40 protein-coding genes and 1 pseudogene are annotated in these 42137 nt (G+C 52.6%); 30 read left to right on the forward strand and 11 right to left on the reverse strand.

Features of this window, described 5'->3' with window-relative positions:
- Positions 1 to 214: 214 nt before the first annotated feature.
- Positions 215 to 985 carry a DeoR/GlpR family DNA-binding transcription regulator gene (locus HYD27_RS14920; protein ID WP_219216408.1) on the reverse strand — a complete coding sequence of 257 codons (771 nt, stop codon included), beginning with the start codon at positions 983 to 985 and terminating at the stop codon, positions 215 to 217.
- 300 nt (positions 986 to 1285) lie between these two features.
- On the opposite strand from HYD27_RS14920, the gene HYD27_RS14925 reads away from it, so the two are divergent.
- The 11 genes from HYD27_RS14925 (at position 1286) to HYD27_RS14975 (ending at position 13101) form a co-directional block, all read left to right on the forward strand.
- Positions 1286 to 3052 (forward strand): L-fucose isomerase, encoded by a 1767-nt coding sequence (locus HYD27_RS14925; RefSeq protein WP_219216411.1) that lies wholly within the window; start codon positions 1286 to 1288, stop codon positions 3050 to 3052.
- A 26-nt stretch (positions 3053 to 3078) separates the two neighbouring features.
- Positions 3079 to 4506 (forward strand): rhamnulokinase, encoded by a 1428-nt coding sequence (locus tag HYD27_RS14930; protein ID WP_219216413.1) that lies wholly within the window; start codon positions 3079 to 3081, stop codon positions 4504 to 4506.
- 116 nt (positions 4507 to 4622) lie between these two features.
- On the forward strand, positions 4623 to 5273 hold the full coding sequence (locus tag HYD27_RS14935) for a class II aldolase/adducin family protein (RefSeq protein ID WP_219216415.1): 651 nt from the start codon (positions 4623 to 4625) through the stop codon (positions 5271 to 5273).
- 16 nt (positions 5274 to 5289) lie between these two features.
- Positions 5290 to 5724, forward strand: a complete 435-nt coding sequence (locus tag HYD27_RS14940; protein ID WP_219216417.1) for an RbsD/FucU family protein — start codon at positions 5290 to 5292, stop codon at positions 5722 to 5724.
- A 752-nt stretch (positions 5725 to 6476) separates the two neighbouring features.
- Positions 6477 to 7760 (forward strand): nitrogenase cofactor biosynthesis protein NifB, encoded by a 1284-nt coding sequence (gene nifB / locus HYD27_RS14945; RefSeq protein WP_219216419.1) that lies wholly within the window; start codon positions 6477 to 6479, stop codon positions 7758 to 7760.
- Positions 7761 to 7800: 40 nt separating this feature from the next.
- Positions 7801 to 9168, forward strand: coding sequence for a nitrogenase component 1 (locus tag HYD27_RS14950; RefSeq protein WP_219216421.1), 1368 nt, complete (start codon positions 7801 to 7803; stop codon positions 9166 to 9168).
- The gene (gene nifN, locus HYD27_RS14955) at positions 9155 to 10474 is read left to right on the forward strand and encodes a nitrogenase iron-molybdenum cofactor biosynthesis protein NifN (RefSeq protein ID WP_219216422.1); all 1320 of its coding nucleotides are present in this window, start codon (positions 9155 to 9157) and stop codon (positions 10472 to 10474) included. Before HYD27_RS14950 ends, nifN begins: the two co-directional genes overlap by 14 nt.
- A complete protein-coding gene (locus tag HYD27_RS14960) occupies positions 10471 to 10842 on the forward strand; it encodes a NifB/NifX family molybdenum-iron cluster-binding protein (RefSeq protein ID WP_219216423.1) in 372 nt (123 codons plus the stop codon). The genes nifN and HYD27_RS14960 overlap by 4 nt, the downstream gene beginning before the upstream one ends.
- 12 nt (positions 10843 to 10854) lie before the next feature.
- Positions 10855 to 11166, forward strand: coding sequence for a hypothetical protein (locus tag HYD27_RS14965; RefSeq protein WP_219216424.1), 312 nt, complete (start codon positions 10855 to 10857; stop codon positions 11164 to 11166).
- 13 nt (positions 11167 to 11179) lie between these two features.
- Entirely contained in the window at positions 11180 to 12244 is a 1065-nt protein-coding gene (locus tag HYD27_RS14970; protein WP_219216425.1) for a homocitrate synthase/isopropylmalate synthase family protein, read from the forward strand.
- A gap of 2 nt (positions 12245 to 12246) precedes the next feature.
- Positions 12247 to 13101 (forward strand): beta/alpha barrel domain-containing protein, encoded by an 855-nt coding sequence (locus tag HYD27_RS14975; protein WP_219216426.1) that lies wholly within the window; start codon positions 12247 to 12249, stop codon positions 13099 to 13101.
- 68 nt (positions 13102 to 13169) lie between these two features.
- On the opposite strand, the gene HYD27_RS14980 is transcribed toward HYD27_RS14975, so the two are convergent.
- Entirely contained in the window at positions 13170 to 13403 is a 234-nt protein-coding gene (locus HYD27_RS14980) for a ferredoxin (protein WP_219216427.1), read from the reverse strand.
- A 441-nt stretch (positions 13404 to 13844) separates the two neighbouring features.
- Here HYD27_RS14980 and nifH point away from each other — a divergent pair, with 441 nt between their 5' ends.
- The 9 genes from nifH to HYD27_RS15025 all read left to right on the forward strand — a co-directional run bounded on the left by nifH (position 13845) and on the right by HYD27_RS15025 (position 22431).
- Positions 13845 to 14672, forward strand: coding sequence for a nitrogenase iron protein (gene nifH, locus HYD27_RS14985; RefSeq protein ID WP_219216428.1), 828 nt, complete (start codon positions 13845 to 13847; stop codon positions 14670 to 14672).
- 95 nt (positions 14673 to 14767) lie between these two features.
- Positions 14768 to 16327 carry a nitrogenase iron-iron protein, alpha chain gene (gene anfD, locus HYD27_RS14990; protein ID WP_219216430.1) on the forward strand — a complete coding sequence of 520 codons (1560 nt, stop codon included), beginning with the start codon at positions 14768 to 14770 and terminating at the stop codon, positions 16325 to 16327.
- Positions 16328 to 16345: 18 nt separating this feature from the next.
- Positions 16346 to 16696, forward strand: a complete 351-nt coding sequence (gene anfG / locus HYD27_RS14995) for a Fe-only nitrogenase subunit delta (RefSeq protein WP_219216432.1) — start codon at positions 16346 to 16348, stop codon at positions 16694 to 16696.
- Positions 16697 to 16767: 71 nt separating this feature from the next.
- Positions 16768 to 18156, forward strand: a complete 1389-nt coding sequence (gene anfK, locus HYD27_RS15000) for a Fe-only nitrogenase subunit beta (RefSeq protein WP_219216434.1) — start codon at positions 16768 to 16770, stop codon at positions 18154 to 18156.
- 86 nt (positions 18157 to 18242) lie between these two features.
- Positions 18243 to 18668 (forward strand): hypothetical protein, encoded by a 426-nt coding sequence (locus tag HYD27_RS15005; protein ID WP_219216435.1) that lies wholly within the window; start codon positions 18243 to 18245, stop codon positions 18666 to 18668.
- Positions 18619 to 19386 carry a type 1 glutamine amidotransferase gene (locus HYD27_RS15010; protein ID WP_219216436.1) on the forward strand — a complete coding sequence of 256 codons (768 nt, stop codon included), beginning with the start codon at positions 18619 to 18621 and terminating at the stop codon, positions 19384 to 19386. The genes HYD27_RS15005 and HYD27_RS15010 overlap by 50 nt, the downstream gene beginning before the upstream one ends.
- Positions 19386 to 19889 (forward strand): pyridoxamine 5'-phosphate oxidase family protein, encoded by a 504-nt coding sequence (locus HYD27_RS15015; RefSeq protein WP_219216437.1) that lies wholly within the window; start codon positions 19386 to 19388, stop codon positions 19887 to 19889. Before HYD27_RS15010 ends, HYD27_RS15015 begins: the two co-directional genes overlap by 1 nt.
- Positions 19890 to 20139: 250 nt before the next feature.
- Positions 20140 to 21186, forward strand: a complete 1047-nt coding sequence (locus HYD27_RS15020; protein WP_219216438.1) for an aromatic ring-hydroxylating oxygenase subunit alpha — start codon at positions 20140 to 20142, stop codon at positions 21184 to 21186.
- Positions 21187 to 21522: 336 nt separating this feature from the next.
- Positions 21523 to 22431 (forward strand): hypothetical protein, encoded by a 909-nt coding sequence (locus tag HYD27_RS15025; protein WP_219216439.1) that lies wholly within the window; start codon positions 21523 to 21525, stop codon positions 22429 to 22431.
- 136 nt (positions 22432 to 22567) lie between these two features.
- Here the strand turns inward: HYD27_RS15025 and thiD are convergent, their stop codons facing one another.
- Both thiD and HYD27_RS15035 read right to left on the reverse strand, forming a co-directional pair.
- A complete protein-coding gene (thiD, locus tag HYD27_RS15030; protein WP_219216440.1) occupies positions 22568 to 23380 on the reverse strand; it encodes a bifunctional hydroxymethylpyrimidine kinase/phosphomethylpyrimidine kinase in 813 nt (270 codons plus the stop codon).
- Positions 23381 to 23594: 214 nt separating this feature from the next.
- Complete coding sequence (locus HYD27_RS15035) at positions 23595 to 24449, reverse strand: DUF4850 domain-containing protein (RefSeq protein WP_219216441.1); 855 nt, start codon at positions 24447 to 24449, stop codon at positions 23595 to 23597.
- A 208-nt stretch (positions 24450 to 24657) separates the two neighbouring features.
- Here HYD27_RS15035 and HYD27_RS15040 point away from each other — a divergent pair, with 208 nt between their 5' ends.
- The gene (locus tag HYD27_RS15040; RefSeq protein WP_219216443.1) at positions 24658 to 25770 is read left to right on the forward strand and encodes a glycosyltransferase; all 1113 of its coding nucleotides are present in this window, start codon (positions 24658 to 24660) and stop codon (positions 25768 to 25770) included.
- Between the two features lie 130 nt (positions 25771 to 25900).
- On the opposite strand, the gene HYD27_RS15045 is transcribed toward HYD27_RS15040, so the two are convergent.
- The gene (locus HYD27_RS15045) at positions 25901 to 27247 is read right to left on the reverse strand and encodes a glycoside hydrolase family 30 protein (protein WP_219216444.1); all 1347 of its coding nucleotides are present in this window, start codon (positions 27245 to 27247) and stop codon (positions 25901 to 25903) included.
- A gap of 162 nt (positions 27248 to 27409) precedes the next feature.
- Here HYD27_RS15045 and HYD27_RS15050 point away from each other — a divergent pair, with 162 nt between their 5' ends.
- Positions 27410 to 28204: an AraC family transcriptional regulator gene (locus HYD27_RS15050; protein ID WP_219216445.1), complete on the forward strand. Its 795-nt coding sequence runs from the start codon at positions 27410 to 27412 to the stop codon at positions 28202 to 28204.
- 50 nt (positions 28205 to 28254) lie between these two features.
- Here the strand turns inward: HYD27_RS15050 and HYD27_RS15055 are convergent, their stop codons facing one another.
- The 3 genes from HYD27_RS15055 to HYD27_RS15065 all read right to left on the reverse strand — a co-directional run bounded on the left by HYD27_RS15055 (position 28255) and on the right by HYD27_RS15065 (position 31431).
- Positions 28255 to 29016, reverse strand: coding sequence for an SGNH/GDSL hydrolase family protein (locus tag HYD27_RS15055; RefSeq protein WP_228745149.1), 762 nt, complete (start codon positions 29014 to 29016; stop codon positions 28255 to 28257).
- 154 nt (positions 29017 to 29170) lie between these two features.
- Entirely contained in the window at positions 29171 to 30286 is a 1116-nt protein-coding gene (locus HYD27_RS32690; protein WP_219216447.1) for a glycosyltransferase family 4 protein, read from the reverse strand.
- Positions 30287 to 30585: 299 nt separating this feature from the next.
- The gene (locus tag HYD27_RS15065) at positions 30586 to 31431 is read right to left on the reverse strand and encodes a sugar phosphate isomerase/epimerase family protein (RefSeq protein WP_219216448.1); all 846 of its coding nucleotides are present in this window, start codon (positions 31429 to 31431) and stop codon (positions 30586 to 30588) included.
- 102 nt (positions 31432 to 31533) lie between these two features.
- On the opposite strand from HYD27_RS15065, the gene HYD27_RS15070 reads away from it, so the two are divergent.
- Positions 31534 to 32499, forward strand: a complete 966-nt coding sequence (locus HYD27_RS15070) for an acetylxylan esterase (protein ID WP_219216449.1) — start codon at positions 31534 to 31536, stop codon at positions 32497 to 32499.
- Between the two features lie 217 nt (positions 32500 to 32716).
- Here HYD27_RS15070 and HYD27_RS15075 read toward each other — a convergent pair whose 3' ends face one another.
- Positions 32717 to 33310 (reverse strand): hypothetical protein, encoded by a 594-nt coding sequence (locus HYD27_RS15075; protein WP_219216450.1) that lies wholly within the window; start codon positions 33308 to 33310, stop codon positions 32717 to 32719.
- A 318-nt stretch (positions 33311 to 33628) separates the two neighbouring features.
- On the opposite strand from HYD27_RS15075, the gene HYD27_RS15080 reads away from it, so the two are divergent.
- On the forward strand, positions 33629 to 34012 hold the full coding sequence (locus tag HYD27_RS15080) for a YkvA family protein (protein WP_219216451.1): 384 nt from the start codon (positions 33629 to 33631) through the stop codon (positions 34010 to 34012).
- A gap of 1436 nt (positions 34013 to 35448) precedes the next feature.
- Here HYD27_RS15080 and HYD27_RS15085 read toward each other — a convergent pair.
- Positions 35449 to 35601: pseudogene (locus tag HYD27_RS15085) on the reverse strand (winged helix-turn-helix transcriptional regulator); the annotation flags it as partial.
- Positions 35602 to 35934: 333 nt separating this feature from the next.
- On the opposite strand from HYD27_RS15085, the gene HYD27_RS15090 reads away from it, so the two are divergent.
- Both HYD27_RS15090 and HYD27_RS15095 read left to right on the forward strand, forming a co-directional pair.
- Entirely contained in the window at positions 35935 to 36345 is a 411-nt protein-coding gene (locus HYD27_RS15090; protein ID WP_219216453.1) for a CidA/LrgA family protein, read from the forward strand.
- On the forward strand, positions 36342 to 37031 hold the full coding sequence (locus HYD27_RS15095; RefSeq protein WP_219216455.1) for an LrgB family protein: 690 nt from the start codon (positions 36342 to 36344) through the stop codon (positions 37029 to 37031). Before HYD27_RS15090 ends, HYD27_RS15095 begins: the two co-directional genes overlap by 4 nt.
- 13 nt (positions 37032 to 37044) lie before the next feature.
- Here the strand turns inward: HYD27_RS15095 and arfA are convergent, their stop codons facing one another.
- On the reverse strand, positions 37045 to 38556 hold the full coding sequence (arfA, locus tag HYD27_RS15100) for an arabinosylfuranosidase ArfA (RefSeq protein ID WP_219216457.1): 1512 nt from the start codon (positions 38554 to 38556) through the stop codon (positions 37045 to 37047).
- A gap of 146 nt (positions 38557 to 38702) precedes the next feature.
- Between arfA and HYD27_RS15105 the strand changes: the two genes are divergently transcribed.
- The 4 genes from HYD27_RS15105 to HYD27_RS15120 all read left to right on the forward strand — a co-directional run bounded on the left by HYD27_RS15105 (position 38703) and on the right by HYD27_RS15120 (position 40936).
- Positions 38703 to 39605: an ArsR/SmtB family transcription factor gene (locus HYD27_RS15105; RefSeq protein WP_219216459.1), complete on the forward strand. Its 903-nt coding sequence runs from the start codon at positions 38703 to 38705 to the stop codon at positions 39603 to 39605.
- Positions 39606 to 39726: 121 nt separating this feature from the next.
- Positions 39727 to 40263, forward strand: coding sequence for a hypothetical protein (locus tag HYD27_RS15110; RefSeq protein ID WP_219216460.1), 537 nt, complete (start codon positions 39727 to 39729; stop codon positions 40261 to 40263).
- A 93-nt stretch (positions 40264 to 40356) separates the two neighbouring features.
- Positions 40357 to 40530, forward strand: coding sequence for a hypothetical protein (locus HYD27_RS15115; protein WP_219216462.1), 174 nt, complete (start codon positions 40357 to 40359; stop codon positions 40528 to 40530).
- A gap of 220 nt (positions 40531 to 40750) precedes the next feature.
- Positions 40751 to 40936 (forward strand): hypothetical protein, encoded by a 186-nt coding sequence (locus HYD27_RS15120; protein ID WP_219216464.1) that lies wholly within the window; start codon positions 40751 to 40753, stop codon positions 40934 to 40936.
- Positions 40937 to 42137: the final 1201 nt, after the last annotated feature.

A 42137-nucleotide genomic window follows, 5' to 3' on the forward strand; every position in this document is an offset into this window, starting at 1 on the left:
TCACCATTTGGGTGACAAAAACAGCTCGAATTTCAAGGTAAGCGCATACATGGCAGAGAAGACTAATCCAGCTTTTTAAATACAGCCCATACAAGCAGAATCAGGCAGACGCCCACGGCAATAAGAACGAACGGAAACCACTGCGTGGCGGAAGCTGCGGTCAATTGAATCGATACCATAACAGGATTCACCTCCTTTCGTCTGCGTTTCCGGGTTAATCTGCGGGATTATGAAGAAGCGACACCTGGTATTTGTTCAGAAAAGTGATCCATTCATCGCCGGGCCTCTCGTCGGTAACGATATAATCAAGCTCTCCGAAGCCGAACAGCTTGACGAAGGCAATCCGGTCAAACTTGGAATAATCGGCCAAAAGGATGGCCTTGCTCGCCTGCTGCCGCATCAGAAGCTTGAGCTCGCTTTCGGCTTCGTTGGAATCGCTCAGCCCGCCCGTCATTGAAAGCGCCTTGCAGCTGAACAAGGCAACATCCACGTTATATCTCTGAAGGGTATAGGAGGCGCCGGGTCCGACAAAAGAGTTGGTCTCCGCTCCCAGCACACCGCCAGTAGATATGAGCTTATGTCCGGAATGCTGGAACTCGGACAGGACGACCAGGGAATTGGTGATGATCGTCAGATTTTTTTTGGCCTCGGTGATCTTCTTCAGCGCTTCGAAGGCGGTGGAGCTGGTATCCGTCATCAGGCTGTCGCCGTCATTGATCAGCTCCAGCACATTCCCGGCAATGGCCCGCTTGGCTTCGATATTGACCGCATGCCTGTGGAAATAGGAAGGGTCCTCGTTGGTATGCACATTCAGGATGGCACCCCCGTAGCTTTTCTTGGCGATGCCTTCCTTATCCAGCTTCTCCAGGTCTCTGCGGATCGTCTCTTCGGAGACGTTGAAATTCTGCGCCAGATCGGCGACATGGACCTTTTTGTTGCGGTGCAGCTTATTGATAATGAGCTCACGGCGTTCGAATGCTCTCACTGGGGCGGCCTCCTGCTATAAATCAATCTATACTTGTATTTAAATATAATCCATATGCTTCACACGGCATAATTTGATCAAGGTTAAAGGACGGCGAAGTCGTTTCTGCTTCTTATTTTACTATAACATGCTCGATAAACAAAAGGGGATTCCACATAAAAAACCACATTATTGTTCTTGAAACCACATAAATACACAATAAAAGTGTTGTTTTGCGTTGACAATCCATATTAATGATTTTATGATAAAAGATATGCAAGCGCTTTTATTATGCTGATTATTCTGAGGAGGTTATATGGCATGACAACTCATTATCCCAAAATCGGAATCCGCCCGACGATTGACGGGAGACGCCGCGGCGTGCGTGAATCGCTGGAAGTCCAGACGATGGGCATGGCGGAGCGGGTCGCTGCTTTTTTGCAGGGGAATTTGCGTTATCCTGATGGTTCGCCCGTTGCCTGTGTAATTGCAGATTCCACCATCGGCGGTGTGAAGGAGGCTGCAGCTGCACAGGCCAAATTTGCAGGCGCCAATGTAGGGGTATCCATAACGGTGACACCGTGCTGGTGTTATGGCTCGGAGACCATGGATATGGATGCCGCGATTCCGCACGCGGTATGGGGCTTCAACGGTACGGAAAGACCCGGCGCCGTATATCTGGCCGCTGTGCTGTCGGCGTATGCCCAGAAAGGCATTCCGGCTTTTGGGATCTATGGGGAGGATGTGCAGGACTCGGGAAGCGAGGAGATCCCTGCCGATGTTCAGACCAAGCTGCTGCGGTTCGCCAGGTCTGCGCTTGCGGTTGCCCTGATGAAGGGCACCTCCTATCTGTCGATGGGTTCGGTATCGATGGGCATCGCCGGTTCTATTGTCAATGACCAGTTCTTTCAGGAATACTTAGGCATGCGCAACGAATATATCGATATGTCCGAGTTCGTCCGCCGCTTCGAGGAAGGGATTTATGATCCGGAGGAATATAGCCGTGCGTTGAAATGGACGAAGGAGAATTGCCGGGTGGGGCCGGACAATAACCCGGTGCATCTGCAGGTTAACAGCGGAGAGAAGGAGTCCCAGTGGGAAACCTGCGTCAAGATGGCGCTCATCGGCCGCGACCTGATGACCGGCAATCCGGTGCTTGCAGAGCTTGGATTCGCGGAAGAAGCCCAAGGCCACAATGCGCTTGCCGCAGGCTTCCAGGGACAGCGCCAATGGACGGATCATTTCCCGAACGGAGATTTCATGGAAACGATTCTGAATTCCTCCTTCGACTGGAACGGAAAGCGTGCTCCTTACATTCTCGCTACGGAGAATGACAGCCTGAACGGTGTGACGATGCTGTTCAATTATCTGCTGACGAATACCGCGCAGGTCTTCGCCGATGTCCGCACCTACTGGAGTCCGGCAGCCGTGAAGCGGGTCACCGGCTATGAGCTTCAGGGCCAGGCGGCAGGAGGCCTGCTCCATCTGATCAATTCAGGCTCCGCCGCGCTGGATGGCGCGGGTGAACAGACGAAGGATGGCAAGCCGGCGGTCAAGCCGTTCTGGGAGATTACGGACGAAGAGGTGGAGGCCACTCTGAAGGCAACGCAATTCCGCCCGGCCTCGCAGGAATATTTCCGGGGCGGCGGCTTCTCTACCGATTACCTGACCAGGGGCGGCATGCCTGTAACGATGGCCCGCCTCAATCTGGTCAAGGGACTGGGGCCGGTCCTGCAGCTGGCGGAGGGCTACACAGCGGAGCTTCCCGAAGAAGTGCACCGCACACTGGATGAACGTACCGATCCCACCTGGCCGACGACCTGGTTCGCGCCTGTTCTTACCGGCACCGGCTCGTTCAGCTCGGTGTATGATGTGATGAACAACTGGGGCGCCAATCACGGCGCGATCAGCTATGGGCATATCGGAGCGGACCTGATTACGCTGGCGTCGATATTGCGCATCCCTGTCAGCATGCACAATGTAGAGGAATCGCGGATCTTCAGACCGCGCGTCTGGTCGCTGTTCGGCACAGAGAGTCTCGAAGCCGCCGACTACCGGGCCTGCCGCAATTTCGGGCCGCTGTACTGACGCCGGGCAGCGGGCGGGTAGAGGCTATGACTAAGCTGAAGAGACTGCTGGCCGTGGATCTCGGAGCAAGCTCGGGAAGAGTGATGCTCGGAACCTATGACGGAAGCTCGATCTTGACGGAGGAGATTCACAGATTTGCCAATACGCCGATTGAGGACGGCGGGCATCTGTACTGGAACTTTCCGGTGCTGCTTCAAGAAATCAAGCATGGCATCCGGCTGGCGGGCCGGGCCCACGGAGAGATTGCAAGCCTCAGTGTGGACACCTGGGGGGTAGACTACGGCTTTCTGGATCATGACGGGAGGCTGCTCGGCTCCCCGCACCATTACCGGGACCGGCGGATGAACGTTTACCGGTCTCAGCTGGAGGAACTGCTGCCGCCGGAGGAGCAGTTCCGTTTGACCGGCAACCAGCCGGACCCGATCAATACAGTGTACCAGCTGTACGCGGATTTGCAGGAGAATCCGCTGCTCCGGGAGCATGCCTGCCATATTCTCATGATGCCGGATTTGTTCCTGTACCTCCTGTCAGGAGCGGCTTCTGCCGAGAGGACCATCCTGAGCACAAGCGGCCTGCTGGATGCGGGGACGGGTGAACCCTCTTCCGAAGTATTCGGGAGGCTGGGCATCCCGCTTGGGCTGATTCCGCCCCGTGTTGAGGCGGGGACGGCTGTCGGTTCCCTGCATCCGGAGCTTTGTGCGGAGCTGGGATGCGGACCGGTCTCCGTGATCGCCGGCGCCTCCCATGACACGGCGGCAGCCGTAGCTTCCATTCCATACGAGGACCGGGAAGGCACAGCGTTTATCAGCTGCGGCACCTGGTCATTGGTCGGTATGGAGACGAAGGTGCCGGTTCTCACGCCGCCATGCTATGAATATGGCTTCACGAATGAGAGCTGCTACGGCAGCGGCAACCGGCTGCTTAAGAATATAACCGGCCTGTGGCTGCTGCAGGAGACCCGCAGGGCCTGGGCCGAAGCCGGGGAAGAGCTCAGCTTCCCGGAGATGGCTGTGCTTGCCGGGAACGAAGGGGCGGCGCAGTCTTTTATCCAGCCTAACGATCCGATCTTCAGTACACCGGGAGATATGCCGGGACGTATCGCTGAATACTGCCGGAGCACCGGCCAGCCTGTGCCCGCGAGCAAGGGGGCCATTGTCCGCACTATTCTGGACAGTCTCGCGAAGTCCTACGCTGCGGCGCTGGGGGAACTGGAAGAAATTACGGGCAAGCCGATCCGCAGGGTTCATATGGTTGGAGGGGGCATTCAGAACAAGCTGCTCTGCCAGTTGACGGCGGACGCTTCCGCCAAAGAGATTATTGCCGGACCCGTCGAAGCCAGTGCGCTCGGCAATCTGCTGGTGCAGCTGGCTGCCCTGGGTGAACTGGATTTCAGCCGGGCCGCAGAGATCGTAGCCGCATCGGAGACCCTGACGGTGTATCGGCCGAATAAATAAGCAGAAACGGCTACGCCGTCCTTATAAGGGACGGGGCGTTTCAGCGGGAAATAGAAGGATCATTTGATGTGCAAAGCATATAAAGGCTTATATTTTAAAAAAGAGGAGAATAAATCATGGATGAGCTGGAAAAGAAACTGCGTCTGCAAATTTGCGATATCGGCAGAAACCTGTTCAATAAGGATTTTATTGCCGCGAACGACGGCAACATCTCCGCCCGTTTGAGCGAGGATGAGGTGCTTACAACCCCAACCGGGGTCAGCAAAGGCTATCTGGAGCCGCATATGCTGGTCAAGGTAAATCTTCAGGGGGAAATCCTGGAGGCACAGGAAGACTATAGACCTTCAACGGAGGTCAAAATGCATCTGCGGATTTACCGCGAGCTTCCCGGGATGAACGGGGTAGTTCATGCCCATCCGCCGTTTGGCACCGCTTTTGCCATCAAGGGTGAAGCGCTCGATAAAATGATGATGCCGGAATCCGTCATTGCCATGGGTGATATTCCTCTGGCTAAATACGGCACGCCTTCGACTGAGGAGGTTCCCGATTCCATCATGCCGTTCCTGGGCAAGAAAACGGCTGTGCTGCTGGAAAGCCATGGCGCATTGTCCTGGGGCAAGGATGTAATGGGGGCTTATATGAACATGGAACGGCTGGAATACACCGCCAAGCTGACCTTCCTGACCCGCATGATTGACGGAGAACGGGAGCTTCCGCCGAACCGGATTGAAGAACTGGTGGCGCTGAGATCCTTCTACGGAATGTAAAGGAGAGAATCAACACATGCTGAAAAAAATCCCCAAGCTGCTCTCTCCCGAGCTGGTGAAGACCCTGATGGAGATGGGCCACGGCGACGAGCTTGTGCTCGCCGATGCCAACTTTCCCGGACAAGCGCTGCATTCCCGGGTGGTCCGCTGTGACGGCATCGGCATTCCGGAGCTGCTGGACGCGATTCTTGAGCTGCTTCCGCTGGATCATTATGCAGATCATCAGGCGGTTCTGATGAGTGTTGTTCCGGGAGATCCAGCCGTTCCTGCCGTCTGGGACACTTATAAGAAAATCATCGCTGAACATGATCAGGAGGCGGTGCTCTCCCATGAGGAACGCTTTGACTTCTACATCCGTTCCCAAAGCGCCTATGCCGTTGTAATGACTGGAGAAGAGGCGCTGTACGGCAATATTATTCTTAAAAAAGGGGTTATCAAGAGCGCTGGTTAACAGTTGATAAAGGTGGATCTGAACTTATACCTGCCAGCAATGGATTCTCCAAGAGAGAGTTGATTGCCGGCGGGTTCTTTTTGCTGAAGAAAAATCCACCCCCCAGGAAGGAGGGTTTAGCGATTTGGATGAGTTGAAGTTTGGAGCTCGCTGAGCAAGAAAAAGGAGGCCGGAGGTAAAAGTACCCTAGAATATGATGCGAGCAGGCGAAACGGGGAAATAAGAGGTAAAAGTACCCTAGAATATGATGCGAGCAGGCGGAATGGGGAAATGAGAGGTAAAAGTACCCTAGAATATGATGCGAGCAGGCGGAATGCGGAAATAAGAGGTAAAAGTACCCTAGAATATGATGCGAGCAGGCGAAATGGGGAAATGAAGAGTAAAAGTGCCTCCCGCGAACAGCAGCGCAGGCCATTGTGCCACTTGTTCACAAAAGGTACAATTTATGGCCGGAGTGTGAAGTGAGGAATTCTCCCTGATACTGTAATTATGGCGGTTTATTTGTCACATTCCCTCTCTTCATCTCCCCGAAAGCATATGAAAAAGCAGGGTGTAAACGCTTTATGTTAACTATTGGTCACAAAAACTTACATAAGACATGACAATGTGCGGGAGTGTATGATTTGGGATTGAACAATATTTAGAATAAAAGTAATATAAATAAATAAAATTAGAATATTGAATGCCATTTATAATTGCTGTTTAATGTTTTTTGATTATAAATAGATATAAATAGAATGGGAGGCTATTAGATGGAGAGCGCTTTGCACAAGCATCCTTGCTACAGTGAGGAAGCACATCACTATTTTGCCAGAATGCATGCACCGGTGGCACCCAGATGCAATATTCAGTGCCATTACTGCAACCCGAAATTTGATTGTGTGAATGAGAGCCGTCCCGGCGTGGTCAGCCAGCTCCTGTCTCCGGACGAAGCCTGTCTGAAGGTATCGCAAATGGTCTCCGGGCTGCCCAATCTTACGGTGGTTGGCATTGCCGGTCCCGGCGATCCGCTGGCCAACCCGGAGGCGACCTTCCGCACCTTTGCTCTGCTGGCCGAGGCTTACCCGGATCTCCACCTTTGTCTGAGTACCAACGGACTCATGCTGCCCGATTATGCCGAAGAGATTCAGCGGCTCGGCATCCGTCATGTGACGGTAACCATGAATGCCCTTAATCCGGAGATCGGCAGCCGCATCTATGCCCATGTCAGGTATAAGGGCATCGTCTATAAGGGCGCGGAAGCGGCGGCGCTGCTGATCCGCAGGCAGCTCGAAGGAATTCGCCTGTTGACGGCACGCGGCATTCTCGTCAAGGTCAACTCCGTGCATATCCCGGAGGTCAATGGGGCGCATTTGCGGGAGGTGGCTGTAGCGGTCCGCAAGCTGGGGGCATTCTCCCATAATATTATGCCGCTTATTCTGTCGCCGGGCAGCCATTATTATAAGGAACACTTCAGATCGCCGACACTTGAAGAGACGGATGAGGTACAGGAAGCCTCGTCACGGATTATGCCGGTGATGCGCCACTGCAGGCAGTGCAGGGCCGATGCGGTCGGGCTGATCGGCGCAGATATGAGCCAGATGCCGGAAATGGTTCCGCCTCAAGGAAGCTTTACGCTTGAAGACAGGGCTGCCATCCAGGATGAAATTGTCTCGGGTATGAGAGAGGCCGCGGCTGTAAGTGAAGTAGACTGGAGCGGAGCGGTAAGGGCTGCAGTCGCAACCCGGGGCTCCAATGTTATAAATCAGCATTTCGGACACGCCAGGGAATTCATCATTTATGATGTGAAGCAGGAGAACGTCCGGCTTGTCGGCATACGCAAGGTTCAGGCTTACTGCAATGGAACCAGGGAGTGCGGTTCTCCCCTGTCGGAGGCGCTGGACATGTTGAAGGACTGCAGGCTGCTGCTCTGCTCCGGAATCGGCGAGGCTCCTGCCCGAAAGCTGCAGCAGGCGGGAATTACGCCGCTGATCCGCAAGGGAAGCATCAACGAGCAGCTGCTGGAAAGCGCGCGCTATCTTAAATATTTTCAGTAGGCGGCAAGAGATTGGATGATAGAAGAAGGAGGGTTATGAAATGCCCAAGGGTGTCCCGAATCTGTTCATTGAGCCTGATTGCGAGCACAACCGCCAGCCTGGCAAGGGCTGTACCAGACCGAGTCCGGGCGAAATCACGAAAGGCTGTGTGTTTCAAGGCTCCCAGGCTGTTCTGCTTCCGATCTCCGACGCTGCTCATCTGGTTCACGGCACCTCAGGCTGTCTGCAGAACAGCTGGGGGATGCTGGAGGCGGGGCTGCCGGGAGGGCCGCTGTCCAAATCCGGCTTTTCCATGGGTCTTACGGAGATGGATATCATTCTCGGCGGCCAGGAGAAGCTGCTTGAAGCCATCAATTATATCGTGGAGCATTACCGCCCGCCCTGCATCTTCGTATATGCCACCTGCATCACTATTCTCACAGCCGAGGATCTGGATGCGGTGTGCGGCAAAGCCGAGAGCCTGTGGGGTCTTCCTGTCATTCCGCTGCACAATTCGGGGCTGATGGGGAGCAGCAATATGGGGAACCGGCAGGCGGGGGAGGCACTCTTCGAAAAAGTCATCGGCACCGGTGCCTCGGACCCCAAAAAGCTTACTCCTTTTGACATCAACCTCATTGGCGACCACCATTTTTCCAAAGAAGGACATGAAATTGAAGGGATTCTATCGAAAATAGGCATCCGCGTCATCTCGCGCATCGCCGGCGAATGCACGTTCAGCGAGCTGTGCTCCGCCCATCAAGCCAAGCTGAATATGCTGGTATGCAGCCGTTCAATGGTTACCTTGGCCCGGAAGATGCGCGATTCCTTTGGCATTCCTTATTTTGAGGGCTCCTTCTGCGGGTCGAGGGAAATCCGCTTCTCCCTGCGGCAGCTCTCCTTCCACTTTCATGATGAAGGCCTGGACAAACAGCTGCACCGCTACATGCGCCGCGAAGAAGAACGCCTCCATAAGGACATCCTCCGTTCCTACAAATCACTTAAGGGTAAAAAGGTTGTGCTGTTCACCGACGGCATTGAAAGCTGGATCTATATTTCGCTGCTCTATGAGCTGGGGATCAAAATTGTTGCTATTGGCACAAATCAAAATGCGCAGGAGGATTTGTCGCGGATCAAGGAGCGGATTCATGAAGATACACGGCTGGTTGTTCAAAGCGACGAAGCCCGTATCCTTGAGCTGTACCGGGACCGCAAGGCCGATCTGATGATCGTAAGCGGGCGCAACGCCTTTGTGCCCCTGAAGGAGAAAATTCCTTTTATTAACATTGATGAAGAGCATCAGGGCGGCTATGCCGGATATGACGGAGTCAGGAGGTTTGCCCGGGATGTAATGGACACCCTTGCGCAGCCGGTCTGGAGCATGATCTGCCGGCGTTCGCCATGGGAGGTGGACAGCTATGGGCAAAGCTGACCGCAATTCCTCCAAGCCGCTGTCGGTGAATCCCTTTCAGACCAGCCAAGCCGTTGGCGGTGTGCTTGCGCTGCAGGGCATCTACCGCGCCGTTCCGATTCTGCATGGTGCGCAGGGCTGTGCGGAATCTGTGAAAATGGTGCTGTCCCGCCATTTCCGCGAGCCGATTTCAATTCAGAATATTGCCATCCATGAACAGAATTTGATTTTTGGCGGGAGTGAGGGCATTCGTGAAATGATCAAGCTGGTGATGGAGCGCCATCATCCGGATGTCGTTGCACTGATCGGCACATCGTTGACAGAGGTGGTGGGCGAGGATCTGCTGGGAACCGCCGAGGCTTATTACAGGCAGCATAAACTGCTGTTCAAAGACAAGCTGATGTGCGGGCTCTGCCTCCCGGATTATGAAGGGTCCATGGAGTCGGGTTACGCCCAAACGGTGTATTCGGTGATCAGGAAAGTGATTCAGAACAGCGGAAGAGTGACGCGCAAGAAGAAGCGGGGCCGGATCAACCTGCTGCCGGGAGCGCATCTGACGCCGGGAGATGTAATGGAGCTGAAGGAAATGATCGCCTCCTTTGACATCGAGGTGATTGTCCTCCCGGATTTGTCCTCTTCGCTCACCGGGCATTTAATGACGGGCCATACCCCGCTCTCCCGGGGAGGGGTTCCGCTGGATTATCTGCGGGAGATGCTTACGTCTGCATATACGATCGTGCTGGGCCGCTCAATGGAGCACTGCGCGAAGCTGCTGCAGGAGGAGCTGGACATTCCGTATATACTGTTCGCCGGCGTGACGGGGCTGCGGGAAAGCGATGAATTCTTCCTGTTCCTCCGGCAGTTCAGCGGGAGCGAGGGACAGAATAAATACCGCTGGCAGCGGCAGTTCCTGCTCGATTGCATGCTGGATACCCGTTCGATCTTCCGGGGGAAGCGGGTTCTTGCCGCGCTTGACCCGGATCATCTGGTATCGCTGTACCAATGTCTTTCGGAGCTTGGAATCAAATCCTTCGGAGCGGTCATTTCCTCTCCTTCACCGACTGTAGAAGCGATTCCGGAAGCTGTACAGACCGGTGATCTGGAGGATCTGGAACAGCTGGCGGCAGGCGGGGCCGACCTGTGGCTGAGCAATTCCTATGGGGAACAGTCTGCGCTTAAGACGGGGACCCCGTACTTTCCTATGGGGTTCCCCGTCTTTAACCGCTTTGGTTCGCCTTCCCGCATCACGGTTGGCTACCGGGGGACAGCTGATCTGCTGAACCACATTGCCAATACTATGTACAGCAAGGAGAGGAATAGCGGATGAAGATAGCCTTTGCGTCGAATGGCGGCAGAACGCTGGATTGCCATTTCGGTCATTGCAACTCATTTACCATTTTTGATTTTGGGGAGAAGGGCTACCGTTTACTGGAGTCACGGTCCCTTCCCGACCCGTCGCCGGAATCGGAGGAATGCGATAAATTCCAGCAGCGGGTGGATCTTATTCTGGATTGTACCGTTTTGTTTGTCGTGAAGATCGGCGGCGATGCGACCAAAAGGGTGCTCAGGGCAGGCATTATTCTTCTGCAGTCCGAACAGGGCAGCGAGATTGTCCCGCAGCTGGAACAACTGAGTCTGATGCTCAAGGACCACCCGCCCCTGTGGCTGGTCAAAACTTTGAAACGGAAAAACTAAGGAGGGGCTATCATGTCTGAAACCGCGGATACCGAAGCGTTGCTGCAAGCCTATGAAATTGATTATGATCCCGGAATGCTGGCAAACCAGCGGATCGCTTTTGCGCTGCTGTTCCGGAAATACCTCAAGGAGAATCGTCTGCTGAGTGAAGCTACACTTGAATTGCTTGCCATGGAGCCAGACAAGGCTGCTCCTGAATATGAGCAGATCCGGAATTGCCTTGCAAGCGCCTGGAACGATATGGAGTATGCGGTAAAATGGAATGCATATAAATCGGCGGGGGCAGGGCCTTTGGGGGGCTGCGGTACTTGCGGGCTGTCTTGAGAGGGTGGGGGATATGGTTGCTCTAACGGATTACACAATGGAAGAGGCCCTGCGCAGAAATGCGGCGCCTGCGGATATTTCCCGGATGTCCGACATACTGCTCGGTTATGGCGTTGAAACCTTTGAGGTGGGTGTCCGATGTCTGCAGGCGCATAAACAAGTACTCGCACTTCCCGGATTTGAAGGATCTATTCGTTGCCGGATCAAGCCTTCCCTGCCGGAGGCGGCGATGGCCCGCAAGCTGGGCATTCGGCGGGTGGCGGTAATGTGGTCTGTCAAGCCCGCAGGTGTGCAGCTTCATCAGCTTGAAGCGGTATTATGCGCAATTTGTGATTACGGAGGACAGCCATATCTTTTTGTTGAAGATGCTTCAGCCGCCTATTATGCTGAATTTGAGCGTTATTGGAGGCTGATCGAGCGCTATGGGGTCGAGCGGATCGTCTATTATGATGGCAAAAGCGTGCTGGACCCTTTTTTGGTGCGCAGAAAATTACTGGAGCTGGTGGATACCGCTCTCTGCCCGCTTGAATTCTGCGGGACGAATGTATACGGACTGGCGACGGCCAACACCCTTGCGGCCATTCAAGCGGGTGTGGGGTATGCCGGGACTTCGGTCTGCGCAGCAGGAACCAAAGGAACGGGTGCAATGGAGGAGGTGCTGATGGCCCTGAGGCATCTTGGCAATCGGACCGCCGGAGTTTCCGTCGGCAGTTCCATTGCCGGAGATTGCGAGGAGGTGCTGTCGATGCTGAAGCTTAAAGTGCCTGAGGACAAGGCGCTGGTTGGAAAGAAGATATTCTGGCATGAATCGGGTATTCATGTGGATGGAATCCTTAAGCATCCCGGGTTATATGAGGTGATCAGGCCGGAGGAAGTGGGGCTGTCCCGGAACCTTCTGGTCGGCAAGCACTCCGGTACCGCCTCTATTAGGCATAAGCTCCGGGAGCTCAGCCTGGAGCTCGCGCCCGGCCGGGCCGGGCAATTGCTGGAGCGGGTAAGGGAACTGGCCGGCCTGCAAAAAGGTCCGCTGAGCGACGCCCAGCTTATGGACCTGTATGCCCGGGGGGAGGAGAGCTGAACGTGTCTGCCGGAAGCTTCTTTCAGATTGTGGATACGACGCTGCGTGATGGCGAGCAGGCGGCAGGCGTTGTCTTCTCGCCGGAAGAAAAGATCGAGATCGCGCTTGCGCTTGACCGTGCGGGCGTGAGGTGGATTGAAGCGGGCATTCCGGCAATGGGCCGGCAGGAGCAGGCCGCGCTGAAGGCATTGCTGTCCCTCCCTCTGAAATCAACGCTTATTGCCTGGAACAGGGCGGATTGGCGGGATATAGAGGCGTCTATAGCGTGCGGGTTTTCGCATATTCATTTTTCGTTGCCGGTGTCCGATCTCCATCTGAGGCATAAGCTGCAAAAAAGCCGCGGGTGGGTGCTGGAAAGACTGCGGCAAACCCTGGAATTCACGAAAAGCTTCGGATGCATACCCTTTGTGGGTGCGGAGGATGCCTCCCGTGCAGATCCCGGATTTCTGCTCGAGTTTGCGGCTGTGGCGGCGAAATATGGCGCGCAACGCTTGCGTTATGCGGATACTGTAGGCTGCCTTGAGCCCTTGTCGGCCTTTAAAAAAGTCTCGCATCTGGTGAGCAGGAGCCTGCTGCCTGTGGAATTCCATGGACATAATGATTTCGGGCTGGCAACGGCCAATACATTGGCGGCGTTTCAGGGAGGGGCAGCCTTGGCCAGCACAACCATTTCGGGAATCGGTGAGCGGGCGGGCAATGCGCCGCTGGAGGAGGTGGCGGCCGCGATGTCCGGCCTCTACAAACACAAAGGGGAGATTCAACTGCAGGAGCTTCCCCTCTTGAGTCAAATTATAGCCCGCGCCAGCGGCAGGCCGCTGAAATCTTACCGGTCCATTGTTGCGGCGCTAAATGAATAAAAACACAAAAGAGGGTGCTGTCCGTTAAAGGATGGCACCTTCTTTTGTGTGAATGAAAGGATGATTCCTCAGGCAAAAGCGGCAGTGGCCAGCTGAATGCAGTGGGTTGGACAGCTCTCGAAGGCTTCCTGCAGTTCTTCCAGCAATTCCTCGCCGATGGCTGTGATGCCCCGGTTCTTGTCTCCTTCGTAGATCACTCCGGCAATTCCGTTGTAGTCCAGATCGAAAATGTCCGGGGCTGCCGAGTTGCAGGCCCCGCAAGCAATGCAGGCCTCTTGGTTGACGCTGGCAAATTGACTCATGATTATTCTCTCCTCTGTCTTTGGATGGGCTCCGTGAGTTGTGCGGCGATGTGTCAGATAACTTATCAATGGAGGTATGGATATATCTTCATATGTCATTTTACATCCCCTAATCAGCCGGTTACAACGGTAAAACAGATGAATTAACAGTAGCTTCATTCAATATGTAAGAAAATATAACACAAAGTTGATGTAAGCGCTCTTTTGCGTAAAATGATTGCGCTTTTATAAAGGAAAGGTTGCTTTTGTACGGATTATAACGGATATTTTCTGTCTTTTTTTGTTGAAATAGCGTTTCCAATTTACCATTTACGAATGTTTCCTTATGTTCCTTGGAGTATGGTTCGGTTATGCCGTTGACAGGTTTTTCAATTTTGTTATGATCTAGTCAAATCCAGAGCAACAACAGAATTGAGAAAAATTCAAAGGGAGTGTGGAGAAATGACGAGAAAAATTGCAATCTACGGTAAGGGCGGAATCGGGAAGTCGACTACACAACAGAACACAGCTGCGGCAATGGCCTATTTCCATGACAAGAAGGTATTTATCCACGGCTGTGACCCGAAGGCGGACTCCACACGGATGATTCTTGGCGGGATGAACCAAAAGACACTGATGGATATGCTTCGTGATGACGGCGCCGAGAATATCACAACCGAGAAGGTAGTGAAGTCGGGCTATCTGGGTATCCAGTGCGTTGAGTCAGGCGGACCGGAGCCCGGTGTCGGCTGTGCAGGCCGGGGGGTCATCACAGCGATTGATCTGATGGAGAGCAACGGTGCTTATACTGAGGATTTGGATTTCGTATTCTTCGATGTACTGGGCGACGTGGTGTGCGGCGGGTTCGCGATGCCAATCCGTGACGGCAAGGCTCAAGAGGTGTACATTGTGGCTTCCGGCGAAATGATGGCCATATACGCGGCCAACAACATCTGTAAGGGCCTGGTGAAATACGCCAAGCAAAGCGGGGTCCGCCTCGGCGGAATTATCTGCAACAGCCGCAACGTGGACAGAGAGAGAGAGTTCCTGGAAGAATTCACGGCTTCCATCGGCACCCAGATGATCCATTTCATGCCCCGCGACAATATTGTCCAGAAGGCGGAGTTCAATAAGAAGACGGTCGTTGAATTCGATGCGGAGAGCAAGCAGGCTGGTGAATACGGAGAGCTGGGCCGCAAAATTATCGAGAATGAAAACTTTGTGATTCCCAAGCCGCTCAGCATGGATGAACTGGAAGCGATGGTTGTCAAATACGGAATCGGTGACTGATACCCAATTCAGGCTTTTCTTACAAAATTGATTTTTGCGAAATTATTCTGTTGCCCAATAATATTATGCTCATAAAACTTTAGGAGGAATGAATCATGCCGCATCATACATTTAAGTGCAGCGAGTGTATTCCCGAACGGACACAGCATGCAGTGGTCAAGGGTCCCGGCGAGGATTTGACTTCAGCTCTTCCCGAAGGCTACCTCAACACCATTCCGGGGACGATCTCCGAACGGGGCTGCGCCTACTGCGGAGCCAAGCATGTAATCGGTACGCCGATGAAGGATGTTATCCATCTAAGCCATGGTCCGGTCGGCTGCACCTACGATACCTGGCAGACCAAGCGCTATATCAGCGACAATGACAATTTCCAGATTAAGAACACTTTTGCCTCGGATGTGAAGGAAAAGCATATCGTCTTCGGAGCTGAAGGGCTGCTCAAGAAAAATATCGTTGAAGCCTTCAAGGCTTTTCCCGACATCAAACGGATGACGATTTACTCTACCTGTGCTACAGCGCTGATCGGAGACGATATTGGTGCGGTTGCCCAGGAGGTCATGGATGAAATGCCGGATGTTGACATCTTTGTCTGCAACTCTCCCGGTTTCGCAGGTCCCAGCCAATCGGGCGGTCATCATAAAATCAATATTGCGTGGATCAACCAGAAGGTGGGGACGGTTGAACCGAAGATCACCAGCGATTATGTAATCAACTATGTCGGCGAGTACAATATCCAGGGAGACCAGGAGGTCATGGTCGATTATTTCAAATCCATGGGCATCCAGGTATTGTCCACCTTTACCGGAAATGGCTCCTACGATGATCTGAGAGCAATGCACAGAGCGCATCTCAATGTGCTGGAATGTGCGCGTTCCGCCGAGTATATCTGCAATGAGCTGCGGGTGAAATACGGAATTCCGCGTCTGGATATCGACGGCTTCGGCTTCGAGCCGCTGTCGGCCTCGCTCCGGAAGATCGGCCTGTTCTTCGGAATTGAGGACCGGGCACAGGAGATTATCGACAGGGAAACCGCCAGATGGAAACCCGAGCTGGACTGGTACAAGAAACGCCTGCAAGGCAAAAAAGTATGCCTCTGGCCGGGCGGCTCCAAGCTCTGGCACTGGGCCAATGTAATTCATGAGGAAATGGGAGTGGAGGTTGTATCCCTGTATACGAAGTTCGGCCATCAGGGCGATATGGAGAAGGGAATTGCCCGCTGTGAGCAGGGAGCGCTGGCGATTGATGACCCGAACGAGCTGGAAGGTCTGGAAGCCATGGAAATGCTGAAGCCGGACATTATTTTCACAGGCAAACGCCCAGGCGAGGTTGCCAAGAAGATCCGTGTGCCTTATCTTAACGCGCATGCCTATCATAATGGGCCTTACAAGGGCTATGAGGGCTGGGTCCGGTTCGCGCGGGACATTTACAATGCGATCTATTCGCCGATCCACCAGCTGTCAGCCCTGGATATCAGCAAGGATGAGATTCCGACGGATAAGGGATTTGCCACCCAGCGGATGATGTCGGATGCAAATTTGAGTGAGGAAATCAAATCCTCAACCACATTAAGACAATATACCGGCGGGTATGATTCTGTGACCAAGCTGCGCTCCAAAACTTATCCATATTTAGAAAATCAGCTTGCCGGCGTATAGCGGAAGGAGGGAGAGACCGTGGAAGATTTGATGAATGAGAGAGTCGCGCAGCTGGAAAATTATATTATGAAAAAATGCCTGTGGCAGTTTCACTCCCGCACATGGGACAGAGAGAAGCAAAACGAGGGCGTTCTCACAAAAACAACACAGATTCTGTGCGATGAGCCTGTGGACAAAGGAACCCCGGCGGACCGCTGCTATTGGGCCGATGCCGTAGTTCTGGCCGAAGAGTATACCAAGCGGTTCGATTGGCTGGCTGAAATGGGCAAAGAGGAAATCAAGCTGCTGATGCAGGCGCTGAAAGAGCGGATCGACTATGTAACCATTACCGGATCGCTGAACAAGGAACTGACCGTCAAGCAGTATTAATGCAGCAATATTGCAATAACAGGTCCAGCTACAATTGGACGCGCACATGAATAATCGGAGGGGGTAATACTATGACTTGTGAAATCGTTCAAAAGGAACGCGGCGGTGTTATTAATCCGATATTCACTTGCCAGCCTGCAGGCGCGCAGTATGCCAGTATCGGAATCAAGGATTGTATCGGAATTGTCCATGGCGGACAGGGCTGCGTTATGTTTGTCCGTCTGCTGTTCTCCCAGCATTTCAAAGATAATTTTCTGCTTGCCTCTTCTTCCGTGCATGAGGATGGGGCGGTGTTTGGCGCATTGAACCGTGTCGAGGAAGCGGTCGATGTCCTGCTCATGCGTTACCCCGATATCAAGGTAGTGCCGATCATCACCACCTGCTCCACAGAGGTCATCGGCGACGATGTGGACGGTGTGATTCTGAAGCTCAACAGCGGGCTGCTCAAGGAAAAATACGCTGGCCGCGAAGTGCATTTGATTGCGGTTCATACGCCCAGCTTTGTGGGCAGCCAGGTGAGCGGGTACGACGTGGCTGTTGATGCTTTTGTAAGGCATTTTGCACGCAGGGACCAGCCAAACGGCAAGCTGAATCTGATTACCGGCTGGGTTAATCCCGGAGATGTGACGGCGCTCAAGCACCTGCTGGCCGAAATGCAGGTGGATGCGACGGTGCTGTTTGAAATAGAAAGCTTTGATTCCCCGATTATGCCGGATAAAAGCGGAGAATCGCACGGCAGCACCACCATTGCGGATCTGACCGGAACAGCCGACGCAGTGGCCACTATCGCGCTCAACAAATACGAAGGCGGCAAAGCCGCGAAGTATCTGGAGGATGAGTTCGGGATTCCCGCGGTCATCGGGCCTACGCCGATCGGCATCCGCAACACGGATACTTTTTTACAGAACGTCAAGAACCTGACAGGCAAACCCATCCCGGAATCCCTGGTTCGTGAACGGGGCATTGCCATCGATGCGCTGGCTGATCTGGTGCACATGTTCCTTGCCGACAAGAAGGTTGCAATCTATGGACATCCCGATCTGGTAATCGGTCTTGCCGAATTCTGTATCGATCTGGAAATGAAGCCTGTACTGCTGCTTCTCGGTGACGACAACACCACTTACAAAAATGATCCCCGTATCAAGGCGCTGCAGCAGAACGTGGAATTCGGCATGGAAATCGTGCTGAACGCGGATCTGATGGAGCTTGAGAACCGGATTAAGAACAAGGATGTGGAGCTGGATTTGATTTTGGGCCACTCCAAGGGGCGGTTTACCGCCATTGACAACAATATCCCGATGGTGCGTGTCGGATTTCCGACCTATGACCGCGCGGGACTGTACCGCCACCCGACTGTCGGGTATGCCGGCGCCATCCGGCTGGCCGAAGAAATTGCGAATACGCTGTTCACCGACATGGAGTACAAGAGAAATAAGGAATGGATTCTGAGCGTGTGGTAGAACCAGTGTGCAGCTATGGACTTATTAGTGAGAATAATTCGGATAACAAGTGCAATTATTCAGTTATGCGGGAGGAGTGAGTCGCTATGCTGGTAACGGAAACGGATGTGGAGGCTTTTGAAGAGAATTATCGGGATGCCCTGGGATACCACCGCAGAGCGGAGCAGTTTTTGCGTCAAAAGCAGCGGTTCAGTCTCGTATTCAATGTAGGCTCAGTAGCACTGGAACGGTACCTTGTCGCCCTGTGCCACCTCTACGGGGTAATGCCGCTTAACCATAATTATATCTGTCTTATGAATGCGGTAGAGACGGTTGTGGATGTTCCCAAGGAGCTGAATAAGGAAATCCGGTCTCTGGACTTCATCTTTGGCATCTGTTCGCTGGATGATTATTTCCACGGCACGCCGAAGCCGGAGGATTCCATCCGTGTCCTGACCATGTGTGAGCAGGTGCGGCAGCTCTTTGACCAGACCAAAATTTCGCTTGCCAGAGCAGCTTACGTCCAGGGCTGAGATGCGCCTTCATTTTCTGCGGCATATGGCCCTGGAGGACGCGGGCAGCATTGCGGCCTGGGCTTCTGATCAGGGGTGCAGCCTTGCCCATACGCTGCTCTATGAGTCAGGGACGCTTCCGGCCATAGACAGCTTTGACTGGCTGCTCATCCTGGGCGGACCCATGAACATTTATGAAGAGGAGCGTTTCCCGTGGCTGGCTGAAGAAAAGCTGTTCATCCGTGCAGCGATTGCTGCGGGGAAGGTGGTTATCGGTTTTTGCCTTGGCGCCCAGCTGATTGCGGATGTGCTCGGTGGAAGGGTAACGCGAAGCCGTGAGCCTGAAATCGGCTGGCTGCCGGTCCGCTGGAGCGCCCAAGCCCGCGAGCATCCGCTCTTCTCCTTTTTTCCGGAAACCTCAATGGTGCTGGAATGGCATTATGATACCTTCAGCGTTCTGCCGCCGGAAGCGGAGGCTCTGGCGGGCAGTGAAGGCTGCGCCCATCAATTATTTATGTACAAGGAGCGTGTCTTCGGATTCCAGTTCCATCTGGAGGCGAACCCGGAGATGCTGGAGCGGCTGGTTGCAGTCTGCGGGAGTGACATGCAGAGGCCTTCAGCTTATGTGCAATCGTCTGGAGAGGTACTCGCCCGCAAGGAATATATTGTGCTGAACAACCTCTGGCTGGCGGAATTTTTGACCCGGCTCAAGGAACTGGAAAGGAGGCGCAAGCTCTAGTGGAGCATATCAGCTATAAGCAAAGGGACTGCCGCGACCAGGAAAAAATCGGAGAATTCCTGACGGCGGCCAGGATTGGCATTGTAGGAATCGGAGGGGATGCTTACCCCTATGCCGTGCCGGTCAATTATGTGTGGCACCAAGGCTCTGTATATTTTCATGGCATGGGCTCAGGCAAAAAGGTGCGTTTGCTCGCGGAGAACCCGGCGGTGAGCTTCACCGTTTACCGGGAAGACAGCACGGTGACCGACCCGGTACCCTGCAAGGCGGATACCGCCTATTTCAGTGTGATGCTCTTCGGAGAAGCAGCCAAGGTCACCGATATGGGCGAGGCAGCCGGGGTGCTCCAGAAAATTCTGGACAAGTACACGCCGGGCTTCTATAAGCAGGAGATGTCGGCACGGATGGTGGAGAAATACCGTTCTTCCATGGACGGGAACGGGGTAGCCGTCTACCGGCTGACTCCGGTTCACCTGACAGCCAAAGAAAATGCAGCGGTCTGAGTAAACGGACGGCCTTCAAGCTTCAAACAGAAAAACAGTCTTCTGCTTCATGGAGGGCTGTTTTTTGCTGTGACAAATGTTATGATGCATAACATTTGAATGAGATTTTTAGTCAAAAATACAAAAACAAATGATTTACGATTGATTTTTGCAGCAAAACAAGATTAAAATATACACAATAAGTTATATAATATGACATATAATAAATTATCTTTATGTAGTTTATAGTGAGTGGAGAGGTGGGACGAACATGATAGAGGAAAACAAGAAACTGGTGCGGGAACCCGAACTTCCCCGTGACTGCACGTTCTCCCCTGAGGACTGGCGTGTGCTGGCGGAATACTGGTACCCCGTGGCGATAGCGGATGAGGTGCAGGACAAACCGCTGGCGGTGAAGCTGCTGGATATGAAGCTGGTATGCTACCGCAGTGAAGGCAAGGTTGTGATCGCACGTGATCTCTGCTTCCACCGGGGGGCGCCGCTGAGCAAGGGCTGGGTGGAAAACGGTGAAATCGTCTGCCCGTACCATGGCTTCCGTTATAACTGCGAGGGCAAATGCACCGCTGTTCCCGCGCATCCCAGCTCCAAAATCTCACCCAAGCTGAAGCTGATTGTCTACCCGGCTGTTGAGCGCTACGGCTTAATCTGGACCTGTCTGGGTTCTGCGGCCGAGCAAATTCCGGATTTCCCGGGCTGGGCTGACCCGGACTATATAAATATTTTACCGCCGAGCTTCGATATTGCCGGTTCGTCCGGCCGTCAGATGGAGGGCTTCCTCGACGTTTCGCATTTCGCTTATGTGCATACGGCAACCTTCGGTGACCGCAACAACACCGAGGTTCCCCAGTACAAGGTCAGACGTGAGGGCAATGAGCTGGTAGCTGAATACTGGAGCACGGTCAGCAATTACGGCAAAGGCCAGGAGAATCCGGCCCCGGAGGGCTTCATGTGGCTGCGCGAATTCCGCGTGTTCCCGCCGTTTGCCGCCTCGCTTACCGTATATTTTCCCGATGAGGGAAGGCTCAAAATTCTGAACTGTGCATCCCCCGTTTCTGCCCGCTATACGCGCCTGTTCTGCCCGATCTCCAGGAACTTTGACAAGAGTGCGCCGATTGAGGATACGATTCAGTTCAATCTGCAGGTCTTCGGGGAGGACGCGGAAATGGTCGAAGCGCAGACTCCCGAGGACCTGCCGCTCGATCTGCAGGCTGAAGCGCATATTCCGGCAGACCGTACGTCTATTGCTTACCGCCAGCTGCTGACCGAACTGGGGCTGGGACGCTCTTATACCTCCTGATTTTGCCGCTTTGCCATAATTTGCGGCGCAATATATTCCCTTCCTGCTTCCGTTATGCCGGAGCAAGCGCAGGAAGGGTTTTTGCGTGCGTCAATTGAATAGAAGACGGCTGTCCTATTGCTTTTATCGGCTTAAGCTGTGATAAAGATGGGCTATTTTCATAAAATTCAAGGTTTTTTTTGCAGTGTTTTTGATGTCTCTGCCCTTGCGTGGATAGCAGACTGGAGAATGGGGGTCCATGTCTGATAAAATAGAAGGGAAGAGGACACAACTATTCCAGACTGTACCGGCAGCGGCGCAAAGCAGGACAGGCATCATACCAAAGGAGACTTGATTGTGAACGAGAAACTGAAGCAAGCCTATGGAAGGCTGGGGTTGCCCGAAACCGTAACCAGAGAGGAACTTAACAAGCGGTTCGATCTGCTGCTGAAACGGCGGCGCTCCCTGACCACTGAAGCGGAGATAGCTGAGTATGAAGCGGATTTTCAGGCTATCAAGTTTATTCTGGATTCCAGGGATCAGCAGGAAATTCAGGAGGCTGAGGATCAGCGGCTGGCCAAATACGGCAGTCTTGCCGGCGGCGCGCGTAAATGGGAGCGCTTTATGCGCCTCTACAAAACACATGTCATCATTTCCATTATTGCTGTAATCGTGCTTGCCTTCGGCGGCAATGCGCTGTATAACAATTGGCAGCATAAGAAGTATCTGGCCACCCTGCCGCCGGTTGATGCGAAGATTATGTTCATCGGCAATTTCGGGGTGCAGGACCCGGACGGCAAAATGGATGCGCTGAACCAGGCGATCATCGAGGAGTACCCGGAATGGAAGCGGGTGGACAGCAGCATCGTGTATCTTCCCAAGACCGGCGAGGGAGCTGATACACTGGATATGAATTATATGCAAAAAGCCGTGGTGGAGCTGGCGGCGAACTCGCCGGACATTCTTATTCTGGATGAAGCTACGCTGCAGTGGATCGGCGGGCAGGATGGCTTTCAGAATCTGGAGCCGATCCTTGCGGACGGAAAAATCTCCGGTGATGATCCCCGTCTGAAATGGGGAACCGTGGGCGAAAGCACCGAGGAACAGCTGTATGCCGTAGATATCACGGACTCGAAGTTTGTAGCTTCGCTGCCCATCAACCATAATACCCAGTCCATTGAAATTGGAGTGCTGGGCAGGGATGAGCAGAACGACAAAATTCTGAATTTTGTAAAATATATTGCTGAGGAGGGCGCTGCGCAGTAGGCGATTTTCACGAGATTGCCTTCCCGGCGGCTATTTCTATACATAATGGCGGAACAGAAGGGCATTGCCTCTCCGTTCCGCCATTATTTGTGTACCGACAGCAGCAGTGTACAGGTGATGCAGACTTGTCCGGGTGTTAGCGCTCCAGACGGTAGCCGCCATGAAAAACAGGGCCGACATATTGGTTGAAGGCATAGCCGCTGCGGATGGCTGCGGTGACGAAATCCTTGGCTTTTGCGACTGCTTCAGGCACAGACAATCCGTTAGCCAAGCCGCCTGTGATGGCCGCGGCAAAGGTGCAGCCTGCACCATGGTTGTGAGCCGGTTCAATTTTGGCGGTTTCCAGTACGGTATATCCGGAGCCGTCGAAAAAAACATCGACCGCTCTATCGCCGCCGAGCGCCTTGCCGCCCTTGACAACAACATTTTGCGTGCCGCGCAGGTGGATCAGCCGCGCAGCCTCCTTCATTTCATCGATGGAAGCAAGCTTGCCCAGCCCGGAAAGCACACCGGCCTCGAACAGATTGGGGGTTGCCACAGTGGCCAGCGGCAGCAGCAGATCACGGATGGCCTCCGCACTTTCCGGATTCAGCACCTCGTCTTCGCCTTTGCAGACCATGACCGGGTCAATGACAACATTGGTCTGCAGGTTGTCCCTGACCGCTTTCTCGGCAACCCGGACGATCTCCACACTGCCCAGCATGCCGGTCTTCATGGCGTCAACGGGACCGCCTGAGAATACGGTTTTCAGCTGCTCCGCAACAATGGCCGCATCAATCGGATAGACATTGTGATGCCAGCCGTTGTCCGGGTCCATCGTAACAATGGTGGTCAAAGCGCTGAAGCCGTAGGTGCCGTACTCCTCAAAGGTTTTGAGATCGGCCTGGATGCCGGCGCCTCCGCTGGAGTCACTTCCGGCAATGGTTAAGGTTTTAATGATTTTTGACAAAGCGAACGTCCCCTTCTGATATATGAATAGATGAAGCCTGATCAATTCAGCCTGGTCCTTTTTAAAAATAGAATTTATATGCTTTACGCTATATATTATCCTTCTATTTTTCGCTGAAACACGCCGTCCTTTAAAAGACGGCGAAGCCGTTTCCGCTTGACTCTACGATATTATAACAAAAATCATGCCCTGTGTCCGCATGCCCGCTCCTAATTTATTGAACTGCCGGCTTCCGCCCTCCAGGTTGTTCGGCGCCAGCTTCCGTATTCCCGGCAGCGGGAAGAATAAGCGGACCGCTATTGGCTGTGAAAAAGCTTAGTATGGTCTCAAGCACGGCCGCATCCTGTCCGGCAGAGCCGGAAGATGAGGTCAGCTCCAGCTGGCGGAAAAGATAGCCCCATTCCCCCTCTTCATAGTAGGCGGTTCCTTCCGTTTGATAGTCTTTTGCTTCCGCAGCGAGCGAATAGCGCACAGTCCGGGCATCCGCTCCTTCGGTTCCCGCCACATACTGCCGTGTGAACGCCGGAGGAATGACGGTAAACCCCTGCTGCTCCGCCCATCCGGCCTTTCCGGGGAAATAAGTTCCGATACTGCCGGTTGCGCAGCCCGTACAGCCCCAGGCATTATCGGAATAATCCAATCTCTGCTGCGGATCTGCCGGATCTTCAAGAGCCGTCGCGTAGGAGCCATTGACGCCAGTAACAGCCGATGCCTTCCAGCCTGCGGGTACCAGCAGCATATAAGCGCTGCCGGTGTCAGCCCGGAAGACTAGCGCCGCCTCAAGTTTGCCTTCCATGTCCGCCGGCAGCGGAAAAGTCATTTTGGGCAATGGAGGCAGGGTATCATACACCGGGCTGCTTCCGTCATCCAGCACCGGAATCGAAATCATAGCAGCCAGCGGGACCGATACCTCCGCATCTCCGTCTTTCGAGGAAGGGAAGGAAAGGGCGGCGCCAGTCTCCCGGGCGATATCATCGGCAGCGCTTCTGTTGCGGGCCAGGTAGTAGGCATAGTTCCACACAGCCTCGCCATAGTGCTCCATCAGTGTCTTTAATGCGGCGGCGGTCATGCTGGCGGTTTCCTTTGTTGCTCCAGAAATGCTGTTCCCCCCTTGCTCTCTATTGTAGAGACCTCTGCATCGCTGGAAAAGTTTCTTTTTTGGAATGAAAATCCGGCGGAAAATTCAGCACAAGCGGCAGCGGATCTGGGTAAGAACAAGGGTTCCAATTGAAAAAGGCAGCATATTCATATAGAAGTACAACGCTTAGGAGGTCGCCATGATCGAAATCAGCTTATGCATGATCGTCCGCAACGAGGAGAACAGCCTGCCCCGCTGCCTGTCTTCCGCAGCCTCCATTGCGGACGAGATCATTATCGTGGATACAGGGTCAACAGACCGGACCAAAGAAATCGCCGAATCCTTTGGCGCGGTTATTTATGATTTTGCCTGGATTGAGGACTTCTCGGCGGCCCGGAACTTTGCCTTCAGCAAGGCAACCAAAGAATACATTCTGTGGCTGGACGCGGATGATTACTTGAAGGACAAGGACCATGAGCTTTTCAGAGCACTGAAGGACAGCCTGCCGGAGCATGTGAACAGTGTGAATATGCAATATAATCTCGCTTTCGACGCTGCGGGCAATGTGGTGACCTCACTCCGCCGCAACCGTCTGGTCCGCCGCAGCTGTAATTTCAAGTGGATCGGCCCCGTGCACGAATACCTGGAGGTCTATGGCCCTTTTTACAGCAGTGATGTCTGTATTACACACGGTAAAGACAAAGCGTACACGGACCGCAATCTGCGAATCTACCAGAAACGGGCAGCAGGAGGCGAGGTGTTCTCCCCGCGCGACCAGTACTATTACGCCAATGAGCTGCGTGACCATGGGTTGTTTGAGGATGCTTGCCGGTACTATACTATGTTTCTGGAGGGCGGGCAGGGCTGGATTGAGGATAATTACCAGGCCTGCCTGCGGCTGGCCGATTGCCGCGAACGGCTGGGGGATAAGGAAGGGTCTTTTGAAGCGCTCTGCCGGACTCTGAGGTACGACAAGCCGCGGGCGGAATTTTGCTGCAGGCTGGCTGCCTGGCACGTGGAGAAGAATCAGCTTCAGCAGGCGGTCTATTGGTATGAGCTTGCTGTGATGCTCCCCCGGCAGAATGACTCCATGGGCATGCGGAACGAGACCTACAGCACCTGGCTTCCGAACCTGCAGCTGGCCTTATGCTACGACCGTCTGGGACAGCATGAGAAGGCGAATATGTTCAATGAAACCGCACTGCGCTACCATCCATCCCATCCCAGCATGCTGTACAACCGGAATTATTTCAAAAACCTGCTGGGCGACAAATATGTGGAGCTGCAGCCGCACCCGGAGCATGCGGAATAAGAAAACACTCTCCCTTGCATCACCAATTGAAAAGGCTGCCGTTATCTGGCGACAGCAAAGCCCGCTTCCAGCCGCTGCTTGAAGCGGGCTTTGCTGTGCAGATATTCCGAAACGGGCTGGGCCGCCGGTGTTACTGGAACAGCAGCGTCTGGATGGCGTGAGCCGGGATGGTGTTCTCGGCCAGCCGGCCCCGGAACCGCAGCGTGAACGGCAGCCCGCTGTCCGAACGGTTCAGCACGACAACGGCGAAGGTTCCATCAGGGTTGCGGAAGGCCGTGGTTTCAAATTTGTCGGTATATTTGGAGCTGCCGACCCGGACGGCGCCCGGACGGATATATTTGCTGAAATGCCCGATGTAATAATACGAGCTCTCGTAGATCACTTCGTCCTTGACGGTGTCCCCGATAATCGGGGCATCACAGAAGTTGCCCACATGGTTCGGGCCGCCTTGTTCATCCAGAACGATGTTCCAGTCGGTCCAGCAGGACATCCAGTTGTTCAGGTTGCCGATGATGTCATGGCCGTAGCGTTCGCCCGTATTCCATGAGCCGAGATGCACTCCGCCTTCCTGGCAGCCTTCGCTGAAGAACAGCTTCTTGTCCGGGAAGCGGTCGTGAACCGCGCCCAGCGCCTCAAAATGATCGCCGGAATACCAGTGGAAGCAAATGCCCCAGATGTATTTGGAAGCGGCCTGATCTTCAAAAGCGGTCTTCGCCCGCTCATACACCCGTTCCTTATTGTGATCCCAGATCATAATTCTGATATGCGCCAAGCCGGCGGCTTCGAGGGCGGGGCCAAGATAATCGCGCACGAAATCTTTTTCCTCTTCGGCAGTGTAAACGCAGGAATCCCAGATTTGTGCGGCCTTGGCTTCATTCTGCACGCTGACTGCCCAGATATCAATCCCGGCCTGCGAATAGGCCTGGATGTATTTCACGAACAGGTTGGCCCAGGCTTGCCTGTACTCTGGCTTCAGCTTGCCGCCATTGTTCATTTCACCATTGGTCTTCATGAAGGCCGGAGGACTCCATGGCGTGGAGAACAGCCGGAAGCCGCTGCCTACGGAAGCAGCCGCCCGCTTAATCAGCGGGAGTATCGATTCCTGGTCTCTGGAGATATTGAAGGAGGACAGCCCGGGGTCCACACCTTCGACGTAAGCGTAATTTCCGGTGGAGAAGTCACAGCTCTGGATATGCGTACGGCACAATGTGTATCCGATTCCATGCTCCGGATGAAAATAGGCATCCATGATCTCCTGCTGTCTCTCCTTGCCGAGCTTGGACAGAGTGGCCGCCGAAGCTTCGGTCAAGGCTCCGCCGAAGCCCTCGATCACCTGATATTCCAGGTCCTCATAAATATTAATCAGCTCATTTTCCTTCTCTGCGGCATCCGGCTGGAAGGTCAGAGCCTTGAGCTCGGCAAGCCGGTCTCCGGTTTCCTTGGCTGTCTGAATGACGCGAACGGTTGCATGTGTCATAGTGGTGCAGAACCTCCTGAAAGTTTTGTTGATTTTAATAAAGGCTGGTCTGGCAGTTTCTATTTGATTATAGAAGGTATTCCACCGGCTTTTGAAGAAACAATATGGTTGAGAACCTCAACGATCTGGTCGCCAAGGTTATAAGCGGAGAGGAGGAAGGCCATGGAAATCCCCGGTGTTCATATTCATCTCAGCTCTTTCTCAAGGCATATCCAGCCGTTCCGGCATCTGTTCCGTGAGGGGCTGGATACCTATATCATAAGGCTTCAGGCCGAAGGCGAGTCTGAGGCTCTGATTGATGGCGAGATGGTTGCTGTTCTGCCCGGTGATCTGCTGCTGTTCCGTCCCGGCGAAGTATACGATCTGAGAATAGGCGAGAAGGAGAGTCCGCTGGGCTTCAGCGCCGATTATTACGTGATGTGTACGGGGGAATGGGTGGACCGCTGGTGGAACAAGCAGGAGCGGTCCAAGAAAACGAGAATTGCCGAGGACAGCAAGCTGCAGAGTGTCTGGCAGCAGCTGATCCTGGAGAAGCGCCGGCTGGACGGAGGCAGCCCGGAAATTCTTGAGGCGCTGTTCAAAGCGCTCTGCCTGCTGCTGGACCGGGCGATTGCCGAAGCACCTGCCTCTCCCTCGGCATCGCTGCTGCTCGGGCTGAAGATGAAGAGCTATATCGAAGAGCATGCCACCTCGCTTCTCAGGCTGGAGGATGTCGCCCGCCACGCGGGTATCAGTGTAACCCGGGCGGTTCATCTGTTCAAGGGGAAGTTTGGATGTTCAATTATGCAGTACGCCGGACAAATCCGCCTGGCGATGGCTCTGCAGCTGATGGACAACAGCAACTATACGCTGGAGCGGATTGCGGAGGAAACAGGGTTCGGCAGCTATACCTATTTCCACAGAGTGTTCCGTGAACGCTATGGTGTGGCTCCCGGAGTGTACCGAAAGCGCTCTTAGGCATCAAAAAGGCCTGCGGCACATTCGAATGTGCCGCAGGCCTTGGATTTCTAGTGGCTGTGCAGAGGCTGTCCCTTGCCGTCCAGCAGGAGCTGGGGCTCACTGCTCGATATGAATTCGAGCACCTTGTCAAAGATAATCCGGTGTCCCTCCCGGTTGGGATGAATCCCGTCGCGGCAGATGAATTCCGTATAATCCGGCTGCTGAAGGAAGGCGCCCCTGACATCGATAATCTTCGTCTTGGTGCTCTCGGCAACCTTGATAATCGTTGAGTTATACCGTTCCTGCCACCAGTAGATTTTCGTGACACTGCCCAGGAATTTCATAATCTTCGCTTCCGAGGCCGGATTGCTTCCGCTCACCCATTTGAAGTAGCTGTCCGCATTGAGCGGAGGCAGGCTCATTAGAATCGGCATGATTCCCTGGGTCTTCAAAAAATCGATCATATCCCGGAGCATGCTTTCGAAGGCCGGGAAATCGGTCTTGGGATTATGCTCTGCCTCCGGGTTATTCACGATCTCTTCCCAGTGGAAATCGCAGTCGTTTCCCCCATACTCAATCAGCACCATATCGGGTTTTTCCTTCAGCACATCGCGCTTCAGATTGCCGAAGCCCTTGAACAGCGTATTGCCGAATCTGGCGGTGTTGCGCAGCGCCCCCTTCAGCTTCCCTTGCAGAAGAGAGACGTAGTTATCCTCCAGAATAACGTATTTGCTTCTGGCTTCATCGTAGACTACACCTTTGGAGATGGAGTCTCCACTGACCATATATTTATACTCAAGCTCTGCAGACGCCGAACGATCCTCGTTCATATGCATTGCCTCACCTCCGACTCCCTTTATTGTACTTAATCTTAGTGTAAACCATTCAGGAAGGCATTCCTATGTATAAATGTCACGGTCACGCCGAACAAGCAGCAGCGAAAATCCGCGATTTGGGATTGCAGCTGCTGCATTCAGCCTGCAGTTACAGGCCTTTGTTTATTTTATAATCGGCCAACCGGCGGAATAACGGTGTCCGGGTTGACTCGTTCTGGGTGGACTGGGGGATATTCTGTACAAATCTTATTATAGCCTGTTCCATTTGTTTTACACTGTTGTCCCAGGTCCAGACCATAGAATCGGCCTCACCTTGTGCAGCAAGCCTGGCTCTGAGCGAAGGATCCTGAACCAGACGGAATACATCCTGCGCGAGCCGGTTTTCGTAGCGGTAGGAGAGCAGGCAATTGACGCCATGACGGGCATACATAAGATTGCCGCCGGAGTATACGGACACCAGTGCAGCTCCGCAGCGCATGGACTCCAGCCCTGGCAGGGAACCGGTATCGTATGCGCTGGCGCTGACAAAAATATCGGCTCCATTATAGTGGAAGCAGAGTTCTTCATCATCCTTCGGGGTGAAGAAGCGGTATTTGCCTCCGGCACTCATCCTCTGCAAGGATTCCGAGGAATAGAACTCATCCGGAGGACAGATGAAGTTGATATTCACGTCCGGCGCGTTGTGCTTAACAATATCGAGTTGCTCCACCAGATAGTCCTGCTGGCGGTGCGAGGAAAATCCGTTTTCTTCCTTGCGGAGAATCGCCGTGATATTCAGAGGCTCATGGAGCATATGGCGGATATGCTGGTTGCGAAACGACGCGCTGATGCCAACCGGCACAATGCTCCCGGTGATTCCATGGCTTAAAGCGATCAATTCCTGCTGCCATTGGGATAAGACAAGCAGTTTGTCAGTGATATGATAGGAAGGGAAAGATACATTGTTTTCCGGCAGGAAGAGCGGCTCATAACACAAAGACAGCCGGATATGCATGCCTTTTCCTTTTTTGCTGGCCGCCTCGGATACGGGGACAGTCGTATAGAAATTGGACACGATTATTTCACTGGCAGGGAAATCGGATTCCCGCAGCACCGTGTGATCCGTCCGCAGCAATTTGGAATGGATCTTATAGGAAATGTCGCCCCCGGACGGCATGAGGATCACAACTTCATGGCCCCGGTCGGTGAGCCTGTTGGTGAGTTCCACCAGCATGCGCTGCGCTCCGCCATGGCATAAGGTAAGGATGGGGAATGTAAACCTCACCGATAATCTCCTCCCTTCTACAATGAAGCTGAACAAATAGAAAACATTGGTTATACATACTATTTTATTCAACGTATATGGAAAAGTACCGGGTCTGCAGTCATTAAATTTCAACCGTTTCACCTAAAGTGAGATTGCCGAATGAAGGAGAATGAATGGCGAGTTCCGGGATGGAGGGCTGTTGCCGGGGCATCCAAAAGATACTGGCCGGAACGCAGAGCGTTACGCCTGCCGTTCCGGCCAGCTTGTATGTGCCGCCAAATGGCTGCAGAGGATGTGCATTTGCTGCTCCTTGAAAACTATGACCGATTCGCGGCCAGGCTGTTCAAAAGGCTTACCGTCTCCCGGATTTCCGGACCTTTAATTTCCTCCAGCGAGACATCGATCATCGGCTTGTGGGCCTGAAGCTTGTTCAGGAATTCCGCGGTATGGAACAAGCCCCGGCCTGCCTGGCCATGGCGGATATGGGAACCTCCCGGGTACATATCCTTCAGATGGGCCAGAATGATCCGGTCTCCAAACAGATTGAACGCATCATCAATAATTCTGTCCTGCTGAGGCACATTATCCCCGATCCAATTGCAGGGATCGAGCACTACGCCAATGGAGCTGGAGGGGACTTCGTCGAGAATCCGGCGCATTTTGGCCGGGGTGGACAACGTATGGGTGCATACCCCCTCCAGCCCCAGGAACACTCCCCACTTCTCTGCTTCTTCAGCCAGTTCCTCAACGGTTGTCCGGAGTGTCTCCCAGCCCAGTTCCTCATACCGGTAAGGCTCAAATTCTGCAAAGGTGGCCAGAGCCCCGGTTTCCGTAGCGACCATCGGCGCCCCGAACTGCCTGGCATAACGCAAATGCTCCTTGAACCGATCAATTTCCAGACGGCGGACCGCCGGGTCGGGATGAATCGGGTTAATGTAGCAGCCGAGCACACCGATGCGGATGCCCGCACGGTCAAACTGCTCGCCGATATAACTCGCGAGGCCGGGGCTCAGCTTCCCGGCAGAGGTATCGATATCCTGTATCGCCTTGGACAAGGCTAGCTGCACAAAATCGATTCCGTACTCCTGAAGTGCGGCAGTGAGCCCTTTAAGCGGCAGACAGCCTGCGGTATGGGCTAAAGTTCCGTAACGGATGATGAACATCTCCTTTTGAAAATTATGGATTTGTATTACTATTAGCTTTATATTAATAGCGCTTACAGCTACTTGCAATGACAAAGCGCTGACAGAATAGGAGAGTATGCAATGAATATGATAGAGCTGCGCAAGCAGGAGCTGGAGAACTGCCGCCCTGAGCCGACACTGGATCTGGGAAAAGTCAACGGATTTTGGAATGGAATCCTTGCTGAGTACGCCCATAAACCGCTGGAGCTGACTTCTGTTCCCGAAGCCACCCCCTATCCGGGAATGCGGGTGGATAAAGTCGGATTTCGGGGGTTTGATGAAACCAGAGTCAACGCCTGGCATATTCAGCCCGCCCATGCGGATGGGGGCCTGCTGCCCTGTATCGTTACGTTCCCCGGCTATACCGGCGACAGGGGTTACCCGGAGCGCTATGCTTCCTGGGTGCTGCTCGGCTATTCGGTGCTGGCGGTGGATGTGCGCGGACAGCTTGGGGAGACCGGCAACCTGCTGCCGCTGGAGAGCGGTGTGATACGCGGCTGGATTACCCAGGGGCTGCTGGAGAAGGAACGCTCCTATTACATGGCAGTAGCCATGGATACCGTAAGGGCCATGGAGACCGCAGCGCAGCTTCCGGGAGTGGACCCGGCGCGCATTGCCATTACCGGAGGCAGCCAGGGCGGAGGCATTGCCCTGCTGGCAGGTGCGTTAAGCACACGGGCCGCCGCTGTCGCCGCCGATATCCCCAACCTTTGCCGGCTGGATTTCGGCGTGCTGAATTCAACCAGCTCTTTGACGGAAATCGGCGATTATGTAAGGCGTTACCCGGAGCACCTGGAGCGGGTGCTGGATACCCTTGCTTATTTCGATATCGTGAATCTGGCGCCGCGCATTACGGCTCCGGTGCTTATATCCGTCGGCTGGAAGGATACCGTCTGCATGCCGGAAACCATATACGCCGCATATCACCGCATTGAGTCGTCCAAGCAAATCCTCGATTATCCGTTTTCGGGGCATGAGGTTAGTGAGTACCATCACCGCCAGAAGGTGCTGTTTATGCAGAAGCATCTGGGGCAGGCCGGAGGATAGCCGGGGAAGAATTTTAGAGTGCACAAAAGGGCGCCGCAGCCTTGGCGGCTGTGAACGCCCTTTTTCTGAAAAGATAAGAATTTATGTGGTTCAAGCAATACATTAGCCTTATCTTTCCCGCTGAAACGGATACCGTCCTTATCAGGACGGCGAAGCCGTTTCCACTTGAAAGATCAGAATTTATATGTATTGGGGGAAGCGAAGCTTATCTGTTATTTCACGGCTGCGCTGTAAATGAAAGAATGGATCGGGACTTCGGCCAAGCAAACTGGGCTATTGCGTTGGCCGCAGCGGGCAGGTAGAGGAAATCAGAGGCAGAAGTGCCTTTGATTCTCCTAGAAGCCGGCTGGACGGTGGAATCAAAGGCAGAAGTGCCTTTGATTCTCCTAGAAGCTGGCTGGATGGTGGAATCAAAGGCAGAAGTACCTTTGATTCTCCTAGAAGCCGGCTGGATGGTGGAATCAAAGGCAGAAGTGCCTTTGAATTCGCCCGAAGCCGGCTGGACGGTGGAATCAAAGGCAGAAGTGCCTTTGAATTCGCCCGAAGCCGGCTGGACGATGAAATCAAAGGCAGAAGTACCTTTGATTCTCCTAGAAGCCGGCTGGACGATGAAATCAAAGGTAGAAGTACCTTTGATTCTCCTAGAAGCCGGCTGGACGATGAAATCAAAGGCAGAAGTGCCTTTGATTCTCCTAGAAGCCGGCTGGACGATGAAATCAAAGGCAGAAGTACCTTTGATTCTCCTAGAAGCCGGCTGGATGGTGAAATCAGCGCGAAATGATTCTTCTCCTTCCCACTGAAATGGCAGCATTCTTAATATAGGACGCCGATAGGCGTCTTTCTTAAAAAGATAAGAATTTATTTATATGTTTCACGCTAAAAATTAGCCTTATCTTTCCCGCTGAAACGGATACCGTCCTTATCAGGACGGCGAAGCCGTTTCCACTTGTTGAATGTTGTTGCTTAGGGTTGACCATCTTAATAGCAAGAGGCGAGCTGGCCGGCTTGGGCCTGAACCCGGGCTTCTGCCTGCCGCCTGTTCAACCGGAGCATTCCGGTTTAATGTTATAATAAAGGCTCATTCCTGATGAACGCAAGGCAGCCTGGGAATCAGAGGAGGAACTCGCAGATGGAGAAGGACGGAGGCAAGCTCCCGGCGGAACTCGCAGTGGAGAATTTCAAATACAGCGAGAAAAACGAACAGCTTGTAAAAAAGAGCTTTTGGAGCAAAACGAAGAAATTTGCCGGTAAAATCCCCTTCACAAAAGATGCGGTGGCGATGTACTACTGTGCGGTGGATGCCAAAACCCCCTTGTGGGTCAAAGGCATCGCCTTCGGGGCGCTCGCTTATTTTATCTCGCCAATCGACGCCATTCCCGATGCGCTGATCGGCCTGGGGCTGACGGATGATGCAGCGATTATTGCCGCAGGCATCAAAGCGATAGCGGGGCATGTAACTGATGAGCACCGGCAGAAATCCGAGAAGTTTTTTGAACAGGAATCATCCGGTTGATGAATGAATCAAAGATAGTCCTGAAGAACCCAAAATAGTAGATTGTACCTGATGTTTTCAGGAGGATCTTGTCCACCGGCTATGAGTATGAATATCCATTAACGATGCATAAAAGCTGGCAAACTAAGCCTTGAAAAGCAAGTGCAATAAATAAATATCCCCTAATTTTGAACCTGAAAAGCTTAAGAAGGAGCCGCTAAACCGCTATGCTGCTTCGAAACGCCTTATCTAATTAAGCTTCGGGATGTCTGATTGCACTTTGTGCAGCAGATGTCCTCTCAATCGGCCGGCAAACGGAAGCTATTGCACTTTGTACAGCAGAATTTAGCAAGAACGGTGTTTTGGACCCCCGCGCCCGGAATCTGTTGCACCAGATACAGCAGGATGCAATTCGTCGCTGAATATTGAGCATTCTATTGCAGTAAGTGCAATCAGAGGATACATCTTCATGGGTTATCGTATATAATGCCGCTGGCTGGTCAAATGCAGCAAGCAGTATTTATCGACGGTGCATGATGGCTTTAAGCCGCAGGTGATCTGGAACCAGCTGTTTCCGTTCTTGATCACAACGCTTCTGGTTCAAGAGGTGCCCTACATTAGATTCCCGTTAATTTATAGCTGCAGAGACGAACAAGACACTAATAAATTGGGTGATTATTCAAAAGACGGGGAGTAGGTACATATTCTACTCTTAGTCAAATTCAAGTTCAGAGTGTCCTAAAAGGAGATAAGGAAATAGAAGGAACCATGGTTAAAGTTTCTCAAAAAGGAGGAACAATCGGATAAACTAAAGTCATTTCCAAACATTCCACTCATCTGCAAAAAGATCAAGCAGTTGTTTTGTTCTTGCGTAAAACTGATGACGGGAACTGTTTTCCGATTAATGAGGACGATAGTGTCTTTTTACGGAACATTTCCTTAAATAATTCCGTTCAGCAGATGAGCTGACAAAAATGAATAAGCTAATCATTTCTATACTCTCGTTCTTGCTGCTAATATACTGCTGAATGAATCCAAAGAAAATAAGGCGGTTAAGGAAGAAAATAATATCTCTTCAGTCGGGATTGGTTCTTTTGCTTTCCCTTATATTAAATGGAATAATAGTATATCACTATTACGGATACGCCTGCTGAAGAAGTTGACAAGCTGCTCGGAGAGATTACGAATTATTCAACAACTGGGACGGGAGAAACCCTGGATCATTCCTCTAATTTTTATCAAGTAGGGACTAAGTTATGGTCTATCAGAAATATCGATTCTTTACAAGAAATAGCTGTCGAAACAGGCAGAAATCAATATATTAAAGCAATAGTAACCAAAGAAGAATAAGCAGATTTTTGCCCTCAAACAACTCATTCTAAAAAAAGAGGTGCAACCGAAGTTGCACTATATAAATTCTCCGCCGGACAGCTTTCTTTGGAAAGCTGTTTGTTTTGCTATTCTTCGCCCCAAGCCTTCATCAGTCTGATGATGGGAATAAGCATATGGCCGAATTCGGTCAGGGAGTATCCAACCCTAGGAGGCACCTGCCGGTATACCTCATGGTGGACTGCGCCATCCCCTTCCAGCTCACGGAGCTGGAGAGTGAGCTAGCGCACTCCATCAATAGAATTTAGCATAATTTACTATATTGATCGCACTCCCAAAAATGGTATTAATAAACAATATTAAGCCTGCACGCAAGACACAGTCAAACCGGATAACGGGGGAACTGCAGCCTTGTGCTGATTCTCCCAGTCTGCCACGCCTGCAGGCGGCCTCCGGCTGCGGTCTGAACGAGCCGCGCAGCATTATACGGCAAAGTGGGTAAGGGTGAAATACATAAAAGCTTCGAAAAAGAATTGAAAACTTGCTGAAAGTTCTGCTAGTCTAATGAAGTGAGCACCGTATCGTCATTTCAAGATTGAAGGGATTCCTGCAGCATGAAAATCATTCGTATTATTGTTCAAGTAGGCGTATTGTACGTATTCTATCTCGCCGGAGACTATTTGCAGAAGCTGCTGCATCTTCCGGTTCCGGGCAGCATTGTCGGTTTATTGCTGCTTTTTATTTTATTGCTGTTCAAGATTGTGCCGGTAAAGCTGATTGAAGACGGTTCATTGTTCATTCTGGCTTATCTTCCGATGTTCTTCATTCCGGCTACCGCCGGAATTATGAATCACCTCGATATATTCAGCGGCCGCGGGCTGCTGATGATCGGCATATTGGTGGTAAGCAGTGTGCTTACCATGGTTGTGACAGCCCATGCCAGTGATTGGATTGCCGGACGCCGCATACGGCGCAGGAATCATGCTGCAGTCACTGCCGTGCGTGAGAAGGGGAGCCAGGCATGAGAATTCTGCTTGCGATCGGCTTCGTCCTGATGAATGTCGGCATTTATCTGTTCATGTCCATGCTGTACAGACGGTTTCGTCTTCCCGTGCTTCTTCCGGCGCTGACTGCAACTTTTACAGTGGTGGTATTGCTGCTGGGCTTCCATATTTCTTATGATACTTATATGATCGGCGGAGAATGGATCAACCGCTTGCTGGGACCTGCCGTGGTGTCGCTTGCGTATCCGCTCTACAAGCAGCGCCATGTGCTGTGGCAGAATCTGCCGGGAATTCTGGGCGGGACAGTCATTGGGCTGCTGGTCGGAATGTTCAGCGGCCTGCTGATGGCAGCCGGTCTGGGATTCTCCAAGCTGTATGTGCTCTCAATATTGCCCAAATCGATTACGACCGCCGTGGCGATCCAGATCTCCAGCAATCTTGGCGGTGACTCGTCCTTGACCTCCGTGTTCGTGATGATTGCCGGTTTTACCGGTGCGATTGGCGGGCCTTACATTATCAAGCTGTTCAGAATCCGCAGCGAATCCGGCATCGGCATCGGCCTGGGGACAGCTTCCCACGCCCTCGGCACGGCAAAAGCGCTGGAATACGGTGAACAGTCGGTATCCATGAGCTCTGTGGCGATGACAGTCTGTGCAATCGTAGGTTCAATCATAGGCCCGCTTGTCGCCTGGATCATGTACCATTAATGAAATCGGGTTATTATTTCTGCTTTACCCGCAGCCGGATCACATTCCAGGAGGCTTTGGACAATAAGGCAGTGATACGGCCGTCCGCTGCTGCAGCTGTTCCGCGGTCATGCGGGAGGACGTTCCCCGGATTGGCCTTGGTATTTGCCGCCTGGAGATTTTCTTCGTCCATGACGATGTGCTGAATGACTTCCGTCTCGCCGAAGCTGCGCAAATCCACGGCAAGCTCCATCCCTTCGCTCAAATGGCGGTTTACAGCAAAAACGGCAATCTCGCTAAGCTCCTCATTATATACGCTCACTGCTTCCAGGTAAGGAACATCAGTGAAATCCTTGGAATCATATTTCGGACTGGAAATGAGCGGGTGCAGTACTGTTCCCCGACCATACAGGGAAGCATGCATGTACGGGTAGTAAGTGGTCTGGAGCCACAATGGCCCTCCATTTTCAGTCATAATTGGTGCAATGGTATTGACCAGCTGCGCGATGCAAGCCATCTTCACCCGGTCTGCATGCTTCAGCAGGCTGATCAGGCAGCAGCCCACCACCAGCGCATCCTCCATCGTATAGACATCCTCGAATTCAGGCGGGGCAATCTGCCAAAGCTGTTCGGCACGGCTTGACCCCTGCGATTTCCAGACATTCCATTCATCCAGCGACAGATAGATCTTTTTCTTGCTCTTCTTTTTGGCTTTGATATAATCGCATATAGCTGCCACGCTGTCGATGAACTGGTCCAGGTTCAGGGAGCGGGCGAGGAAATTGGCCGTGTCCCCTTCGTGGTTGTTGTAGTAGGTATGCAGAGACAGGAAATCCACATTGTCATAAGTCAAATCAAGTACCGTAGCTTCCCATTCGGCAAAGGTACCCATGGCGCTGCTGGAGCTGCCGCAAGCGACCAATTCAACGGCAGGATCAGCCCAGCGCATCGCTTTGGCGGTTTCATTGGCCAGGCGCCCGTATTCTGCAGCAGTTTTGGCACCGATTTGCCAGGGGCCATCCATCTCATTGCCAAGACACCAGGTCTTGAAGCCGTGCGGCGCTTGCACACCGTGGGATATCCGCAGATCGCTCCAGTAAGAGCCGGACGGATGATTGCAGTATTCAACCAGATTTCTGGCGGCGTCAATGCCGCGTGTACCCAGATTGACAGCCATCATCACCTCGGAGCCGGCCAGCTTGGCCCATTCGGCAAATTCGTTCGTGCCGACTTGATTGGTTTCCGTTGTCCACCAGGCCAATTCCAGAGAACGCTTTCGTTCCGATTTAGGTCCAACGCCATCTTCCCAGTTATAGCCGGAGACAAAATTTCCGCCCGGATAGCGGATGATTGGAACATTCAGTGCCCGCACGGCTTCCAGCACGTCAGTCCGGAAGCCGTCCCCATCTGCAGATGGATGCCCCGGTTCATAGATTCCGCCATAGACGGCGCGTCCCAGGTGCTCAATGAACGAACCGTAGAGGCGGGGGTCCACCTCGGCCAGCTTAAAGTCTTTGTCGACAATCAGGGATGCATGAATAGTCATCAAGGGTTGCTCCTTTGCATGATTAATGAAAATGTTAATATAACATGGCAGTTTCTGATTACATAATACGAATGATCGGTGATAATTAGCAATATAATTATTTAGGATTAACATAAATATTAATTCAATTGATTTGGGGGATAGGCATGTATTTAACAACGAATTCGGAATCTCTCAAGGTATATGAAGCATTGGCCAGTGAAGTAAGACTGCGGATTATCGATCTGCTTGGCATCCAGGAAATGCACATTAAAGAGCTTGCCTCCAGATTGTATCTCAGCAGCGCCATTGTCAGCTCCCATGTCGCCAAGCTGCAGAAGGCAGGCATCGTAAGCTCGCAAATGAGAAGAATTGACGGCGGAACCTATAAATACTGTTCGCTGTCAGCCAACTTTTTGCAGATCAAGCTGTCAGGCTCCCACGGCATAGCCAGAAAGGTAGTTGAGGTATCCGTGCCCGTCGGCCATTATACGGATCTGCAGGCTGCACCCACCTGCGGAATAGCCACAACAGATAGGCTGATCGGCTATTACGATGATCCGCGCTACTTTCTCGATCCGGAACGGGTAGATGCCGGCATTCTATGGTTCGCCAAGGGCTACGTTGAATATAAGGTGCCGAATTATCTTTTCATGGATCAGACGGTGCAGGAAATTGAAATTTCCATGGAGATTGGTTCGGAAGCCCCTCATGTGAACGAGAAATGGCCTTCGGATATTACTTTTGCGCTGAATGATGTTGAACTGGGGAAATGGACAAGTCCCGGTGACTTCGGCGCCATGAGAGGGCGTCTGACCCCGTCCTGGTGGAATGCGGAGGTGAACCAATACGGACTGCTGAAGGTGTTGCGGATCAACTCAGGGGGGACTTACATCGACGGACAGCAGATCTCGGCGGTGACATTGAAGGAAGTGTGCTGGCAGCAGGGTAAGTGGAGCTTCCGGTTGACAGCAGAGGACAGCACCCGAAGGCGGGGCGGATTAACCTTGTTCGGCCGCGGCTTCGGAAATTACGAGCAGGATATAGTATTCAGGGTGTATTACGAGTAAACCTTGGATGAGCTTAATGCGGTGAAAGTGAAATTACACCTTGCCTATCCATAACCTTTCATATTACTGTTGAAAAATGGTGCGGGAGCGTTGTTATTTTCAATATAAGGAGGTGGCGGCGGTGAAAAAAGTGCTGTATGGCTTCATTGCCGTCTTCGCCCTGGCAGGAATTATAGTCTATGGCTTTGTCAGTGCGCCTAAGGTGATACAAGTGGACCGGGAGATTGAAGTCATGGGCTACAAGGAGGAAAATCCGGAGTTCGCGCAGCCGGTTACGCTGCTTTTTACAGGAGTTTTTGATGGAAAATCAAAGAGCTTCTTAGGCGGGCTGACGATTAACGGACAAGAATACAGGCAGTGCCGATTGTCACCGGAATTCGCATTGGCGACGTGCGTTATAGATGGCGTTCCTTCTTCAGTCATCGGAATGGTATTTGCCAGCGGGGATTTTAAGGAGTGGAGCCTGATGATAGGGCCTTCCTACGGCTATCAGAGCTCCTACAGTGAGCTGTACAGCTTGTTGAATGAAGGGGATTCTACAGGTTCGGCAGGAAATATCATCATGACGCTTTCCGATGCCGGCCGTGATTCTGCGCTGGAGGATTTTCATGTTCTGATGGAGCGCTGGCAGGACAAGATGGCGAGCCGGAATCCATAACCTCTGTAGAAAGCATGTTTGCGAAACAGTGCAATGGGTAACTATAACTTAAGTAACCCATTAACCTGCACAGCTTGCAAAGGAGGATTTCACATGTCAGATCATATCGAGAATGAAGCGGACATCCGCAATAAAGAAAACAAGGATGGCGATTCGCTCGCGGAACGCAAAAAGATGGAGAATGGCGTGGACGTTGAACCGGAGGCCGATGACTGGGTAGCCAAACCTGCGGAAACCTCCCATCCCGACCCGCTTCCCAAGAACTGAAGCCATATATAGAGTGAATTCTTAAGTTCTCCTTATATAGCGCTTGTCTTCCGGCAGACTATCCTTGGCGGGTAGTCTGTTTTGCTGCGGATTCATATTGAGAACCGTTTAGTAAATAATGTATACTTGAAGCAGGTACAACCTCATCATGTCTACATTCTCCAGTTCATCGCAGATTTCATTGGTCGCAGGTCATTCCAAGTTGCGGGGAGGAATCTTAATGCGAAGTCGGAACGAGAACGGCCGTTATCGGTACAAGCGCGGGGAGACGCTTGTGGGCAACCTGGAGAAGAGGTACGGATCGGATTTTGGCGTGCGCAGTGACATGAAGCTCGAAATGCTAAGAAGGCAGCATGAGGAGCAGCCGTTGACGCAGCTGTTCAAGGAGCAGCAGGACAAACAATGATAAATGCGGAGAAAGGCTGAAGCCTTTCCCGGATTAAGGCATAACCTTCGGGTTATGCTTTTTGTTCAAATATAGAATATATATGCTTGGCACATTTAAATGATCCTTCGATTTCTCGCTGAAACACCCCGGCCCTCATAAAGACGGCGTAGCTGCTTCCACTTGAAAGATCAGAATTTATCCTGAATTTCGAAAGTAAGTATCCACAAATCATTAAAAAGCTCTGCACGAAGGGATTTCTTGCTAAAAGCAGCTTGCACCCAATGGGTGAAGGAAAAAGAGGGGTTATCCCTTGTCCTATCTGGATTTGTTCAATTCACTTTCGATATTCAGGTTTATATGTTTTGGGGTCCACGCAAAGTACCTGAGTCATCATCGAGCCCAAGGCCCCACTTTGTGGGGCTATTTTGTCGTAGGATATACGCAGGCTTTTGGAGTGGACGCTCCGCGAACGGAGCGTTGTCCGGGTCGCTGTGCTCTCCAGATTTATTTCATTCCCCTTAAGAGCTGCGAGGAAATGAGTACCCGCTTTTGTTGACAAAAGCTCCACGGTTTTGGGAGCTTTGTCAACAATGTAGCGGTACTTTATTTCGTCGCAGTTTCTTAGCGGTGAAAATCCGGAGACCCAGGCGGCCGCTGCCGCTGTTCCGCGGGTCTGTCCGCTCCGCTGTTTAAGCGGGAGGCGGCTCTGTCATCTTTAAAAAACACAATAAAGAAACTTAATGTAAATGAAATGAACCGGAGAACCTGAAAACGCTGATGGAACGCAAGGAGGTCCATAGGGAACGGAAGCGAAGTGTAAAAAGTAACACTAATGGGCTGGAATTCTGGCTTGAACGGGCTTCAGTGGGATTTTGTACACTTAATAGAGGCCCGCTCCCCCTATACGGCTGGTTTCAGCCGGATTAGTTGTACTTTTTCCCACTAGGGATGATCCGGAATCCGAATGCGGTGGATTAGTTATCCTTTTTACCACTAAAATGGCTGCCCTTTGGATGAATGGTTCAAGTTCATCTTAAATTAAGCGTATTCCTCTGTAAGGGAGACAAACGGGGTAGCGTCAAGAAGTTTGTGTAAGGGTTGTAGGATATCCATTGGGACAATGGATAGGAATGGTTTTCAAGGGTCAGGGGGGATCCCCCCTGCGAAAATTTCCTTTCATATCCAGTTGTTCTGTCGTCGGTTGGGTTGGTTCTTAGAT

The sequence above is a fragment of the Paenibacillus sp. S150 genome (assembly GCF_019352175.1).
In the GTDB taxonomy this organism is placed as follows: Bacteria; Bacillota; Bacilli; order Paenibacillales; family Paenibacillaceae; genus Paenibacillus_AQ.

Coding starts and splice junctions, on each gene's coding strand:
- HYD27_RS14925 (WP_219216411.1), top strand. CDS start 1,286: ATGACAACTCATTATCCCAAAATCGGAATCCGCCCGACGATTGACGGG.
- HYD27_RS15055 (WP_228745149.1), bottom strand. CDS start 29,016: ATGAACGAGGATCGTTCGGCGTCTGCAGAGCTTGAGTATAAATATATG.
- nifB (WP_219216419.1), top strand. CDS start 6,477: ATGGAGAGCGCTTTGCACAAGCATCCTTGCTACAGTGAGGAAGCACAT.
- HYD27_RS15070 (WP_219216449.1), top strand. CDS start 31,534: ATGAATATGATAGAGCTGCGCAAGCAGGAGCTGGAGAACTGCCGCCCT.
- HYD27_RS15080 (WP_219216451.1), top strand. CDS start 33,629: ATGGAGAAGGACGGAGGCAAGCTCCCGGCGGAACTCGCAGTGGAGAAT.
- HYD27_RS15115 (WP_219216462.1), top strand. CDS start 40,357: ATGTCAGATCATATCGAGAATGAAGCGGACATCCGCAATAAAGAAAAC.
- HYD27_RS15095 (WP_219216455.1), top strand. CDS start 36,342: ATGAGAATTCTGCTTGCGATCGGCTTCGTCCTGATGAATGTCGGCATT.
- arfA (WP_219216457.1), bottom strand. CDS start 38,556: ATGACTATTCATGCATCCCTGATTGTCGACAAAGACTTTAAGCTGGCC.
- HYD27_RS14980 (WP_219216427.1), bottom strand. CDS start 13,403: ATGAGTCAATTTGCCAGCGTCAACCAAGAGGCCTGCATTGCTTGCGGG.
- HYD27_RS15090 (WP_219216453.1), top strand. CDS start 35,935: ATGAAAATCATTCGTATTATTGTTCAAGTAGGCGTATTGTACGTATTC.
- HYD27_RS15050 (WP_219216445.1), top strand. CDS start 27,410: ATGGAAATCCCCGGTGTTCATATTCATCTCAGCTCTTTCTCAAGGCAT.
- HYD27_RS14935 (WP_219216415.1), top strand. CDS start 4,623: ATGGATGAGCTGGAAAAGAAACTGCGTCTGCAAATTTGCGATATCGGC.
- HYD27_RS15040 (WP_219216443.1), top strand. CDS start 24,658: ATGATCGAAATCAGCTTATGCATGATCGTCCGCAACGAGGAGAACAGC.
- HYD27_RS15105 (WP_219216459.1), top strand. CDS start 38,703: ATGTATTTAACAACGAATTCGGAATCTCTCAAGGTATATGAAGCATTG.
- HYD27_RS15075 (WP_219216450.1), bottom strand. CDS start 33,310: ATGCTGCCATTTCAGTGGGAAGGAGAAGAATCATTTCGCGCTGATTTC.
- anfK (WP_219216434.1), top strand. CDS start 16,768: ATGACTTGTGAAATCGTTCAAAAGGAACGCGGCGGTGTTATTAATCCG.
- HYD27_RS15020 (WP_219216438.1), top strand. CDS start 20,140: ATGATAGAGGAAAACAAGAAACTGGTGCGGGAACCCGAACTTCCCCGT.
- HYD27_RS14930 (WP_219216413.1), top strand. CDS start 3,079: ATGACTAAGCTGAAGAGACTGCTGGCCGTGGATCTCGGAGCAAGCTCG.
- HYD27_RS14950 (WP_219216421.1), top strand. CDS start 7,801: ATGCCCAAGGGTGTCCCGAATCTGTTCATTGAGCCTGATTGCGAGCAC.
- nifH (WP_219216428.1), top strand. CDS start 13,845: ATGACGAGAAAAATTGCAATCTACGGTAAGGGCGGAATCGGGAAGTCG.
- HYD27_RS15005 (WP_219216435.1), top strand. CDS start 18,243: ATGCTGGTAACGGAAACGGATGTGGAGGCTTTTGAAGAGAATTATCGG.
- HYD27_RS15035 (WP_219216441.1), bottom strand. CDS start 24,449: ATGACCGCCGCCGCATTAAAGACACTGATGGAGCACTATGGCGAGGCT.
- HYD27_RS15065 (WP_219216448.1), bottom strand. CDS start 31,431: ATGTTCATCATCCGTTACGGAACTTTAGCCCATACCGCAGGCTGTCTG.
- anfD (WP_219216430.1), top strand. CDS start 14,768: ATGCCGCATCATACATTTAAGTGCAGCGAGTGTATTCCCGAACGGACA.
- HYD27_RS14965 (WP_219216424.1), top strand. CDS start 10,855: ATGTCTGAAACCGCGGATACCGAAGCGTTGCTGCAAGCCTATGAAATT.
- HYD27_RS15045 (WP_219216444.1), bottom strand. CDS start 27,247: ATGACACATGCAACCGTTCGCGTCATTCAGACAGCCAAGGAAACCGGA.
- HYD27_RS15120 (WP_219216464.1), top strand. CDS start 40,751: ATGCGAAGTCGGAACGAGAACGGCCGTTATCGGTACAAGCGCGGGGAG.
- HYD27_RS14960 (WP_219216423.1), top strand. CDS start 10,471: ATGAAGATAGCCTTTGCGTCGAATGGCGGCAGAACGCTGGATTGCCAT.
- HYD27_RS14940 (WP_219216417.1), top strand. CDS start 5,290: ATGCTGAAAAAAATCCCCAAGCTGCTCTCTCCCGAGCTGGTGAAGACC.
- HYD27_RS14970 (WP_219216425.1), top strand. CDS start 11,180: ATGGTTGCTCTAACGGATTACACAATGGAAGAGGCCCTGCGCAGAAAT.
- nifN (WP_219216422.1), top strand. CDS start 9,155: ATGGGCAAAGCTGACCGCAATTCCTCCAAGCCGCTGTCGGTGAATCCC.